The sequence below is a fragment of the Paracoccus sp. P2 genome (assembly GCF_046335115.1).
GTDB classification, from domain to species: Bacteria; Pseudomonadota; Alphaproteobacteria; order Rhodobacterales; family Rhodobacteraceae; genus Paracoccus; species Paracoccus pantotrophus.
Genome location: NZ_JBGOSN010000033.1, coordinates 1 through 44,185, shown reverse-complemented (window position 1 = coordinate 44,185; position 44,185 = coordinate 1). Strand labels below are relative to the sequence as shown.

Sequence of the window (44,185 nt, the reverse complement as noted above, 5' to 3'; positions counted from 1 at the left end):
ACCCTCTATCGCTACGTCGATGCCAACGGAAACCTCAGGGACCACGGAAGGCGCGTTTTATCGGCTTAGCGTAGGATTTAGCACCGTCCGGCAGCAGACCCCTTTCACCTCGGGCATCTCCTGCGCGATGGCGGGCGCGGCAAGCGCAGCCCCGGCCGCTGCAGTCGCGCCGCCAACCGTGGCGCGGGTCAGAAAGGCGCGCCGGCCGAACTGGTTGGTTGTCTTCATGGGTTCCTCCGCGTTGATCGGCCCTCTCCTGGCGGCCGATATCGCGGCGAATGTTGCATGCGACCGAACAGCCTGTCGAGACGCCAGTGCCGGGTTTTTGCCGCTTCTGCACCGCGCTTGCGCAATTGCCGCAGCGTCAGGCCGGCGGGTGTGTGGCATCGCCGATCTTGTGGGACGTTCAACGCACTACCCAAGCGGTTTGGGCTTGCCTATACTGGCAGGGGTCCGGGGCTTTGGGGGAACAAGGGATGCGCTGTCCTTTCTGTGGAAATGTCGATACGCAGGTCAAGGATTCGCGTCCGGCCGAAGACAATGTGGCGATCCGCCGGCGCCGCTTCTGCCCGGCCTGCGGCGGCCGCTTCACCACCTATGAGCGGGTGCAGCTGCGCGATCTGGTCGTGGTCAAGTCCAACGGCAGGCGCGAGGATTTCGACCGCGCCAAGCTGGAACGCTCGATCCGCATCGCCATGCAGAAGCGCCCGATCGAACCCGAGCGCATCGACCAGATGATCTCGGGCATCGTGCGCCGGCTGGAAAGCATGGGCGACACCGACATCCCCTCGAAGGTCATCGGCGAGATCGTGATGGAGACGCTGGCCCGGATCGACACGGTTTCCTATGTGCGCTTTGCCAGCGTCTACAAGAACTTCCAGGCGGCGGACGATTTCGACAAGTTCGTCTCGGAACTGCGCCCGCAAACGGCCGAGGAGTGATCGACCGGCGCCACATGCGGCACGCGCTGGCCTTGGCCCGGCGCGGCCTGGGCAATGTCTGGCCCAACCCGGCCGTGGGCTGCGTGCTGGTGCGGGGCGGCGTGGTGGTCGGGCGCGGCTGGACCCAGCCCGGCGGGCGTCCGCATGCCGAGGCAATGGCGCTGGCCCAGGCCGGCGAGGCGGCGCAAGGCGCCACTGCCTATGTCACGCTGGAGCCCTGTGCCCATCACGGCAAGACCCCGCCCTGCGCCGAGGCGCTGCTGCGTTCGGGCGTCGCCCGCGTCGTCACCGCGCTGACCGATCCCGACCCGCGCGTGGCCGGCCGCGGCCATGCCATCCTGCGCGCCGCCGGGATCGAGGTGAGTGAAGGGGTCTGCGAGGCCGAGGCGCGCGCGGTGCAGCAGGGCTTCCTGAGCCGCATCCAGCGCGGCCGGCCGATGCTGACGCTGAAGCTCGCCGCCAGTTTCGACGGCCGCATCGCCACCGCAGCGGGCGAAAGCCAATGGATCACCGGGGCAGAGGCCCGCCGCCATGTCCACGCCCTGCGCCTGGCCCATGACGCGGTGATGGTCGGCGGCGAGACGGCGCGCGCCGACCGGCCGGGGCTGAACGTGCGCGGCTTCGGCCCGGTGCGGCAGCCGGTGCGGATCGTGCTCTCGTCGCGCCCCTTGCCCGATCTGCCGGCCGAGGGGCTGCGGCATGGCCCGCTCTGGCAACTCGCCGGCCGGCCCGAGGATGTCATGGCCGAACTCGGCGCCCGCGGCCTGACCCGCGTGCTGTGCGAAGGCGGCGGGGTGCTGGCGGCCGCCTTGCTGCGCGCGGGGCTGGTGGACCAGCTGATCGGCTACAGCGCCGGGCTGGTGCTGGGCGGCGACGGCCGCGCCGGCATCGGCGTGCTGGGGCTGGAGCGCCTGGCCGACGCGCCGCGCTTCCGGCTGGCCGAGACGCGCCGGATCGGGCCCGATGTCATGCATCGCTGGCTGCGCGATGAAGCGGTGGGCTGTTGATCAATTGATCACGGCCTAGCGCCGCCAGATCCAGGCATGGCCGGCCAGCACGCCCTGCGCCTTGGCAAGCAGCCGCAGCGTCGGGCCGCCTGCACCGAATGCCGGGTCGCGCAGCCGGTCCAGCGCCACCTCGGGCGGGCAGGGCAGGCGGCTGACCGGGTCGTAATAGCGCGGATAGGCGATCAGCGCGGCATGGGCCAGCCTGGCCAGATCGGCCCGCACCTGCCGGCGCGCCGGCACCGGCCCCAGGTCGCGGGTCAGCCCCCAGCCGGCATAGAAGGGCGCGCCCAAGGTGGTGACGGGCAGGCCGCGCAGAAGCGCCTCGAACCCCAGGGTCGAGGTCATGGTCCAGACCTCGTCGACCTGGCCCATCAGCGCGTCGGCGGCGCTGTTGCGGGCGACGACATCGGCCAGCCGACGCAATTCGGCCTCGGGGACCAGGCCGGGACGCAGCCCGGCCTCGACATCGGGATGCGGCTTGTAGACCAGCACCGCGTTGGGATTCTCGGCCCGGGTGCGTTCCAGCAGGGCCAGGTTGCTGCGCTCGCGCCCCGCGCCCAGGCGGATCGAGGCATCGTCCTCGACCTGGCCCGGCACCAGGATGCGGCGGCCGGGCGGCAGGTCGGGCGGCTCGCCGGACAGGTTGTATTTGGTGATCCCGGCCTCGACCAGCAGCCGGGCCAGGTGCAGCGCCCGCTCGCCCCCGCCAGGGGGCAGGGGCTCGGCCATCAGCCGCTCGAACCGGCTTTCGCGGCCGGGGTCGTAATAGATGCCCAGGTCGTCGGCGACCAGCGACAGCGGCGGGACCAGCGCCGCCCCCAGCCCGCGCGAGCGCAGGAAGCCGTCCTCGATGCGCAGCGCGCCGGGCACCTGGTCAGCCCGCCCCGCCCAGGCCATCGTCACCCCCGGCCCCGGTTTGGCGGCAAAGCGCACCCCACGGCCGCTGCCAAAGAACCGTGCCATGAAGGGCCGTTTCCACAGCCGGATGCCATGGGCCAGGTGTCCGGCATGGTCCTGGCGCCAGGCGCGGGCCTCGGCCTCGATCTGCGCCAGCGCGCCCTCGAAATCCGTCAGCCGGTCCCGGCAGGGATCATACCAGACCGGGGCAAGCAGGTGGCTGGCGGCAAAAAGCTGCTCGATGCTGGCGGGGCGGCGGCGCGGAATCGGGTGCTGGTCATCCGTCAGGCCCCAGCCGGCATAGAAGGGGCGGCCGAAGATGCGCGGCCGGTGGCCGGCCAGCATCGCCTCGTAGCCCAGCTGCGAGGAATAGGCATAGACCCGCGCCGCGCCCCGAAGCAGCGCCCAGGGCGAGACGGCGCTGTCGCAAAGGATCTCGCCGGGGCGCAGGTCGGCGGGGCTGAAATGGCCGGGACGCAGGCCGCGCGCGGTCTCGGGGTGGCTGCGAACCACCAGCGGCAGGCCGGGATTCTCGTCGCGCGCGGCCTCCAGCATGGCCCGGAAATCCGCCTGGCCGGCCCCGCGCAGCGAGGCGTCGCCGCGGGTCTGGTCGATGACCAGCGCGTAGCCGCCGGCGGGCGGTGCGACCTGGGGCAGATGCGCGTTGTATTTCGACAGGTCGGCGGCGATGAGCCGCGCGATTCCCTGCCGCGCGCGGTCCAGTTGCGCCTGTGTGGCGGGCGCATGCACCAGGGTTTCGATCAGCGAAGGGGTATCGGGGTCGAAATGCAGTCCCGAGGGGTCGATCAGCAACCCGATGGGCCCGCGCCCCGCCACCGGGCCGCGCGCCCGCCCCGGCAGGACCGAGCGCAGGAAGGCATCCTCGATCCGCACCAGCCGGGCGCCGCGGCGGGCGGCCAGGGCCTTGCCGCGCCAGGCAGTCGGGCTGTCGCCCCAGATGCCGACATGATCGCCGGGGCCGGGCAGGCCGATGCGCAGCGACCAGCCGGCCAGCTGCAGGATGCGGCGCAGGCGCGGCCGGGTCAGGAAACCGCCGTTGCATATGAAAAGCCGCCGGGAATCCCCGGCGGCATGGTCATTCTGCTCCACGCCCTTACTCGAAGGCGCTGTCCACCGCGCTGACTTCGGTGGCGGTGCCCAGGATCGACTGCAGCGTCTTGCGCCATTGCACGAAGGGCGCCTCGGTCACATAGACGGTGTCGCCGTCGCGGATGACGAAATCGCGTGCCAGGAACATGCCGTCGGGCTTGGTCAGGTCCAGCACATAGGCGACGCGCTGGCTGCCCTGGATGTCGCCGCGGCCCAGCACGGCGCGGGCCACCGCCGGCGGCTCATCGCGCAGCACGAAGACGCCCTTTGGATCGGCCAGCGAGGTGCTGAGCCCGCCGACCATCGCCACCGCCTCGATGGCGTTGATCTGTTCATTGCCCAGCGGCACCTTGGTCTGGCCGCCAAGCGCGCCGAGCGCGGTGAAGCTGCGCTCGTCCTCCTCGACCAGGATCACGTCGCCGGGGCGCAGCGCGATGTCGTTGCGAGCGTTGGAATACAGGTCGCGCAGCCAGACCTTGCCGCTAGAATTGCCGCGCTTGACCGTGACCACGGCGATCTCGGGCTCGATCGAGACCCCGCCCGAGCGCGACAGCATGGCCGAAAGCGTGCGGGTCGGGCGCTCGATCGGATAGACGCCCTGCGCCGTGACCTTGCCCATGACCGAGACGGTGGCGCCGTCGCCGGCGACGCGCGTGACCATGACCTGCGGATCGGGGGTCTGGGTTTCCAGCTTCTGGGTGATGATGCGGCGCAGCTGCTCGGGGCTGTTGCCGGCGGCCAGCACCCGGCCGGCATAGGGCACGAAGATATAGCCCTCGCTGTCCACCTGCAATTCGGTCAGCTGGGTCGAGCTTGTCCCCATCGAGGCCAGCAGCCCGTCATCGACGTTTTCCCAGATCGACAGCCCCAGCACGTCGCCGGGCCGGATGTCGTCGGCGGCGACCGTGCCGGCATTGCGGAAATCGGCCGAGAAGCCATAGGCGGGGGTATAGTTCGCCGCCCGGTTCACCCGGTCGTCGACATGCACGATATGCGTGCTGCCGCCCTTTTCCACCGCGCCGGACATGATCTGGCCCTTTGTCGGGCCCGAGCGCGGCAGGCCGCAAGCCGAGACGAGAAGCATCCCCCCCAGGATAGCCGCCCGTGCCAGGCGCGAGCCAAGGTTGCGGCGCATGCGGACCGGCGCCGCGCCGGACCGAAGAGGCGAAAAAATGGCTTGCGTCAAACTGTTGCTCCTGTCCTCTCGTGCGATTCCCGGATCGCAGGTCGTATTTTGCCGCACGTTAACCCAGCAACCGGGGGTTTTCCATATTTTTACCCGGCTCAATCGTCCTTGCCGTCCATCTGTTGCCGATATTTGCCGCGCCCGGCGAAAAGCGCCTGATAGGGATCCTCGGGCGCCAGGATCATGTCCACCACGATGCGCAGCGCGTGGGCGCGGGACCGCGCGGCGTAAAAGCCGCCCGGAACCTGGCTGCTTTCCAACAGGAAGTCGCGATAGCGGCGATAGGCCAGCGCATGGGGTGGGCGCGGATCGTACAGGAATTCGTCGAGGCTCTGGTCCGAAACTAGGCCGGGCTTGTCAAAGACCGCATTGCCCATGGCCTTGACCGGCAACCCGCGCCACAGCGCCTGCTGCGCGGCGGTGGAGTTCACCGTCACCGCCGCATGGGCCTGGTTCAGAAGCCGCGCCAGCTTGCCGCCGCGCACGAAATGGACCCGGTCCTCGATCCCCAGGTCGCGGGCCCTGGTCAGGATGGCGTGGCGGATGCCGCCGCGCCCGTCCTCCAGCGGATGCGCCTTGAAGACGATGCGGTGATGGCGCGGCGCCGAACGGGCGAAGGCGGTCAGCACCTCGTCGGTGAATTCGGACATGCGGCGATAGGGGGAATGGGCGACGAAGTTGGAATCATGTTCCAGCTGCATCAGCACCAGCACATAGGGAAAGCCGCCGCGCCGCACCGCGCCCGCCTCGCGCATGCGGGCCAGGGCATGAAAGGGCGTCAGCAGGAAGCGGCGCAGGTTCAGCCGGAACTCCTGGAACACGCCGATCTGGCGGTGGGTGCGGTAGCCGGGATAGCGGCGGTTCGCCACCAGCACCAGGAAATGATAGAGCGCGCCATAGAACTTGTGCTGGCGCATGTCGCCCCAGCGCGCCGGCGGTCGGTGCATCTCGGCCACGCGGTTGCGCAGCGCGTTGCGCATCTCGCGCAGGGGGATGCGCATCAGCGCGGAATGCCCGTTCGAGCCGCCGCGCTCATAGGTGATCCAGAAAGGGCGCAGATAGCCTTCCTCGAAGACATGCAGCACCAGGTCGTGGCGCCGCGCCGCCTCGCGCGCGGCGCCATGGACCGGGCGGACGTCGCCGTAAAGCACGATGTCGGTCACGCCTTTTTCGGTGATGATGCGGTCCAGGTGGTCGGGCCAGTCCTCGGGCCCGCTGCCGTGGCGGATGAACCGGGGCGCGTCGGACCAGAAGAATTCGTCGCCGGCGTTGAAGCCGACGCGCCAGACCTGGGCACCGGCATCGCGCAACAGCCGGCCGACGCGGTCGAAGAACGGGCCGTGCGGCCCCTGCAACATCAGGAAGACGCGCTTGCCGGCGGGCAAGGCGGCGGTCGCCGCCACCGGGACCAGCTTGCGCTGCTGCTGCGGCTGCGGATCGGGCGGGGCAAGCGGGCGCGGGGAAGCCGCGGGCGCCGGGGCGGCGCGCAGATCGCGGAAATGGCGAGGGGCGGTCATGGAATTCAGCATATGAGCCTGGTGTTGTTTTTTTTTTCAGGAATTCGGGCTTTTCGCTGCAGGCGGGGCCCAGCCACCGAGGTCATATGCCCCCTGATTGCACCAAAATCCCGCCGCTGTCACGGCCTTTCCTGATTTTGCTTAACCGACGTGGCGCCGCGGCTGCGGCTTTGCTTGAAGATCGTGCGCCAAGGCTCTAGTTCTCTGGCAGCCACAGGAAGGGAGCGTCCATGTTTACCGGCATCATCACCGATATCGGCGAGGTTTCCCGCGTCGAGATGCGCGGCGACATGCGGGCGCGGATTTCCTGCCATTACGAGATGGCGGGGGTCGATCTGGGCGCCTCGATCGCCTGCGACGGCATCTGCCTGACCGTGGTCGAGAAGGGGGCGGACTGGTTCGACGTGGACATCTCGGCCGAGACCATCTCGAAGACCAATATCGGTGCGAACGGCTGGGCGCCCGGCAAGCGGCTGAACCTGGAACGCGCGCTGCGCGTCGGCGACGAGCTGGGCGGTCATATCGTCTCGGGCCATGTCGACGGCGTCGCGCTGATCGAGGAGATGCGCGACGAGGGCGACAGCACCCGCATCACCCTGCGCGCGCCCAGGGCGCTGGCGCGCTTCATCGCGCCCAAGGGCTCGGTGGCGCTGAACGGCACCTCGCTGACGGTGAACGAGGTCGAGGGCGAGCGTTTCGGCGTGAACGTCATCCCCCACACCCAGGCCGTGACCACCTGGGGCGCGGCGCGGCCGGGCGACGCGGTGAACCTGGAAATCGACACGCTGGCGCGCTATGTCGCGCGGCTGGCCGAGGCGGGGTGATGGCCGGGATCGGCCATAACCGCGGCCCGGCGCTGTCCCCCGAGGCGGGGCGCGGCTTTCGTGCCCATGCCTGGTCCGTGGCGCGGCGCGAATTGCTGGGCGCGCGGTTGCCGGTCGAGGTGGTGCGCCTGCAGCTGCGCCGGGCCAAGGCGCTGGGCCTGGATTACAAGACCTATGCCGGGGTGCGGGCGACGACCGGGCGCGACCTGGTGGCCTTTCTCTATTCGACGAATGCGCTGGGGGTGTTCCGCGACGGGCAGCCCGTCGGCGCGGCCGAGCGCCGGCGCATCGCTGAAAGCGCGGCCGTGCCGCATCTGGGCTGCGCGCCGGGGCTTGCGCCGGATGCGATCGCGGTGCAGATCGGGGCGATCTCGGCCGAACGGCTGCCGCCCTTCGGCGACAGCTGGTCGGCGGTCCGGGACAGGATGAAAAGCTGGCTGCGGGCGCAGGGCCTGCCCGGCGATGCGGTGCTGATGATCGGCGAGACCGAACATGAGCGGGAAATGATGGTGGCGGGCGGTCTGGCGGGTTTCGTCACCGGTCGGAAGTTCTTTGCAGGAGCGGCGGATGCAATATGAAAAGCCGGGACCGGTCGAACGCGACTGGTCCGACGCGATCTCTCCCATCGAGGAGATCATCAACGAGGCCCGCAACGGCCGCATGTTCATCCTGGTCGATCACGAGGACCGCGAGAACGAGGGCGACCTGGTCATCCCCGCGCAGATGGCTACGCCCGAGGCGATCAATTTCATGGCCACGCATGGCCGCGGGCTGATCTGCCTGTCGCTGCCCGGCGCGCGCATCGACGCGCTCGGCCTGCAGCTGATGAGCCCCAAGAACTCCAGCCGGCACGAAACCGCCTTCACCATGTCCATCGAGGCGCGCGAGGGCGTGACCACCGGCATCTCGGCCCATGACCGCGCCCATACCGTCGCGGTGGCCATCGACCCCAGCAAGGGCGCGGCCGACATCGCCACGCCCGGCCACGTGTTTCCGCTGCGCGCCCGCGAGGGCGGCGTGCTGGTGCGCGCCGGCCATACCGAGGCGGCCGTCGACGTGGCGCGGCTGGCGGGACTGAATCCCTCGGGCGTGATCTGCGAGATCATGAACGAGGACGGCACCATGGCGCGGTTGCCGGACCTGGTGGCATTCGCGCAAAAGCACGGGCTGAAGATCGGCACCATCAGCGACCTGATCGCCTATCGCCGCCGCCACGACAACCTGATCGCCGAGCGCGGCCAGCGCGCCGTGCATTCGATCCATGGCGGCGACTGGATGATGCGCATCTTCGCCGACGAGACCTCGGGGGCCGAGCATATCGTGCTGACCAAGGGCGACCTGACCGCGCCCGGCCCGGTGCCGGTGCGCATGCATGTGCTGGACCCGCTGCACGACGTCCTGGGGATCGGGCGCGAGAATGCCGGCACCCTGGACGCCGCCATGCGCATCATCGCCGAAGAGGGCCGGGGCGTGGTGGTGCTGTTCCGCGACCTCGAGCCGCGCCTGCCGCGCCAGGACGAGGTCTCCTCGCATGTGCTGCGCCAATACGGGCTGGGGGCGCAGATCCTCTCGGCGCTGGGGCTGTCGGAGCTGGTGGTGCTGACCAATTCGGCGCCGGTGAAGGTGGTCGGGCTTGACGCCTACGGGCTTTCGATCCATTCCACCCGTTCGATTCCCAAAGAGTGACGCCATGGCCGCCAGCATCGAACATGACCAATTGCCGCTGCCCCGGATCGAGGGCGGCGCGCGCCTGCTGATCGTGGTCGCGCCCTATTACCGCCAGATCGCCGACGGGCTGATTGCCGGCGCGCGCGCCGTGGCCGAATCCGCCGGCGCCACCGTCGATCTGGTCGAGGTGCCCGGCGCGCTGGAAATTCCCACGGCCATCGCCCTGGCGGGCGGACGCAATCTCTATGACGGCTATGTCGCGCTTGGCTGCGTGATCCGGGGCGAGACGACGCATTACGACACCGTATGCAACGACAGCTCGCGCGGGCTGATGCTGCTGGGCCTGCAGGGCCATTGCATCGGCAACGGCATCCTGACGGTCGAGAACACCGCCCAGGCCGAGGTCCGCGCCGATCCGCAGGGCCAGAACAAGGGCGGCGGCGCGGCGGCGGCGGCGTTGCATCTGATCGCGCTCAAGCGCGGCTGGGCCGGGCAATCGCCGCGCGGCGATGCCTCGGTGCCGCGCGACGTGATCCGGCTGGCCGGCGAGATCGACGGGCCGGGCAACGCATGAGCGGGCCGGGCGACAAGACGCGCCGCGACGGCGACCGGCAGGCGCGGCAGGCCCGCGCCGCGGCCGCGCGGCTTTATGCGGTGCAGGCGCTGTTCCAGATGGAGGCGGGCGGCCAGTCCGCCGACCGGGTGCAGCGCGAGTTCCTGAACTGGCGCATCGGCCGCGAGGACGAGGACGACGACATCGTCTCGGCCGAGGCGGATCAGGCGCTGTTCACCCGAATCGTGGACGATGCCGTCACCTGGCAGTCCAGGATCGACCAGATGACCGACCGCGCACTGGTGGCAAAATGGCCCATCGACCGCATCGACCCGGTGCTGCGCTCGGTCTTTCGTGCCGCGGGCGCCGAACTGGTGACGCCCAAGACCCCGCCCAAGGTGGTCATCGCCGAATATGTCCGCCTGGCGCAGGCCTTCTTCGCCGAGGGGCGCGAGTCGAAATTCGTCAATGCCGTGCTGGACCATATGGCGCGCGAAGCCCGGCCCGAGGCATTCTGACGCGGGGCGCGCGGGATTTTCTTCTCGGGCTCTGCCGCGATCCGCGCTAGAATGGCCAGGCTTGTCTGTTCCGGGAAAGAAGATGCCGCAACTCGTCCGGCTTTACATCGTCAGCATCGCCATCGGCTTCGCGCTGGCGCTGGTGTTCACCGCGCTGCTTCTGGCGCTGGATGTCGGCACGCTGCGGCACCTGGTGACGGCCACGCGCGGCGGCTGGATGGCGGTGCTGATGCTGGTCGTCTTTCACACCATCCTGTTTTCGGGGGTGCAGTTCGGCATCCGGATCATGCTGATGGCCCGCAAGGAAGGCCGCGGCGGCGGCCTGCGGCAGCGGATTCGGCGGCGTCCGGCGCCGGCCTTGGTCCCCGCCGCAGGCCCGCGCTGATCGCCGCGGCGGCTCGGAAGCGGCGCTGCATTTTTGCCTTGCCACTGTGGACCTTTCGCAACAATTCCATCTCGGAAAGGCGCCTGTCGGGCGCCTTTTTTTTGTGCAATCCGAGCCGGCTTCCGCAACGTGGAAGATTGTCATATTTCGTGAGCCATGTGGTGTCCTGTTACCCGGCTGAGACCGGGGCAAAAATTGCCGTGCAACCTGCAGGCGAAAAGGTTTCATCACGATTTCGCATGATCCGTTTTCCGCCGATGGGCAGGTTCCCGCCGAATTTCACGTTTTTGCGAGGTTCGGCGCAGTTTTCCGGACCTCTTTATCGTCGGGCATGACGGTTCTACCTCTGAGCCAGCAGAGATGCTCGTGGTTCCGCAAGGGCGGCGCCGCGGACACGAAACGGTTCGGAAAAGGACTGATACAATGAAGACGCTTGCTTACCTCGCCGGTGCCACGGCCCTGGCCGCCGCATTTTCGGCCCCCGCCTTCGCGCAATCCGAAATCGCCACGGGCGCCGACGCCGCCGGGATCACGGAAGTCAACGAACAGATGCGCGATGTCGAGGATGCGGTGCGCGACGATTTCGAGCGCTCGTCCGACGCCTATCGCTTCGGCAATCCCGAGCGCCGCGAAGGCACCTTCGGCTCGGTCGCGCTGACCTATGCCGGCCGCACCGGCAACAACGAGAACCAGGACTTCAGCCTGGCCGGCCGCCTGTCGCACAACCAGGGCGCGTTCTCGCAATCGGTCGGCATCCTGCTGGAATATGGCGAGGATGACGACGGCGATACCGATACCGAAAAGACCTATGTCATCTATGACGGTCTCTACAACATCAACGACCGCTTCTATGCCTTTGCCCTGGGTCGCGTGGCGACCGACGGGCTGGCCGGCGATTTCGACGGGCTGACCGCCGAAGAGATCGCAGACCAGGAGGGCCGGCTGAAGCGCGACGCCTTCCTCGGCGTGGGTCCGGGCTATCGGATCATCAACAGCGACACCACCGCCTGGCGCGTGCAGGCCGGTGTCGGCGTGCGCTACACCAAGAAGGTCGACCTGGATGAACCCGCCGACGATCCCTTCGTTTCCGACACCGAAGTCGGCTACATCCTGTCGTCGCGGTTCTATCACCGCATCAACGAGAATTTCTTCCTGACCAACGACACCGACTATCTGACCTCGGACAGCAACGACACGGCTACCAACGAGCTGGGGCTGAACTTCAAGATGTCGGATGCCCTGGCGACCCGCGTGTCCTACAAGACCGAATATGTCTCGGACCGCGCGATCCGCACCGACAACACGCTGGGCGTGTCGCTGGTCTACGGTTTCTGACCAGGCAGAAGAAGATCCCTCCTCTCTCCGGGGCGGCCTTCGGGTCGCCCTTTTTTTATTGGCGACGCAGGGAAAGGCGGTGGCGGGAACCGCAGCGACCGTGGCGGCGCAGGTTTCCCCGAAAGCCTGGATATCCAGGTGGGCGCCGGATAACGGGACCAGGGCCCCGACAGAGCCAGCCCCCTCGGTGAAGTTATAGGCCAGTGAGAAAGATGGCCGCACACGAGAAGAGCAGAAACCCGCCAGCCCCATAGATAGGACGGCGGCCGACACGCCGCAAGGCCGGGGTGGGCTTGCGCAATGTTTCCCTTTCGTTCATGGTGGGTGCATGACCAGCCTTGCCGATCCGACCGCCGATGTCCTGCCCGCCCTGCCGGGTCAGCGGCTGGCGCGCGGGGTGACGCGGATGCTGGCCGGGCTGGGCCATGCCGCGCTGCCGGAATTCGTGCCCGCGGGCGGGCTGCGGGTCGATGTGATCTCGGTCACGCCCAAGGGCGAGATCTGGGTCGTCGAATGCAAGAGCTGCCGGGCCGATTTCATCTCGGACCGCAAATGGCAGGGCTACCTGGAGTTCTGCGATCGCTTCTTTTGGGCGGTGGATGCCGATTTCCCCGAAGACCTGCTGCCCGAGGGTTCGGGCCTGATCCGCGCCGACAGCTGGGGGGCCGAGCTGGTTCGCATGGCCCCCGAATCGCGGCTGGCCGGGGCGCGGCGCAGCCGGCTTTTGCGCGATATCGCCCGCGTCTCGACCGCGCGGCTGCTGGCGCTGACCGATCCGATGGGAATCAGCGGCGCGGCTTCCTGACGTCCTTGCCGGGTTTCGAGGGGCCGCCGATGCTGCGCGCGGCCTCGGCGGCGGCCAGCAGCTCCTCGGCGATTTCCTCGGCCTCGTCGGGGTCGAAGTCCAGCGGCAGGTCGACATTCTCGGCCTCGACATAGATCCTGACCATGCCGCGGTCGGTGGGGCCGATCTGAAGATTGGCGGCGATGTCGCTTTGGCTGTTGATGCTCATGCTGTCTCTCCTGGCGCCCGGCCTCGTGGATCCGGGGATTTTCCTTAACCCGCATGCGAATTTCCGGCAAGACGGGCTTGCGCAGCCCGGTGGCTGGCGCTAGATACCCGCCTGTGCCGCCTTAGCTCAGTTGGTTAGAGCACCAGATTGTGGATCTGGGGGTCCCCCGTTCGAGCCGGGGAGGCGGTACCATCGCAACCAGGCACCAAGCAGAAGAAGCCGGACGGATCGCAAACCCTGCCGGGGACGACCCGCCCGAATGCAGTACGGCTTGCGCCCGCGTGATTCCCGCTCCAGGAGGGCAGGGCCCCGTTCGGTTGCTTGGGGCAGGCGGCCTGCGGTGCCGCCGCAAGGATGGCCTGTTCCCGGCATTCGTTTTATGGGCGCGGAAACGTCGGGCGCGGTTTGAAAACCCCGGCGCAGGCATGGCATGCAAATGCGCGTGTCATAAAAATATCACATCGCGCCTCTCCGCTTCCTTGCCGCTTTTCCGGGCACGGCTTTGCCAGTATGCGTCGCCGGCGAGCATTCGCATGACTTACGGAGATATGAAGTTTAAAACTGCATTCTATGCCGCCTTGGCCAGCCTTATTGCGGGCGCCTCCTTTGCCGGGGGATATGTCGCTCCTGTCGTTGAGTAGCCGGTCGCCGTCGCTCAAACCCGTGCCGATGTCGATTGGACCGGGTTCTATGCCGGTGTTCAATACGGGCAGGGCAGCCTCGACGCCTCGGTCCCCGGCGTTACGGTCGATGCGGGCGATTTCGACGCGCTTGGCCTGCATGCTGGTTATCTGCACGATTTCGGCCAGTTCGTCCTGGGCGGCGAACTGGACTACAACAATGTCGAGCATGACGATTTCGACGGCAGCGCGGACCTGTGGCGCCTGCGCGCCCGTGCCGGCTACGACATGGGCAAGTTCCAGCCCTATGTGACCCTGGGTGCCGCGCGTCTTTCGGACGAGGATGCCAAGGAAACCGGCCTGACCTATGGCATTGGCGCCGATTTCCTTTTGACCGACAGTTTCTCGGCCGGCCTGGAGTACAGCCATGCCGATTTCTCGGATATCGACGGCACCAACATCGACCTTGATGCGGATATGGTCCAGATCCGGGCGTCGTATCGGTTCTGACAAAACCCGACCGGCCGTTTATGACCGGCCAAGAGTTGTCGCGACAATCAAAGCCGCCCGGATGGGCGGCTTTTCAATATGCAGGAAGCCTTCTTGATGATTTCGGCGGCCGCATCCCCAAGGTGGCGCAGCCGGTGCCGGTGCGGTATAGACGGCGATGCCGTCCCAGGAACGGCGCTCGGGTGATGGTTCCCTGGGATTTGCCATGGGCCCTGCGTTCCTGGCAGGCGCAGGCGGGAACGAGACGGGATCAAGCGGCGCAGCAAGTGCTAAAAATGGCTGAAACGGAAGATTTCATCAACAGAAACAACAGCGCAAGGCTTTCTGTCGCGCCGATGATGGACTGGACTGACAGCCTGTGCCGGCGCATCCACCGGCTGCTGTCGCGCCGCGCGCTGCTTTATACCGAGATGGTGACCGCCCCGGCGCTGGTTTACGGCGACCGGGCGAAACTGCTGGATTTCGACGCGGCCGAGCATCCGGTGGCGCTGCAACTGGGCGGCTCGGACCCGGCGCAGCTGGCCGAGGCGGCGCGGATCGGCGCCGATTGGGGCTATGACGAGATCAACCTGAACGTCGGCTGCCCCAGCGACCGGGTGCAGTCGGGCTGTTTCGGCGCCGTGCTGATGACCCGGCCGGACCTGGTCGCCGAATGCGTCGCGGCGATGGTTGCAGCGAGCCCGGTCGAGGTCACGGTGAAATGCCGTATCGGCGTGGACGATCAGCTGCCCGAGGCGGTGCTGCCCGATTTCATCGCCCGCATGCGCGACGTGGGCGTGCGCCGCATGACCATCCATGCCCGCAAGGCCTGGCTCCAGGGCCTGTCCCCGCGCGAGAATCGCGAGATCCCGCCGCTGGACTATCCGCTGGTGCATCGCATGAAACAGGCGTTTCCCGACCTGCACCTGTCGATCAATGGCGGCATCGCCTCGCTCGACGCGGTGCGCGATCACCTGCGGGCGATGGATGGGGTGATGGTCGGGCGCGCGGCCTATCACCAGCCATGGGACATGCTGGGCGAGGCTGACCGGCTCTGGGGCGAGAAGCCGCGCTTTGCCGATCCGCTGGAGGCGGCGCGGGCGCTGCGCGAGCTGGTCGACGCGCATCTGGCCTCGGGCGGGCGGCTGCATCAGGCGACGCGGCACATGCTGGGCCTGTTCCATGGCCGGCCCGGCGCGCGCGGCTGGCGGCGGCAATTGTCCGAAGGCGCATCGCGGGCCCGCGACCGGGCCGAGGCGCTGGCGGTCTATGACGCGGCGCTGGCCGAGGTCATGGCGCCGGCGTGACCTCGGCCTTGGCCCAGGCCCGCATTGCCCGGACCAGGGCCCGGCGCCGCAACCGCTGCCGGGCGCTGTCGAGGTAATAGGCCAGCATCACCTCCCCGATCAGGAAGCGCAGGATCGGCGCCTGGTCCGGTGCCAGCAGGCCGGGCACGCCGGTCAGGGCCTGCCAGTCGGGCAGGGCGATGCCGTCCCGCACCAGTGCCGGCGGCTGCTCGCGCCGGCTTTCCAGCCAGGCCAGCAGCCGCGCCATGTCGCGGGCCAGCGCCATCTCGGTCGCGCCTTGCATGTCGATGGCGGTCAGCCGCAGCGCACCGGGCCGGGGCTCGTCCACGAATAGGTTGTCGGGCGTCAGGTCGCCATGGCAAAGCCCGCGTTCGACCGCGGCGCCGCGCAGCCGGGCGGCCTCGGCCCGCATCCGCTGCATATGGCCTGCCACCAGGTCGCGGTCGATCCAGTCGCCCGAAGCGGCGGCGATCCGGGCCTCCAGCCCATTGAGCCAGAAGCGCGGCCCGAACGTGCCGCGGTTGCGCGTCGCGCTGGCTAGGCGGCGCAGCCATGACCCCATGCGGGCGATCAGCGCGGCGCGCTCTGCCGGGCCGGCCTCGGCCAGCAGATGCGCGACGGGCCGGCCCGGTGCCGGGGCGGTGATCAGGATGCCTTGTTCGGGCAGCGCCAGCAGGGGCGGGGCGACGGCGTCGAGATCCTGGCCCAGCACCTCGGCCGCCTGGCGCAGCCGCGCCTGCGCCCGTGCCACGCCGGCGGGCGGATCGGCGCCGCGGAACTGCCTGAGCCAAGCCGGCCGGCCGTCCAGCCGGATCTGCACCACCAGCCGGTCGGGCCGGTTGCGGACCACGCGCAGCGGCTCGATCCCGGCCAGCGGCGGCAGGGCGGCCGAGGGATCAGGCGCGTTCGGCAGCCTTGGCCTCGTTCCACAGCGCGTCCATCTCGGCCAGGTCGCTGTCCTCGGGGCGGCGGCCCTGGGCGGCCAGCGCGGCCTCGATGGCGCGGAAGCGGCGGGTGAACTTGGCATTGGCCAGCCGCAGCGCCTCCTCGGGGTCGATCTCCAGATGCCGGGCCAGATTCGCCATCACGAACATCAGGTCGCCGAATTCCTCGGTCAAATGGGCGTGATCGGAGCCGCCCCTGGCCTCGACCAGCTCGCGGCTTTCCTCGGTGATCTTGTCCAGCACCTCGGCGGGGCCCGGCCAGTCGAAGCCGACGCGGGCGGCGCGGTTCTGCAGCTTGACCGCGCGGGTCAGCGCCGGCAGGCCAAGCGCCACACCGTCCAGCACGCCGCGTTCCGCCTTGGCCGCGCGTTCGCGGGCCTTGATCGCCTCCCAATCCCTGATCTGCTGGGCGGCCGACTTGTCGCGGGATTCGTTGCCGAAGATATGCGGGTGGCGGTCGATCATCTTGTCCGAGATCTTCTCGACCACATCGGCAAAGTCGAACATGCCCGCCTCGGCCGCCATCTGCGCGTGGAAAACCACCTGGAGCAGCAGGTCGCCCAGCTCGCCGGGCAATTCGTCCCAGGCTTCACGCGCGATGGCGTCGGCGACCTCATGCGCCTCTTCGATGGTATAGGGCGCGATCGAGGCGAAATCCTGTTCGATGTCCCAGGGACAGCCGGTCTGCGGATCGCGCAGCGCGGCCATGATCGCCAGCAGCCGGCGGATTCCGGTGCGGTCCGTCGCATCGCGCGCCAGTGCGGGATGGTCCGGCGCGGGGTGGGGCGCCTTGTCCTCGGCCATCGTGATCTCCCTTGGTCGGCTCGTCGCATTGACCTGCCACATGCGCGGCCCCATGTCCACGGCGCGCCCAGGTCGCACCCGCCCCGCGCCAAGGTCCGGGCTTTCTTGCCATCGGTCCGAGCCGCGGATAGGGTGCGCGCCAATTCCGCCGGGGGATCTCCCGGAGAACGTCAGCACAGGGATAGACTGAATGCTCGTGACCCCCGCCTATGCCCAGGCCGCCGGAGGCGCTTCCGGCGCTGCAGGACTCGCCTCGTTCCTGCCGCTCATCCTGATCTTCGTCATCATGTATTTCCTGATGATCCGCCCGCAGCAGAAGCGCGTGAAGGAACATCGCGCCATGGTCGAGGCGCTGAAAAAGGGCGACGAGATCGTCACCCAGGGCGGGATGATCGGCAAGGTGACCTCGGTGCGCGACAACGAGCTTGAGGTCGAGATCGCTCCCGGCGTCAAGGTCCGCGTCATCCGCTCGACCGTGACCGGGCTGGTGAACCGCACCCAACCCGCCGCCGCCAACAGCTGAAGAACCGCATCCCGCCATGCTGGACATCCCATTCTGGAAGCGTCTGCTGATCCTGGGGCTCGTCGCCCTGGGTCTGCTCTATGCCATGCCGAACCTGTTCTATACCAAGGTCGAGCAGCATAACGACGCCGTCACCGCCGCCGAACGCAACGGGTTCGAATCCCAGGAAGACGCCGCCGCCCGCGCCGGTTGGCCGGACTGGCTGCCCTCGGGGCTGGTCAATCTGGGCCTCGACCTGCGCGGCGGCGCCCATCTTCTGGGCGAGGTGCATGTCCAGGATGTCTACAAGGCGCGGATGGATGCGCTTTGGCCGGAACTGCGCGACGCGCTGGCGGCGCAGCGCGACGTGGTCGGCGCCGTCCGCCGCGTCCAAGCGCCCGAGGGCCAGCTGGCGGTCGAGATCGGCAACCCCGATCAGATGGCGAAGGCGGTCGAGATCGCCCGCGGCCTGGCCGTGCCCGTCACCTCGCTGACCGGGGCGGGGCAGAGCGACCTGGCGATCTCGGCCTCGGGCAACCGGCTGACGGTGCAGCTTTCGGACGCGGAAAAGGCCGCGACCGACGACCGCACCGTGCAGCAGTCGCTGGAGATCATCCGCCGCCGCATCGACGAGGTCGGCACGCGCGAGCCGACGATCATGCGCCAGGGCAAGGACCGCATCCTGATCCAGGTGCCCGGCATCGGCTCGGCCGAGGAACTCAAGCAGTTGATCGGAACCACCGCGAAGCTGACCTTCAACCCGGTGGTCAGCCGCACCGCCGACGCCAATGCGCGTCCCGGCACCGGCAACGTGCTGCTGCCCTCGATGGACGAGCCCGGCGTCTATTATGTCATCGAGGAAAACCCGGTCGTCACCGGCGAGGAACTGACCGACGCCCGGCCCAGTTTCGACCAGAACGGCCAGCCGGCGGTGGATTTCCGCTTCGGCCCGTCGGGCGCCAAGCGATTCGGGGCCTATACTTCGGCCAATATCGGCCAGCCCTTCGCCATCGTGCTGGACAATCAGGTGATCTCGGCGCCGGTGATCCGGCAGGCGATCACCACCGGCTCGGGCCAGATCTCGGGCGCGATGAACGTGGACGAATCGACCCGGCTGGCCGTGCTGCTGCGCGCGGGCGCCCTGCCGGCGCAGATGACCTTCCTGGAGGAACGCACCATCGGCCCGGAACTGGGGCAGGATTCGATCGACGCCGGCCGGCTCAGCTCGATCATCGCCACGGTCGCCGTGGTGGCCTATATGGTCGCAAGCTACGGGTTGTTCGGCGTCTTCGCCTCGATCGCGGTGATCGTCAACGTCATCCTGATCCTGTCGGTCATGTCGATGATGGGGGCGACGCTGACCCTGCCGGGAATCGCCGGCATCGTGCTGACCGTCGGCACGGCGGTCGATGCCAACGTCATCATCTACGAACGCATCCGCGAGGAATTGCGCGCCGGCAAGCGCATCGTCAAGGCCATCGACGACGGCTTCGGCGAGGCGATGTCGGCGATCATCGACGCCAACGTCACCAGCTTCATCGCGGCCGCGGTGATGTTCTTCCTGGGCTCGGGTCCGGTCAAGGGCTTTGCGGTCACGCTGACCATCGGCCTTGTCACCTCGGTCTTCACCGCCATCTACCTGACGCGGTTGATGATCGTGTTCTGGCTGGAATGGCGCAAGCCCAAAGAACTGATCTTGTAAGGGAGCAGGACCATGGCATTTCGTCTGAAACTCGTTCCCGACAATACCAGCTTCAACTTCTTCCGCTGGCAATGGCTGACCTTCGGCGTCTCGGCCGCGGCCATGGTCGGCTCGGTCCTGCTGCTGCTGGTGATGGGGCTGAACTTCGGCATCGACTTCAAGGGCGGCACCACCATCCGCACCGAAAGCCCGACGGCCTTCGATGTCGGCGATTACCGGCAGGCGCTCAATGACCTGGACCTGGGCGACGTCTCGATCACCGAGGTCTTCGACCCGGCCTTCGGCACCACCAAGCATGTGGCGATGATCCGCATCGGCACCACGGACGAGACCGGATCGGTCACGCTCGAGCAGCTGAACGAGATCGAGGCGGCGCTGCACACCGTCGATCCGCAGGTGGTCTTTGCCGCGGTGGAATCGGTCGGGCCCAAGGTTTCGGGCGAGCTGATCAAGACTGCGCTCTATGCCGTGGGCGCGGCGACCATCGGCATCATGTTCTATATCTGGCTGCGCTTCGAATGGCAGTTCGCGCTGGGGGCGGTGATCTCGCTGATCCATGACGTGCTGCTGACGGTCGGGCTGTTCTCGCTGTTCCAGCTGCGCTTCGACCTGACCACCATCGCGGCGCTGCTGACGACGCTGGGCTTTTCGTGCAACGATACGGTCGTGGTCTTCGACCGGCTGCGCGAGAACCTGATCAAGTACAAGACGCGGCCGCTGCTCGACCTGATGAACCTGACCTGCAACGAGACGCTATCGCGCACCATCATGACCGCCGTCACCACCGCCATCGCGCTGACCGCGATGCTGATCTTCGGCGGCGACGTGATCCGCGACTTCGTCATCGCCATGCTCTGGGGCGTGATCGTGGGCTGCTATTCGACGATCTATGTCGCCAAGAACATCGTGCTGTGGCTGGGCGTCAAGCGCGACTGGTCCAAGCCCGGCCCCAGCGAAAAGGCGCCGGGCGAGGACATTCCCGCCGCCTTCCGGGATGTGCCCTGATGCCCATGATGGTGCCGACGGAATTTTCCGGGGCCGTGCCGGTGGACGGCTACGGCCCCGGCTTCTTTCGCGTCGGCGGCGTGGCGCATCACGGCGCGGTGATCGTCACCGCGCAGGGCGTGCAGCCCTGGGGCGGGCTGGATGACCGCGCCGCCCTGCTGGCGCTGGCCGGGCGGGTGGACGTGCTTTTCCTGGGCATGGGGGCCGAGATCGCCTTTCCGCCGCCCGAGCTGGCCGCCGCGCTGGAAGCGGCCGGGATCATGGCCGAGCCGATGAGCTCGCCCTCGGCCGCGCGCAGCTACAACGTCACGCTGTCCGAGGGCCGGCGCGTGGCCTGCGCGCTGGTCCCGCTATGAGCCTGCTTGCGGTCCGCGACCTGGCGGTGGCGCGCGGCGGGCTGCGTGCCGTCGAGGGCGTCAGCTTCGACCTTGCCGCTGGCGGGGCGCTGGTGCTGCGCGGGCCGAACGGCATCGGCAAGACCACGCTGCTGCGCACGCTGGCCGGGTTGCAGCCCGCGGTTGCGGGCGTGATCGAGGCCGCGCCAGACGCCATCGCCTATGCCGGCCATTCCGACGGGCTGAAGCCGGCGCTGAGCGCGGCCGAGAACCTGCGCTTCTGGGCCGAGATCTTTGGCGGCGAGGATATTGCCGGGGCGCTCGACGCGATGAACCTGCGCGAATTGGCCGACCGCCCGGCCCATGCGCTGTCCGCCGGGCAGAAGCGGCGGCTGGGGCTGGCGCGGCTGATGGTGACGGGCCGCCCGGTCTGGCTGCTCGACGAGCCGACGGTGTCGCTGGACCGCGATTCGGTGTCGCTGTTCGCCGCCATGCTGCGCGCCCATCTGGGCCGGGGCGGGGCGGCGGTGATTGCCACCCATATCGAACTGGGCCTGCCCGAGGCCGAGATCCTGGAGCTTGGCCCCTATCGCGCCAGCCAGGCCCGCCGCGAAGCCCGGCCGGCCGGCTTCAACGAAGCATTCGGATAAGGAGCGGGCGGGTGGAGGATCGGCGGATGAGCAATGGCCGGACGGGGGCGGGCGGATGAAGGCGCTGCTGATCCGCGACCTGCGGCTGGCCACGCGCGCCGGCGGCGGCTTCGGCCTGGCGCTGGCATTCTTCCTGATCGTCTGCACGCTGGTTCCCTTCGGCGTCGGCCCCGAGGGCGGCCAGCTTTCCCGCATCGCGCCGGGCATCCTGTGGGTGGGGGCGCTGCTGTCCTGCCTGCTGTCTCTGGACCGCATCTTCGCCCTGGATTTCGAGGATGGCAGCCTGGACCTGCTGGCCACCGCGCCCCTGCCGCTGGAGGGGACGGTGGCGATCAAGGCCGTCGCGCATTGGCTGGTGACGGGCCTGCCGCTGGCGCTGTCGGCGCCGGTCTTCGGGCTGCTGCTGCATCTGCCGGGGCCGGCCTATCCCTGGCTGGTCGCCTCGCTGATGCTGGGCACGCCGGCGCTGTCGATGCTGGGCGCCTTCGGTGCGGCGGTAACGGTGGGGCTGCGCCGCGGCGGGCTGCTCATGTCGCTCCTGGTGCTGCCGCTTTACGTGCCGACGCTGATCTTCGGGGCCGAGGCGGTGCGGCGAGGTGCCGCAGGGGCCGATCCGGTGACGCCTTTGGTCTTCCTGGCGGCGATCACGCTGGCCACATTGGCCCTGGCACCCTTTGCCGCAGCCGCTGCGCTGCGTGTCAATCTGCGGTGAACGCGACCACTGGCCACTTGAGCGGGCGCCGCGCCCGATTTAGGAAGCGAACATGTCAATCTGGGAATATGCCAACCCCGTCAAGTTCATGCGCACCTCGGGCGCCGTGCTGCCCTGGGTGGTGGCGGCTGCTGCGGTCTGCACCGTGGCGGGGCTGGTCTGGGGCTTCCTGACGCCCCAGGACTACAAGCAGGGATCGACGGTCAAGATCATCTTCCTGCACGTGCCCGCGGCGCTGATGGCGATCAACATCTGGCTGATGATGCTGGTGACTTCGCTGATCTGGCTGGTGCGGCGCCACCATGTCAGCGCGCTGGCCGCCAAGGCGGCTGCGCCCGTCGGCGCGGTGATGACGCTGATCGCGCTGATCACCGGGGCGATCTGGGGCCAGCCGATGTGGGGCACCTGGTGGGAATGGGATCCGCGGCTGACCTCGTTCCTGATCCTGTTCCTGTTCTATCTGGGCTACATGGCGCTGTGGGGGGCGGTCGAGAATCCCGACAGCGCCGCCGACCTGACCGGGGTGCTGTGCCTGGTCGGCTCGGTCTTTGCGCTCTTGTCGCGCTATGCGGTGAACTTCTGGAACCAGGGCCTGCATCAGGGCGCCTCGCTGTCCATGGCGCCGGGCGAGCGGATGTCGGCGGTCTATCGCTATCCGCTCTACCTGACCATGGCGGGGTTTTTCCTGCTGTTCCTGGCGCTGCTGCTGGTCCGCACCCGGACCGAGATCCGCCGCCGCCGCCTGGCGGCCCTGCTGGCAAGGGAGAACCGCGCATGACAGAACTTGGCAAATATGCCGGGACCGTCCTGGCCGCCTATGGCGCCAGCCTGGTGCTGCTGGTCGGCATCGTCGTCCAGACCGTGCTGGCCAATGCCCGCGCCCGCCGCGAATTGCAGGAGCATGAACGCCGTGGCTAGGATATCGCCGATGATGCTGCTGCCGGTGGCGGTCTTTGCCGGTTTCGCCGCTCTTGCCGGCTGGGCGCTGTTGCGCGACGATCCCGACGCGCTGCCCTCGGCCATGATCGGGCGCGAGGCGCCCGCGGTCGGCGAGACCACGCTGCCGGGCAAGGTGCAGCTGACCGACGAGATGCTGCGCCAGCCGGGGGTGAAGCTGGTCAACTTCTGGGCCAGCTGGTGCCCGCCCTGCCGCGCCGAGCATCCGACGCTGACCGAGCTTTCGGCCCGGCTGCCGGTCTATGGTGTCGACCTGAAGGATCCCGAGGGCGCCGCGCTGGGGTTCCTGTCCGAACATGGCGATCCCTATCACGCGCTGGCCACCGATCCGCGCGGCCGGGTGGCGATCGATTGGGGCGTGACCGCGCCGCCCGAAACCTTCATCATCGACGGCTCGGGACGCATCCTTTACCGCCATGCCGGGCCGCTGGTGCGCGAGGATTACACGAACCGATTCCTGCCCGAGCTGGAAAAGGCGCTGGCGGCCGAGTGACGGCGGCGCCGGCTTGGCTGCGGCCTTGCTGGGGTATTTTCGGAACGAAGAAGCCTGGGGCGCGCGCGGCGCCGTCGGCGCAGCCTGCGCACTGTCGCGGAAGTATTTGGAAAACGGTGAAGGCCACGGGCCGACAAGGCTTTCCAAGCCTTTCTTCGGGCGCTAAGACGGCCGGGCTTGCAAGAGGGCCGCCATGTCGCAAAACCAGACGACCATCGCTCCGCAACCCGGCATCATGGAGATCTCGCTTTACGAAGGCGGGGCCTCGAAGGTGGCCGGGGTCGAGAATGTCGTGAAGCTTTCCTCGAACGAGAACCCCTTCGGGCCGTCGGACAAGGCGCGCGAGGCGGTGATCCGCGCCGCCCATGCGCTGCATCGCTATCCCAATACCGACCATGCCGGGCTGCGCGCCGCCATCGGCGAGGTGCATGGGCTGGACCCGGACCGTATCATCTGCGGCGTGGGTTCGGACGAGATCATCCATTTCCTGTGCCAGGCCTATGCCGGGCCGGGGACCGAGGTGCTGTTCACCGAGCACGGCTTCCTGATGTACCGCATCTCGGCCCATGCCGCCGGCGCGACCCCGGTGCAGGTGGCCGAGCGCGACCGCGTCACCGATATCGACGCGCTGATCGCGGGCGCTACCGAGCGCACGCGGCTGGTCTTCGTCGCCAATCCGAACAACCCGACCGGCACCATGATCGGCCTGCCGGAACTGGAGCGGCTGGCCCGCGCCGTGCCGCAGGCGATCCTGGTGGTCGATGCCGCCTATGCCGAATATGTCGAGGATTACGATGGCGGCGCCGAATTGGCGAGCCGGCTGCCCAACGTGTTCATGACCCGGACCTTTTCCAAGATCTACGGGCTTGGGGGCTTGCGCGTCGGCTGGGGTTATGGCCCGCGCGAGATCGTCGATGTGCTGAACCGCATCCGCGGCCCCTTCAACCTGTCCAATGTCGCGCTGGAGGGCGCCGAAGCCGCCATGCGCGACCGCGAGCATATCGCCCGCTGCCAGGTCGAGAACGCCCGCTTGCGCGCCTGGCTGGCCGAGGCCTTGGCCGAGAAGGGGGTGCCTTCGGACACGTCCTGCGCGAATTTCGTCCTGGCGCGCTTTGCCGATGCGGGGACGGCCGAGGCCTGCGACGACTATCTCAAGGCTCAGGGGCTGATCGTGCGCCGCGTCGCCGGCTACGGCCTGCCGCATTGCCTGCGTATCACCGTGGGCGACGAGGCCTCGTGCCGGCGCGTGGCCCATGTCATCGGGCAGTTCATGGCCGAGCGGGCGGGAAGCCATTGATGGCCGTGATCTATGATCGCGTGGCGCTGATCGGGCTGGGGCTGATCGCCGGCTCGATGTCGCTTGCCATGCGCGAGGCGGGGCTGGCCGGTGAGGTGGTAGGCCATGCCCGCAGCCCCGAGACCCGTGCCGTCGCGGCCGAGATCGGGCTGGTCGACCGCGTGGCCGAAAGCGCCGCCGAGGCGGTGCAAGGTGCCGATCTGGTGGTGCTGGCGGTGCCGGTCGGCGCCATGGGCGCGGTCGCGGCCGAGATCGCGCCGCATCTGAAGCCGGGCGCGACCGTGACCGATGTGGGCTCGGTCAAGCAGGCGGTGATCGAGGCGGTGGCGCCGCATATCCCCGCGGGCGCGCATTTCATCCCCGGCCATCCGCTGGCCGGGACCGAGCATTCCGGGCCGCGCTCGGGCTTCGCCTCGCTGTTTCGCAACCGCTGGTGGCTGCTGACCCCGATCGAGGGCAGCGATCCGGCGGCGGTCGAGCGGCTGTCGGCGCTGATCCGTGCCATGGGCGCCAATGTCGAGGCGATGGATGCCGCCCATCACGACCTGGTGCTGGCGGTGACCAGCCATACGCCGCACCTGATCGCCTATACCATGGTGGGGGTGGCCGATCACCTCAAGCGCGTCACCGAAAGCGAGGTCATCAAGTATTCCGCCGCGGGTTTCCGGGATTTCACCCGCATCGCCGCCTCGGACCCGACCATGTGGCGCGACGTGTTCCTGCAGAACAAGGAGGCGGTGCTGGACATCCTGGGCCGCTTCACCGAGGAGCTTTTCGTGCTGCAGCGGGCGATCCGCATGGGCGACGGCCAGCACCTGCACGACTACTTCACCCGCACGCGGGCGATCCGGCGCGGCATCATCGAGGCCGGGCAGGATACCGCGGCGCCCGATTTCGGCCGCAGCCTGGCCGCGGGCGAGGCGCCGAAACCCTAGCGGCGGGGGCCCTAGCGCCGCGGGAAGGTCGGGGCCGGGCCCAGCACCATCGGGCCAAGGCTCATCCTGCCATCGGCGAAGTTCAGCGGCAAGCGCAGCTCGCCCTCGGCCGCGGGGGGGAAGTGCAGGCCGGCATCCTCGGGGAGCGGCAGGTCCGAGATGCTCTTCAGCATGGTGCCGGCCAGCACCACCACCCTGGGCGGGATGAGCCCGGCCGTGGCGGCGGCCTGCAACAGCGACTCGGCATCGCTGGTATAGACCACGAGCCGGCCCCGGGCGCGGCCCTGGGCATCCGCCTCGATCCGGCCCAGGATACGTGCCTGCACCGCGCCCAGGCGCAGTTCGGCATCGTCGAGCCGCAAGCCCACAGGCAGCGGCGACCGGTCGGGGTCCAACGTCGCCGGACGGGGCAGGGCATCCAGCCAGACCCGCCCGGTGGCGGCCAGGCTGAGCCGGCCGGGCAGGGGCAGGGTCGCGAACAGGCCGGGCTCCAGATCGTCGAGGCTGATATCCAGGTCATAGGCCGCCGCGGCACCCGCCGGCGCATCCGCGTCGAGATCGCGCCGCACCGCGTCGGCACGCAGCCGCGTGGCAAGCGCCGCGCCCTCGACCGTCAGGGGGCCGGCCTCGATCCGGGCCGAGGCCATGGCCAGCCCGTTCAGCGGCTGCACGCGCAGCCGGGCGGCGGCATCGCCGAGGCCCAGGTCCAGCGGACCAGAACCGGGATCGAGCACCGCGCGGGGCGGCAGCGCCAGCCGCAATTCGCTGGGCCGCAGCGGGCTGAGCCAAAGCTCGGCCTGCGACAATTCGACGCGGCCGAGATCGGTCTGCATCTCCACCGCCAGGGCCCGCACCCCGAGCCGCCGCGGGTCGCGCAATTCCTGCACCGTCTCCAGCTTCGCCGCGGGCTGCGCGGCCGCAATCCGGCGCAATTGCTGCGCCGCCAGGCTTTCTGCACCCAGCCACAGGCCGCCCAGGACCAGGGCCAGAACGATCAGGGGGGCTAGCAATCGGCGCATCCTGTCCTCGCGCATGTCATGGCGTCTTGGAACGCCGATCCCGCTGTCCTAAGTTTTTCCTGACCGAATTATCTAGGGTGCCGGGGTAAAGAATGGGTGAACGGCCGGAGCATTGGGTCTTTGCCTATGGCTCGCTGATGTGGGATCCGGGCTTTCCCGTGGCCGAGATGGTGCCGGCAAGGCTGGACGGCTATGCCCGCAGCTTCTGCCTGCGCTCGATCGTCTATCGCGGCACAAGCGAGCGGCCGGGCCTGGTGCTGGGCCTGGATGCCGATCCGGGGGCGCATTGCCGGGGCCTGGCCCTGCGCGTGGCCGAGCCGGACTGGGACGAGACGCTGGCCGGGCTGCGCGCGCGCGAACTGACCACCAACGCCTATGCCGAGCTTTTCCTGCCGCTGGTCCTGGAGGACGGCCGCGGCGTCGAGGCGATCACCTATGTGATCCGGCGCGACCATGACCAATATGCCGGCCCGCTGGAACTGAACGAACAGGCTCGCATCATCGCCCTGGCGCAGGGCGGGCGGGGGCCGAACGCGGATTACCTGTTCAATACCGCCCGGCATCTGGCGCAGATGGGCATCGAGGACCGGGCCATGGCCGAACTGGTGCGGCAGGTCCGCGGGCTGTTGCAGCCCGGCGGGAAATAGACAGGCGCGAGGGCGCTTGGCAGGCGCGGGTCCGGCCTCTACAGTCGGCCCGGAAAACAGCAAGGGGGTGGAACTTGTCCCGAACTGACGCCGAACCGCCCGAGGGGCCGCCCGCCGCGTCGGAAGGCCGCCGCTCTCGCGCCGCCCGGCTGGCGGCGACGCGCGACGGGGGCGCGGGCGGGGCCGGCCCGGCGCCACCGCAATTCTCGCAGCCGGTCCGGCAGATCGTGCTGATGCTGATCGTGCTGGTGCTGGTCGTGGCCGGGGCATGGTTCGCCTATGGCCGGATCGTCTCGATCTTTCATTCGAACGAATATCTGAACGGGCTGATCCTGGCGGTCTTCGTCATGGGCGTGCTGGGTTGCTTCTGGCAGGTGGCCGAGCTGGTGAAATCTGTCAGCTGGATCGAGCGTTTCGCCGCCCGGCGCCGCGCCGCCGCCGAACGCGGGGTCAGCGCGGCCGAGCCGGCCGGGCCGGATGACGCACCGCGGCTGCTGGCGCCCCTGGCCGCGCTTCTGGGGCAGCGCGGGCCGGTGGGGGGCGCGATCTCGACCGAATCCTCGCGCTCGATCCTGGAATCGGTGGCGACGCGAATCGACGAGGCCCGCGACATCACCCGCTACCTGGCGAACCTGCTGATCTTCCTGGGCCTGCTGGGCACGTTCTACGGGCTTGCGACCACGGTGCCGGCGGTGGTGGACACGATCCGCGCGCTGGCGCCGCAGGAAGGCGAATCCGGGCTCGAGGTGTTCAACAAGCTGATGACCGGGCTGGAATCGCAGCTGGGCGGCATGGCCACGGCCTTTTCCAGCTCGCTGCTGGGCTTGGCGGGCTCGCTGGTGGTCGGGCTGCTGGAGCTGTTCGTCGCCCATGGCCAGAACCGCTTCTATCGCGAGCTCGAGGAATGGATGTCGGGTTTCACCCGCATCGGCCTGGGCGGCGCGGAGGGGCAAGGGCTGGGCGAGGCGGCTCTGGCCGGTTTCATCGAGCGGGTCGAGGCGCAGATGGCCGGCTTGCAGGCGTTCTATGCCAGCCGCGACGAGTTGCGCGACCAGGAAGCCGCCGCCGCCGACCAGCGCTCGCTGGCCCTGGCCGAGGGGGTGGAGCGGCTGGCCGCGNATCGAGCGGGTCGAGGCGCAGATGGCCGGCTTGCAGGCGTTCTATGCCAGCCGCGACGAGTTGCGCGACCAGGAAGCCGCCGCCGCCGACCAGCGCTCGCTGGCCCTGGCCGAGGGGGTGGAGCGGCTGGCCGCGCTGCTGGGCACGGACCGGGATCGGCTGGGCGAGACGCTGGCCGCCGAGCGCGAGGCGACGGCCCAGGCCTTGTCCGGGGTCGAGCGGGCCATCGGCGGGCTGGCCGAGCCGCGCCGCGATCCGGATCTGGTCGCCTTGCTGGAGCGGCTGGCCGAAGGGCAGGACCGGCTTGCCGCCGAGCCGCGCCATGATCCGGCGCTGCCCGCGATGCTGGAGCGGTTGGCCGAGGGCCAGGAGCGGCTGGCGGCGCTTGCCTCGGGATCGTCGCCCGAGGATGCCCGGCTCGCGCGCGCGCTGGAGCGGCTGGCCGAGGGACAGGAGCGGCTGTTGGAACTCGGCGCACAAAAGCCGGCCGCCGCCTCGGGCGACGATCCCGAGGCGCGGATGCGGCTGCGGTCCATCGACGTGCAACTGGGCCGGCTGGTCGAGGAAAGCGCCAGCGGCCGCGACGGCCTGATCGCCGAATTGCGCAGCGACCTTGCGGCGCTGACCCGCGCGATCCGCAACCTGGAGCGCGGCGATGGGGCTTAGCCGGGGCGGCGGCAACCGTTTCTCTGCGACGATCTGGCCGGGATTCGTCGATGCGATGACGGCGCTCCTGATGGTCATGATGTTCGTGCTGACCATCTTTTTGCTGGTGCAATCGGTGCTGCGCGACCAGATCACCACCCAGGACAGCGAGCTGGACCAGCTTGGCCGGCAGGTGGCCGAGCTTTCGGATGCGCTGTCTACCTCGCAGGCGCGGGCGGCCTCGCTGGACCGCGACCTGGCGGCCGAGCGCGACCGGCTGCGGCGCTCGGAACAGGCCGTGGCCGCGGCGCGGGCCGAGATCGACGCCCAGGCCGAAGCGGCGCGGCTGGCCGCCGCCCGGCGCGAGGCGCTGGAGGCGCTGATCGGCGATCTGCGGCGGCGGAATGCCGAAACGCAGCAGCAGCTGGACGAGACCGAGACCGCGCGGCTGGCCGATGCGGCCGCCGCCGAGGCGCTGCGCGAGCGGCTGGCCAGGTCGGATGCGGAACTCGATGCCGCCACCCTGGAACTGGAGGCGGCGCGCAAGGAGGCCGAGGAAACCCTGACCCTGCTGGCCGCCGCCGAGGCTGCCAAGAAGCAGCTGGGCGAGCAGGCCGAGGCCCAGGCCAGCGAGGCCGAGAAGCAGGCCGCCCTGCTGGCCCTGGCCCGGCAGGAACTGTCCGAACAAGAGGCGCTGTCGGCCGAGGACCAGCGCCGGCTGGCCGCGCTGAACCAGCAGGTCGCGCGGCTCAACGACCAGCTGGGCAGCCTGCGCGCGGTGCTGGATGCGGCGGGCGATGAGCGCCGCGAGGCCGATCTGCGCGCCGAGGATCTGGGCCGGCAGCTGAACGTCGCCCTGCTGCGCGCCGCCGAGGAGGAACGCAAGCGCCGCGCGCTGGAAGAGGAGGCGCGCAGCAGGGCCGAGGCCGAGGCCAGGGATCTGGCCCGCTATCGCTCGGAGTTCTTCGGGCGGCTGTCGCAGATCCTTGCCGGACGCGAGGGCGTGCAGGTCGTGGGCGACCGCTTCGTCTTTTCCTCGGAAGTGCTGTTCGCGCCGGGCGAGGCGACGCTGTCGCCCGAAGGCCAGGCGCAGATCGCGCGGGTGGCGGAGATGCTGGGGCAGATCTCGGCCGAGATCCCGCCCGAGATCGACTGGATGATCCGCGTGGACGGCCATACCGACGACGTACCGCTTTCGGGGCTGGGGCGCTATCGCGACAACTGGGAACTCAGCCAGGCCCGCGCGCTGGCAGTGGTGCGCTACATGGTGGAGGAACTGGGCTTTCCGGTGACCCGCCTGGCGCCGGCCGGTTTCGCCGACACCCGCCCGGTGGCGCAGGGTGACACGCCCGAGGCCCGCGCCCGCAACCGCCGCATCGAACTGAAGCTGACCGAACGCTAGGCGCGTGGCAGGCCGCTGTCAGGCGTCGATGGTGCAGGCCCCGTGGCGGGTCAGCTTTCCTGCGGGGCGGCTTCGCGCGGCGGGCGGCCGATGATGTCGCGCAGCGCGTCCAGCTCGATGAAATTGTCGGCCTGGCGGCGCAATTCGTCGGCGATCATCGGCGGCTGGCTGCGCATGGTCGAGACCACCGAGACCCGCACGCCCTGGCGCTGCAGCGCCTCGACCAGCGGCCGGAAGTCGCCGTCGCCGGAAAACAGCACCGCATGATCCAGCCGCGGCGCCAGTTCCATGGCGTTGATAACCAATTCGACATCCATGTTGCCCTTGACCTTGCGGCGCCCCAGCGCGTCGGTATATTCGCGCGCGGGTTTCGTCACCATGGAATAGCCGTTGTAATGCAGCCAATCGACCAGCGGACGGATCGGTGAGTAGTCCTCGTTCTCCAGCAATGCCGTATAATAATAGGCGCGGACCAGCTTGCCGCGCCGTTCGAATTCCTGCCGCAGCAGCTTGTAGTCGATATCGAAGCCCAGCGACTTTGCCGCAGCATAAAGATTCGACCCGTCAATGAACAACGCCAGCCGGTCGTCCTTGTAAAACACGTTTCCCCCGAGATGTCTCGAAACCCAAGTCAGAAAGCGAACTTAGCCTTGGTTGCCCTGGGTGCAAACCTGCCTAGTTCGGCAGGTTCGCCGCCGGAAAGCCTGCGTTTTGCGCTGAAAAAGTTGTCGCAATTACCGCAGGTTGTGCCGGTTGCCTTCAGCCGCTTCTGGTTTACGCCCGCGTTTCCTGCAGGTTCCGGTCCCGAATATGTGAATGCGGCGGCGTCTTTCCGCTGCACCCTTCCGCCCGAACAACTGCTGCGCGAGTTGCACGAAATCGAGGCCGAGCTGGGCCGCCGCCGCGACGGCGGGCGCTGGCAGTCGCGGGGGCTGGACCTGGACCTGCTGGCCCATGGCGATCTGGTGCTGCCCGATGCGGCCGTGCAGGACCATTGGCGCCGCCTGCCGCCGCAGGATCAGGCGCTGCGTGCCCCGCCGCACCTGATCCTGCCCCATCCCCGGATGCAGGACCGCGGCTTCGTCCTGGCCCCCCTGGCCGAGATCGCGCCGAACTGGGTGCATCCCCGCCTTGGGCTCAGCGTGGCGCAGATGCTGGCGGCGCTTCCGCCCCAGGCTTTGGCGGGGATGCGACCGGCAAGTGCTTGACATTTCCGTCGCGGGCGCCCAAATAACCGGCCTCGCCCCCTGCACCCCGATTCCAGCTGATAAGGTTGACCGATGGCCCGCGTTACAGTCGAAGATTGCGTCGATAAGGTTCCGAACCGTTTTGACCTGGTGATGCTGGCGTCCCATCGCGCGCGCGAAATCGCGGCCGGCAGCCCGCTGACCGTCGATCGCGACAACGACAAGAATCCCGTCGTCGCCCTGCGCGAGATCGCCGACGAAACCCAGCCCGTGGACGATCTGCGCGAGCGCATGATCGAGGCGCACCAGACCCAGATCGAGGTCGACGAGCCCGAGGAGGACGCGATGGCGCTTCTGCTGGGCGCCGAGATGGATCGTCCCAAGCCCGCCGACGAGGAATCGGAAGAGCGCATGCTGCGCATGATGCTGGAAGCGCAAGGCAGGAACTGAATCCAAAGGTCTTCGGCCCATCATGATCGACGTCGAAGACCTCATCGCGCTGATCCGCAATTACAACCCGCGCACCAATGCAGAACTGATCCGCGACGCCTATGAATACGGGCGCCGCATGCATGAAGGCCAGTTCCGCCATTCGGGCGAACCCTATTTCACCCATCCCGTCGCCGTCGCCGCCATCCTGACCGAGATGCGGCTGGACGATGCCACCATCGTCACCGCGCTCTTGCACGACACGATCGAGGACACGCGCTCGACTTGGGCCGAGGTGGCGCAGATCTTCGGACGCGAGATCGCCGACCTGGTCGATGGCGTCACCAAGCTGACCAACCTGCAGCTGTCCGGGGCGCATTCCAAGCAGGCCGAGAATTTCCGCAAGCTTTTCATGGCGATGTCGCGCGATCTTCGCGTGATCCTGGTCAAGCTGGCCGACCGTCTGCACAATATGCGGACGATCAAGTCCATGCGTCCCGAAAAGCAGCAGCAAAAGGCGCGCGAGACCATGGACATCTATGCGCCGCTGGCCGGCCGCATGGGCATGCAATGGATGCGCGAGGAGTTGGAAGACCTGGCCTTCAAGGTCATCAACCCCGAGGCGCGCAATTCGATCATCCGCCGCTTCGTCAGCCTGCAACGCGAATCCGGCGACGTGATCCCCAAGATCACCGCCGACATCCGCGCCGAGCTGGAACGCGAGGGGATCGAGGCCGATGTCTATGGCCGCGCCAAGCGCCCCTTCAGCATCTGGCGCAAGATGCAGGAAAAGCAGCTGTCCTTCTCGCGCCTGTCGGATATCTACGGCTTTCGCATCATCACCCGCACGGAACCCGACTGCTATCGCACCCTGGGCGTGATCCATCACCGCTGGCGCGCGGTGCCGGGCCGGTTCAAGGATTACATCAGCCAGCCCAAGGCGAACGGCTATCGCTCGATCCACACCACCGTCTCGGGGCGCGACGGCAAGCGGGTCGAGGTGCAGATCCGCACCCGCCAGATGCACGAGGTGGCCGAGGCGGGGGTGGCCGCGCATTGGGCCTATCGCGACGGGGTGCGCACCGCGAACCCCTTTGCCGTCGATCCGGGCGAATGGATCGCCAGCCTGACCGAACGCTTCGGCGAAGAGGATCACGACGAGTTCCTGGAACACGTCAAGCTGGAAATGTATTCCGACCAGGTGTTCTGCTTTACCCCCAAGGGCGACGTGATCCCGCTGCCCAAGGGGGCGACGCCCTTGGATTTCGCCTATGCGATCCATACCCGGCTGGGCTCGTCCTGCGTCGGCGCCAAGGTGGACGGGATCCGGGTGCCGCTGTGGACGCGGCTCAAGAACGGGCAGTCGGTCGAGATCATCGCCGCCTCGGGCCAGCGCCCGCAGGCGACCTGGCTCGATATCGTCGTCACCGGCCGTGCCAAGGCGGCGATCCGCCGTTCGCTGCGCCAGGAGGACCGGACGCGCTTCATTCGCCTGGGCTCCGAACTGGTGCGGGTGGCCTTCGAGCATGTCGGGCGCAAGGTCAGCGACAAGGCGCTGCGCACCGCGGCCAAGACCATGGCGCTGCCCGATACCGACGAATTGCTGGCCCGCATCGGCAGCGCCGAGATTTCGGCCCATGACGTGCTGACCACGCTTTACCCGGAACTGGCCGAAAAGCGCAGCGAGATCGACGCCCGGCGCGCGGTGGCGGGGCTGGCGGCCGACCAGGAATTCACCCGCGCGCCCTGCTGCAATCCGCTGCCGGGCGAGCGCATCGTCGGCATCACCTATCGCGGCAAGGGCGTGGTCATCCATGCCATCGACTGCCCGGTCCTGGCCGAGTTCGAGGAAAGCCCCGACCGCTGGGTCGACCTGCACTGGCGCGAGGGCCAGCACCCGGCGGCCTATTCGACCATGCTGTCGCTGACCATCCGCCACGATGCCGGCGTCCTGGGCCGGATCTGCACGCTGATCGGCGCGCAGGGGGCGAATATCTCGGACCTGGAGTTCATCGACCGCAAGCCGGATTTCTATCGCCTGCGCGTCGAGATCGAGCTGCGCGACCGCGAGCATCTGCACACGCTGCTGACCGCGCTGGAAACCGAAAGCGACGTGGCCCAGGTCTCGCGCATCCGCGATCCCTCCGCCCATATGAACTGAGGCCCGGCCGACATGTTCAAGAGACGCAAGCCGCTGAGCTACGCTCAGATGTGGACCGAGATGTTCTATCCGCGCTCGGGCTGGAAGCGGGCGTCGAAATACGTGCTGCACCGGCTGCGCCGCCTGCCGGACCAGCCGCATCGGGTGGCGCGGGGCTGGGCCTGCGGCATCTTCATCTCCTTCACGCCGTTCTTCGGTTTCCATTTCATGGGTGCGGCGGCGCTGGCCTGGCTGATCCGCGGCAATATCCTGGCGGCGCTGCTGGGCACTTTCGTCGGCAATCCGCTGACCACGCCCTTCATCGCGCTGACCTCGGTCGGGCTGGGGCGCTGGATGCTGGGGGTCGAGGGCAAGTTCACCCCGCATCTGATTTTCGACGAGTTCACCCGCGCCGGCAGCGAGCTGTGGAACAACCTGCTCGCGCCGCTCAGCGCCGAGCGCACGGCGCATTGGGACCAGTTGCTGCAATTCAACGAGCAGATCTTCCTGCCCTATGCGGTGGGGGGCGTGCTGCCCGGAATCGCGGTCTCGGTCGCGGCACATTACCTGACCGTGCCGCTGATCAAGGCCTATCACCGCCACCGCGAAAAGCAGATGGCCGAGCGCATCGCCCGCGCCAAGGCCCGGCGCGAACGCGAACTGGCGGAAAAGGGCTAGAAGCCCAGCCGGTCGCGCAGCGAATACCAGCCCATGCCGGCGACCAGCAGCGGCCAGCGCAGCGCAGCGCCGCCGGGAAAGGCGGGCGAGGGCAGGGCGGCCATGGTGTCGAAGCCTTCGCTCTGCCCCTGCACGGCCTGCGCCATCAGCTTGCCGGCAAGATTGGCCAGCGCCAGCCCATGGCCGGAATAGCCGCTGGCCGACAGGCAGTTGGGCGCCGGCCGGGCAAAGCAGGGCATCCGGTTCATGGTGATCGCCAGCGTGCCGCCCCAGGCATGGGTCAGCTTCACATCGGCAAGGCCGGGATAGATCTCCAGCAGCGGCTTGCGCACCTTGGCGGCGATGTCGGCGGGAAAGCGATAGCTGACATTCTCGCCGCCGCCGAAGATCAGCCGCCCGTCGGGATCGAGCCGCCAGTAATTCACCACGAATTTGGTGTCATGCACGCCGATATCGCGGGTCAGCACCTCGGCCGCCCCCGCGCCCAGGGGCTCGGTCGCGACGATGAAATTGTTGATCGGCATGACACGGGCGGCGACATGGGTGTCGAGATTGCCCAGATAGCCATTGGCCGCCAGGATGACATGGTCGCAGATCACCCGGCCCTTGCCGGTCTGGACCACGCTCTTTTCGCCGGCGCGGCGGGCGTGGCGGATATGGTGGACATGGCTCAGCTCGCGGATCCTCGCGCCTGCGGCATCCGCCAGCCGCGCCATGCCGATCGCCAGGTTCAGCGGATGCAGATGCCCCGCGCCATGGTCCAGCTCGCCGGCGACATAGGCCTGCGAGGGCACCAGCGCGCGAAAGGCATCGCGCTCCAGCGCCTCGATCCGATCATAGCCGTAGTCGCGCGCCAGCCTGTCGATCAGGACGCGGGCATGGTCCAGCTCGGCGGGCTTGCGAAAGGCATGGGCGATGCCGTCGGCCACCTGAACGCCGCAGCGCGCGGCCAGTTCGCGGGTCAGGCGCTTGGCCTCCTCGGCCATGTCCCACAGGCGATGGGCGGCCTCGCGACCCGCCATCCGCTCCAGCTCATCGACCTCCAGCCGCTGCCCCGAGCCGAGCTGGCCGCCATTGCGCCCCGAGGCGCCGAAGCCCACGCGATGCGCCTCCAGCACCACGACGTCGCGCCCCGCCTCGGCCAGATGCAGCGCCGCGGCAAGCCCGGTATAGCCGGCGCCCACCACCACGACATCGGCCCGCTCCTCGCCGCGCTGCTCGGGGAAAGGGGGCAGCGGGTCGCGGGTCGCGGCATAGAGGCTGGGCGGATATTCCCCCCGCCGGTCGTTGGAAAACAGCAGGTTCATGCTTCGGCTTTCACCGTTTCTCAAATACCCATCCCGACGGCGCACCAAGGCCAGGCCGTGCCCGGCTCTACACGTTCAGCAGCAGATGCTCGCGTTCCCAAGGGCTGATGACCTGCAGGAACTCCTTGTATTCGTTGCGCTTGACCGCCTGGTAGACGTCGATGAACTCCGGGCCCAGCACCTCGCGCATCGCCGTGTTCTCGTCCATCAGGTCCAGCGCGTCGCCCAGGTTATAGGGCAACTCGTCCTCGGACATATAGGCGTCGCCCAGGCATTCGGCGCGCGGATTCTCGCCCTCGACCAGGCCCAGATAGCCGCAGGCCAGGCTGGCGGCGAGGCCCAGATAGGGGTTGCAATCCATGCCCGCCAGCCGGTTCTCGACCCGCCGCGCCTCGGGCTTCGAGATCGGCACGCGCAGCCCGGTGGTGCGGTTGTCGCGCCCCCATTCCAGGTTGATCGGCGCCGCGAAATCGGGGACATAGCGGCGATAGCTGTTGACATAGGGCGCCAGCAAGGCGACCGCCGCCGGCAGGTGCTTCTGCATGCCGGCGATGAAATGCATGAAGGCCGGCGTCTCGCGGCCCTGCGCGTCGGAAAAGATGTTGCGCCCGTCCCCGATCCCGACGACCGAGTGGTGGATATGCATGGCGCTGCCCGGCTCGCCCTCGATGGGCTTGGCCATGAAGGTGGCGAAACAGTCGTGGCGCAGCGCCGCCTCGCGGATCAGCCGCTTGAAATAGAAGATCTGGTCGGCCAGGGCGACCGGGTCGCCGTGGTTCAGGTTGATCTCGACCTGGCCGGCGCCGCCTTCCTGCAGGATGCCGTCGATCTCGAAGCCCTGTGCCTCGGCGAAGTCGTAGATGTCGTCGATCACCTTGCCGTATTCGTCCACCGCCGACATGGAATAGGCCTGCTTGGCGGCGGCGCGGCGGCCGGTACGGCCCATGGGCGGCATGATCGGCTGGTTCGGGTCGATGTTGCGCGCTACCAGGAAGAACTCCATCTCGGGCGCGACGATGGGGCGCCAGCCCTTCTGCCGGTAAAGATCGACCACCCGTTTCAGCACGTTGCGCGGCGCGATCGGCACGGGATTGCCCGACTGGTCCGAGACGTCGTGGATCACCTGCAGGGTCACGTCCGCCGTCCAGGGCGCCGCCGTCGCGGTCGAGAAATCCGGCGTCAGGATCATGTCCGGCTCGGTGAAGGCGCCCGAGGGATTGTCGGCCCAGTCGCCGGTGATGGTCTGCAGGAAGATCGAATTCGGCAGGTAGAACCGTTCCTGATGCGCGAATTTCGAGGCCGGCATGGCCTTGCCGCGCGCCACCCCGGCGATGTCGGCGACGATGCATTCCACCTCGTCCAGGCGGCGCCCGGCGACATAGTCCTGCGCAGCCTGCGGGGTTTCCTCGATCCAATGCGGCTTCATGCGGCCCCCTGCCGGTCTTCTGCGCTGAAGGCGCGGGGCGCCTTGAAGAAAGCCTCGATCCGGTCGGCGATGCCGGGCGATTGCCGCGGGGTGCCCATGCGGGCGCTGGCTTGGTCCAGGAGCGGCTTGGGCACCGCGCCGCGGCCGCGATGTTCGATCAGCCCCTGGATGAAGGCATCGTCGAACTCGGGATGAGCCTGGACGGTAAAAGCGCGGTCCTCATAGACCAGCGCCGCGTTTTCGCAGAACTCGTTCCGGGCGACGACCTCGGCATCCTCGGGCACGGCGACGACCTGGTCCTGGTGCCAGGCGTTCAGCGTGACCTTTTCGCCGCCGAAATCGTAGTCATGCGCGCCGACCGCCCAGCCGCCGGGATGCTTTGCCACCGTGCCGCCAAGTGCCTGGGCGATGATCTGGTGGCCAAAGCAGATGCCGACCAGCGGCACATGTTCGGCATAGGCCCTGCGGATGAAGTCCTGAAGCGGCGGGATGAAGGCATGGTCTTCGTAGACGCCATGGCGCGAGCCGGTCAGAAGCCAGCCTTGGGCGTCGTGGACGCCCTGCGGGAACTCCATGTTCTCAACGTGATAGCTGGTGAATTCGAAACCCCGCCCGGCAAGAAGCCGCTCGAACATCGTGTCATAGTCGCCGAGATCGCCGCGAAGTTCCTCGGGCGACTGGCCGCATTTGAGAATGCCGATACGCATGGTGACTGGCCTGTCGGTTGTTCCCCCTGAAGCTAGTCGGGCGCGGCGCGGCCGGCAAGGGGCTGCGGTTCCGGTCGGGGCTGGCAGCGGCCGCAACACCGCGCTAGGCTGCCGGCAAAACCAGCAGAAAGGATTGGCCATGCCCGGATTGCGCCCCGATGTGGACCCCGAGGGATTGCAGGAGTTCTCGGTCGTCTTCACCGACCGCTCGCTCAACCACATGTCGCAGAAATTCCAGGGCGCGATGCGCGACATCTCGGCCACGCTGCGCGAGGTCTATGGCGCGGATGCCGTGGCCCTGGTCCCCGGCGGCGGCACCTGCGCCATGGAGGCGGTGGCGCGCCAGTTCGGCCGCGATGCCCATGCGCTGATCGTCAGGAACGGCTTTTTCAGCTATCGCTGGAGCCAGATCTTCGAGGCGGGCGGCTTTGCCCGCCAGACCACGGTGATGATGGCGCGGCCGCAGGGCAACGAGCCCCGCGCCCCCTTCGCTCCCGCCGCGATCGAGGAGGTGGTGGAAAAGATCCGCGACACCCGCCCCGATGCCGTCTTCGCCCCGCATGTCGAGACCGCGGCAGGCATGATCCTGCCCGACGATTACATCAAGGCGCTGGCCGATGCCGCGCATGAGGTGGGCGCCATCATGGTGCTGGACTGCATCGCCTCGGGCGCGATCTGGGTCGACATGCGCGAGACCGGCGTGGACGTGCTGATCTCGGCGCCGCAAAAGGGCTGGTCGGCCTCGCCCTCGGCCGGGATGGTGATGCTGTCGCCGCGCGGCATCGAGCGGCTGGAGACGACGGTCAGCGACAGCTTCGCGCTGGACCTGAAGAAATGGCGCGCGATCATGAAGGCTTACGAGGATGGCGGCCATGCCTATCACGCCACCCTGCCGACCGATGCGCTGCTGGGCCTGCGCGATGCGATGGAGGAGACGCGCGCCTTCGGCTTCGAGGCGGCACGCGAGGCGCAATGGCGGCTGGGCGACGCGGTGCGCTCGGAACTGGCGCGGCGCGGGCTGCGCTCGGTCGCGGCCGAGGGCTTTGCCGCGCCGGGGGTGGTGGTCTGCCATACCGACGACCCCGAGGTGCAAAGCGGGCGCAAGTTCCTGGCCGCCGGCTACCAGATCGCCGCGGGCGTGCCCCTGCAGCTCGGCGAGGGCGAGGGATTCCGCAGCTTCCGCATTGGGCTTTTCGGGCTCGACAAGCTCAAGGATGTCGACGGCACGATGGCGCGGCTGGTTTCCGCCTTCGATGCGGCGCTTTGACGCTGCGGGCAGGAAATCGGGGCCGGTCCGGGAACGATCTGCGGGTTTCCGGGTTGGCTCTCCGAAACCGTTGCAGCCTTGCGAAAGGACAAGATCATGGCGAACCACGAAGCCACCGCCGACGAACTGAAGGCCAAGGCGCGCGCGGCCGCTGACGATGTAGGCCGTCATGCCAGCCGCGCCGCCGACGAGGCCAGCGCCGCCTATGAGACTGCCCGCGAGAAGGGCGCCGAACTTTACGAGACCGCGCGCGAAAAAGGCGCCGAATTCGTCGAGGACGCCAAGCGCCGCGGCGCCGAATATGCCGAGACGGTCCGCGAGCGGGGCCATGATTATGCCGAGCGCGCCCGTGACGAGGCCCGCCGGCTTTACCGGCAGGGCGAGCGCCAGGCGCATGAGGTCGCGGCCCATGCCGAGGAATATTACGACGAGGTCTCGAACATGGTGCGGCGCAACCCGGCGCAGGCGCTGGGGATCGCGGCCGGGGTCGGCTTCCTTCTGGGTCTGATCATCGCGCGGCGCTGAGTCTCGGCGGATGTTCGACTATACCAGGAAACTCCAGCTCGCCCTGACCGACAGGCTGCGCCGCACCGGCCTGTCCGTCGGGGCAGGCGTGGCCCTGCTGATCGGGGCGGGTTTCCTGCTTGCGGCGCTGTGGACCTGGCTGGCCGATCACCTGGGTTGGGGGGCGCTTGGCGCCTCGCTGGCGATCGGTCTGGGCTTTCTGCTGATCGGGCTGGTGGTGATGCTGATGGCGCGCAAGGAACGCCATCCCGTCCCCGGCACCGACGAGCTGAAGGCCGAGGTCGAGGAGCGGCTGATGCTGGCCGCCGACATGGCCGTCGAAAAGGCCACCGGCGCGGCGGATGCGGCGCTGGAGCGCGCCTCGCAAAAGGCCGGCCAACTGATCGACCGGGCCGAGCAGCGGGTGCATGCGCTGACCGACAGCCTGGCCTACAAGGCGGATCGGCTGGCCGACCGCGCCGAGGCCAGCGTCTATGGCGTCGCGCGCCGGGCCGGTGAAAGCGCCGTCGGCACCCTGGGCTTGCCGCCCGATACGCTGCGCCGCGCCGCCGGGACGGTACAGGGCGCCTCGCAGTCCCGCGCGGCGGCCATCGCGCCGCTGATCGGCGCCTTTGCCGTGGGGATGACGCTCGCCTCGCGCTTGCGGCAAGGGCGCCACCGCGACGAGCCGGACTGGGAAGACGCCGAGGACCGGACCGAAGATCCTTATTGAGGATCGTCCCGCAACCCCTTGACAGAAAAAGACCCCGCCGCCGGCGGGGTCTGTCTTTCCTGTCGCCGCCGGCGCGCCCGCGGTCAGGCGTTCGCCTCGCGGATCTTGTTGGCGGCATCCTTGTCATAGGTGACGCCGGCCTTGTCGAACAACTGGTCCAGTTCGCCCGACAACGTCATCTCGGTGACGATGTCGCAGCCGCCCACGAACTCGCCCTTGACGTAAAGCTGCGGGATGGTGGGCCAGTCCGAGAAATCCTTGATGCCCTGGCGGATCGCCTCGTCGGCCAGTACGTTCACGTCGCGATACTGGACGTTCATATAGTTCAGAACCCCGGCCACGCGGCTTGAAAAGCCGCATTGGGGCATCTCCTTGGTGCCTTTCATGAACAGGACGACATCGTCTGCGTCGATCGTCTCCTGGATTTGCTGGCGTGCATCGGTCATTTCGTCCGGTCCTTGCTGAAGCGCCGCCTGGCTGCGACTACTTGCGGTTGCTCTTAATCGGGTGCCTTGGTGGTCAGCGCAAGGGCATGCAGCGCGCCGTTGGGGCCGTCCATATGGCCCTGCAGCGCCGCATAGACGGCACGTTGCTGCTGAACGCGGTTCTGGCCGCGGAAGCTTTCGTCGATCACCTCGGCGGCATAGTGGTTTCCATCCCCGGCAAGGTCGGTGATCGTGATCTTGGCATGCGGAAATGCAGCGCGGATCAGGGCTTCTATATCCTGGGCTTCCATCGCCATGGCGGATCCTTTCTTTGTTCTGCAAGATGTAGGGGAAGCCCGCGCGACCCGCAAGATCGCCCGGCCTGCGCAATCGCTTCGCCCCCGCTAGGCGGGGCAGAACCACCCGCCGTCTTGCGGGTCGGGGATCCGTCTCGGCCGCGGGCGGGCGCCGCCGCCCGCAGCCCCCGTGCGGCGGCGCGAGATGAAGAACGGGCCGGCCGGCCCGGCCCAGGTGCCTTGCGGTTGCCCGGCGCCTATTGCACCAGGAACTTGCGATGCTGGGCGTGACGCACGGCCAGCTTGCGCCCCATTCGGCCCGAGGCCAGGATACGCGCCCCTGGCGGCACATCATCCTCGGGCCGGTCGCGCAGTTCGGGGAAAAGCGCAAAGATCTCGGCCTGGGCCTGGCGGCCGACGGATTTCAGCGCCTCGGGCCCGGTATAGAGCGATTCGGTCTCGGCCCCCTCGGACAGCACGATCTCGTGCTGGTCGAACAGGAAGTGGAAATATTCGACCGCCGGCATGTCGTCGGCGATGTCGATGCCGTTGATCTGCAAAAGCTGCTTGGCGGCGACCAGGACCTCGGGCGTGCCGAACATCTTCAGCGCGATCTTCGAGCGCACCAAGATCCGGTGCTGGGGCGAGACGATCAGGTCGCGCAGGGGCAGCCCCTTGCCAAGCGCGCCGGCGGCAATGCGGATCGGGCGCAGGTTCGGGCTGGTGTCCAGCGTCTTGCTGCACAGCACGCGCGAGCCGATCCAGCGCACCGGCTGCAAGCCGTTGTCGCGGGTCACGACCAGCATGCCGGGCGCCAGTTCCTCGACCGGCAGCGGCCCTTGTCCGGTTTCGATCAGCGTCCCGCGGGCAAAACAGGGAAAGCAATGCCGATCGGTGAAGATGCCGTTGTAATCCAGGTCATAATTGCTCGACCCGTCGGGAAACGAGACCGAGGTGATGGGGCGGGTGGTCAATGCCTCGACCTCCTGCAGCGACGCGCCCCTGGGCGGCGGCATCAGGAAGGTATTGCCGGCGGTGTCCTGCATGATGCGGACTGGCAGGATCAGCGTCTCGTGGCTGCCGTCGGGATTGGCGAAGGTGACGGCGGTGTTCTTGACGACGAAGGTCGAATCGACCTTGTGGCTGGCGATGGTGCCGTCGCCATCGGCGTCGTGGCGGATGGGCTCGGCAAGAAAGCCGGAGGGGCTGTCGGTATGGATGATACCGTCCCGGTCGATGTCCAGGGCACTGACCTCGACCAGCTGGCGCGACAGCGGAGCCGCCTGCGAGCCGAAGCTGGCGCCGCCCAATATGGCGCTGGCCTTGCCTGCGCCGGGAACGAGTTCCCAGGGATCCATATCGGGCAGTTTTCCCAGGAAGATCATCTTTTCGCAGTCGGGTCCGGCTGGACCGCAGTGATTTTCGAGACCGGCATAATTGAAAGACATTTTAACACTCACCATCAGATACGAGCCCTTGCGGGGGACCGCGTAATCGTTTGCCCTGCGTGACCGATTCAGGCAGACAGAGCCATTCACCGAAAATGGCGGTTCCAGCACCAAGGCCGGACGAATCCGTCAGGAGCCGCGACGCGCAGTATCGGGCCAACAGGGCGCCGACCGGTTTTGTCTAAAAGATATAAGCATCTTGACAAGCGAAAAAACTGAACTGTTCTGTTAAAAATTAAGCGATTCTATCTGGTTAAGCCGTCTTGCGGCCGATGGCGCGCCCGGGGCGGGTTGCCGGACGCATGGTCCTGCATCTGCCCGGTTGAACCCTCGCGGGATGGCCCCGGGATCGCGGCAAGGAAGCCGTGGGCGGCGGCGCGGGCAGGGCGGGTCATGCCCTGTGCCATCCTGTTTCTCTCAGCCTGCGCCCTCGCCGCGACCGTCATCTATTGGTTGCCAGTCCTGGCCGTAGCGGAGCATCGCCAATACAGACCTGCGCGAAGGGGTCGATCGGTCGCTCTGCTTCATCGTCAGCACCACGTTTTGCCCGCCATTTATAGATGAGGGGTCGCGCAACCCGACCTTCCTGCTCGACCTGCTGAACAGTCAGCTCGCCCGCATTCAGTTTGTTGATGACGAATTTCTTGAAACTGGACGGCCAGATGCGCCGTCCCGTCGAGCTGATGGGGATCGTAAAGCCGGATGGCTGGAAGGGTGGGGTGTCTTTGGTCATGCTGTCCTTCGGGTTCGAGACAGCATTACACCGGCACAGGCTGGCGTTCAGAGCCTGCGAGCGGGGTCAGTGCAACGCTTACAGGGAATCGGGGGGGCCGGCACCGCGCAGGCCGCGTCCGCGATCAGGGTCGGCACGCCATGCGCACGCCGTGCGACGCGGCAGCAGGCCGGGTTTGCAGAGCAAACGGAAGCCCGGCGATGCTGCCGTCGAGGAAGCGTCGCCGCCCTGGCGCGGCACCTTGACCGAAACCCGCTCGAACCGGCAGCCTCTCCATATCGCTGCCGGGGCGCTGTTACGGTGGCGGCTTGGCGGCGGTTTTCACCCGGGCGTTGAAGCGGGCGATCTCGCGCGGCTCGGCGCTCTG

Annotated in this window: 49 protein-coding genes, 1 tRNA gene and 1 pseudogene; 35 read left to right on the top strand and 16 right to left on the bottom strand. The window is 68.3% G+C overall.

Annotation, left to right across the window (positions count from 1 at the left end; all coding sequences use genetic code 11):
• Positions 1–57: 57 nt before the first annotated feature.
• A complete protein-coding gene (locus ACDP63_RS17930; protein WP_409928377.1) occupies positions 58–228 on the bottom strand; it encodes a hypothetical protein in 171 nt (56 codons plus the stop codon).
• A 248-nt stretch (positions 229–476) separates the two neighbouring features.
• Here ACDP63_RS17930 and nrdR point away from each other — a divergent pair, with 248 nt between their 5' ends.
• On the top strand, positions 477–941 hold the full coding sequence (nrdR, locus tag ACDP63_RS17925) for a transcriptional regulator NrdR (RefSeq protein WP_024844522.1): 465 nt from the start codon (positions 477–479) through the stop codon (positions 939–941).
• A gap of 14 nt (positions 942–955) precedes the next feature.
• Positions 956–1,948, top strand: a complete 993-nt coding sequence (gene ribD / locus ACDP63_RS17920) for a bifunctional diaminohydroxyphosphoribosylaminopyrimidine deaminase/5-amino-6-(5-phosphoribosylamino)uracil reductase RibD (RefSeq protein WP_024844523.1) — start codon at positions 956–958, stop codon at positions 1,946–1,948.
• 15 nt (positions 1,949–1,963) lie between these two features.
• On the opposite strand, the gene ACDP63_RS17915 is transcribed toward ribD, so the two are convergent.
• The 3 genes from ACDP63_RS17915 to ACDP63_RS17905 all read right to left on the bottom strand — a co-directional run bounded on the left by ACDP63_RS17915 (position 1,964) and on the right by ACDP63_RS17905 (position 6,658).
• Entirely contained in the window at positions 1,964–3,955 is a 1,992-nt protein-coding gene (locus ACDP63_RS17915) for a capsular polysaccharide biosynthesis protein (protein WP_024844524.1), read from the bottom strand.
• Positions 3,956–3,959: 4 nt separating this feature from the next.
• Complete coding sequence (locus tag ACDP63_RS17910) at positions 3,960–5,090, bottom strand: polysaccharide biosynthesis/export family protein (protein ID WP_177209328.1); 1,131 nt, start codon at positions 5,088–5,090, stop codon at positions 3,960–3,962.
• Between the two features lie 149 nt (positions 5,091–5,239).
• Positions 5,240–6,658 (bottom strand): capsule biosynthesis protein CapA, encoded by a 1,419-nt coding sequence (locus tag ACDP63_RS17905; RefSeq protein WP_028710322.1) that lies wholly within the window; start codon positions 6,656–6,658, stop codon positions 5,240–5,242.
• A gap of 230 nt (positions 6,659–6,888) precedes the next feature.
• On the opposite strand from ACDP63_RS17905, the gene ACDP63_RS17900 reads away from it, so the two are divergent.
• The 8 genes from ACDP63_RS17900 (at position 6,889) to ACDP63_RS17865 (ending at position 12,746) form a co-directional block, all read left to right on the top strand.
• On the top strand, positions 6,889–7,482 hold the full coding sequence (locus ACDP63_RS17900) for a riboflavin synthase (protein WP_024844527.1): 594 nt from the start codon (positions 6,889–6,891) through the stop codon (positions 7,480–7,482).
• Positions 7,482–8,060, top strand: a complete 579-nt coding sequence (locus tag ACDP63_RS17895; RefSeq protein ID WP_024844528.1) for a hypothetical protein — start codon at positions 7,482–7,484, stop codon at positions 8,058–8,060. Before ACDP63_RS17900 ends, ACDP63_RS17895 begins: the two co-directional genes overlap by 1 nt.
• Positions 8,050–9,168: a 3,4-dihydroxy-2-butanone-4-phosphate synthase gene (ribB, locus tag ACDP63_RS17890; protein WP_024844529.1), complete on the top strand. Its 1,119-nt coding sequence runs from the start codon at positions 8,050–8,052 to the stop codon at positions 9,166–9,168. Before ACDP63_RS17895 ends, ribB begins: the two co-directional genes overlap by 11 nt.
• 4 nt (positions 9,169–9,172) lie before the next feature.
• A complete protein-coding gene (locus ACDP63_RS17885) occupies positions 9,173–9,724 on the top strand; it encodes a 6,7-dimethyl-8-ribityllumazine synthase (RefSeq protein ID WP_024844530.1) in 552 nt (183 codons plus the stop codon).
• Complete coding sequence (nusB, locus tag ACDP63_RS17880; RefSeq protein ID WP_024844531.1) at positions 9,721–10,221, top strand: transcription antitermination factor NusB; 501 nt, start codon at positions 9,721–9,723, stop codon at positions 10,219–10,221. The genes ACDP63_RS17885 and nusB overlap by 4 nt, the downstream gene beginning before the upstream one ends.
• A gap of 82 nt (positions 10,222–10,303) precedes the next feature.
• Complete coding sequence (locus ACDP63_RS17875) at positions 10,304–10,606, top strand: hypothetical protein (protein ID WP_024844532.1); 303 nt, start codon at positions 10,304–10,306, stop codon at positions 10,604–10,606.
• Positions 10,607–11,029: 423 nt separating this feature from the next.
• Complete coding sequence (locus ACDP63_RS17870) at positions 11,030–11,941, top strand: YdiY family protein (protein WP_024844533.1); 912 nt, start codon at positions 11,030–11,032, stop codon at positions 11,939–11,941.
• Between the two features lie 328 nt (positions 11,942–12,269).
• Positions 12,270–12,746, top strand: coding sequence for an MmcB family DNA repair protein (locus ACDP63_RS17865; protein WP_024844534.1), 477 nt, complete (start codon positions 12,270–12,272; stop codon positions 12,744–12,746).
• Here ACDP63_RS17865 and ACDP63_RS17860 read toward each other — a convergent pair.
• The gene (locus ACDP63_RS17860) at positions 12,727–12,954 is read right to left on the bottom strand and encodes a DUF6324 family protein (protein ID WP_024844535.1); all 228 of its coding nucleotides are present in this window, start codon (positions 12,952–12,954) and stop codon (positions 12,727–12,729) included. The two genes, ACDP63_RS17865 and ACDP63_RS17860, sit on opposite strands and share 20 nt — an antisense overlap.
• 115 nt (positions 12,955–13,069) lie before the next feature.
• Between ACDP63_RS17860 and ACDP63_RS17855 the strand changes: the two genes are divergently transcribed.
• The 3 genes and pseudogenes from ACDP63_RS17855 (at position 13,070) to dusA (ending at position 15,370) form a co-directional block, all read left to right on the top strand.
• Positions 13,070–13,146, top strand: a tRNA-His gene (locus ACDP63_RS17855).
• A gap of 518 nt (positions 13,147–13,664) precedes the next feature.
• Positions 13,665–14,084, top strand: a pseudogene (locus ACDP63_RS17850) (outer membrane protein); the annotation flags it as partial.
• 275 nt (positions 14,085–14,359) lie between these two features.
• Positions 14,360–15,370: a tRNA dihydrouridine(20/20a) synthase DusA gene (gene dusA / locus ACDP63_RS17845; RefSeq protein WP_074990643.1), complete on the top strand. Its 1,011-nt coding sequence runs from the start codon at positions 14,360–14,362 to the stop codon at positions 15,368–15,370.
• Here dusA and ACDP63_RS17840 read toward each other — a convergent pair.
• Together ACDP63_RS17840 and mazG are read right to left on the bottom strand one after the other, a co-directional pair.
• Positions 15,354–16,220, bottom strand: a complete 867-nt coding sequence (locus ACDP63_RS17840) for a phosphotransferase family protein (protein ID WP_231486744.1) — start codon at positions 16,218–16,220, stop codon at positions 15,354–15,356. The genes dusA and ACDP63_RS17840 overlap by 17 nt on opposite strands.
• A gap of 46 nt (positions 16,221–16,266) precedes the next feature.
• Positions 16,267–17,022 (bottom strand): nucleoside triphosphate pyrophosphohydrolase, encoded by a 756-nt coding sequence (gene mazG / locus ACDP63_RS17835; protein WP_051419631.1) that lies wholly within the window; start codon positions 17,020–17,022, stop codon positions 16,267–16,269.
• A 286-nt stretch (positions 17,023–17,308) separates the two neighbouring features.
• On the opposite strand from mazG, the gene yajC reads away from it, so the two are divergent.
• From yajC to ACDP63_RS17780, 11 genes are all read left to right on the top strand, one after another.
• Positions 17,309–17,641, top strand: coding sequence for a preprotein translocase subunit YajC (yajC, locus tag ACDP63_RS17830; protein ID WP_024844539.1), 333 nt, complete (start codon positions 17,309–17,311; stop codon positions 17,639–17,641).
• A gap of 16 nt (positions 17,642–17,657) precedes the next feature.
• Entirely contained in the window at positions 17,658–19,322 is a 1,665-nt protein-coding gene (secD, locus tag ACDP63_RS17825; RefSeq protein WP_028710318.1) for a protein translocase subunit SecD, read from the top strand.
• 12 nt (positions 19,323–19,334) lie between these two features.
• Positions 19,335–20,327 (top strand): protein translocase subunit SecF, encoded by a 993-nt coding sequence (gene secF / locus ACDP63_RS17820; RefSeq protein WP_409928376.1) that lies wholly within the window; start codon positions 19,335–19,337, stop codon positions 20,325–20,327.
• Positions 20,327–20,683 carry an Mth938-like domain-containing protein gene (locus tag ACDP63_RS17815; RefSeq protein ID WP_024844542.1) on the top strand — a complete coding sequence of 119 codons (357 nt, stop codon included), beginning with the start codon at positions 20,327–20,329 and terminating at the stop codon, positions 20,681–20,683. Before secF ends, ACDP63_RS17815 begins: the two co-directional genes overlap by 1 nt.
• On the top strand, positions 20,680–21,312 hold the full coding sequence (gene ccmA, locus ACDP63_RS17810; protein WP_024844543.1) for a heme ABC exporter ATP-binding protein CcmA: 633 nt from the start codon (positions 20,680–20,682) through the stop codon (positions 21,310–21,312). Before ACDP63_RS17815 ends, ccmA begins: the two co-directional genes overlap by 4 nt.
• Before the next feature lie 55 nt (positions 21,313–21,367).
• Positions 21,368–22,024 carry a heme exporter protein CcmB gene (ccmB, locus tag ACDP63_RS17805; RefSeq protein ID WP_024844544.1) on the top strand — a complete coding sequence of 219 codons (657 nt, stop codon included), beginning with the start codon at positions 21,368–21,370 and terminating at the stop codon, positions 22,022–22,024.
• 52 nt (positions 22,025–22,076) lie between these two features.
• A complete protein-coding gene (locus ACDP63_RS17800) occupies positions 22,077–22,802 on the top strand; it encodes a heme ABC transporter permease (RefSeq protein WP_024844545.1) in 726 nt (241 codons plus the stop codon).
• Positions 22,799–22,942, top strand: coding sequence for a heme exporter protein CcmD (ccmD, locus tag ACDP63_RS17795; RefSeq protein WP_024844546.1), 144 nt, complete (start codon positions 22,799–22,801; stop codon positions 22,940–22,942). The genes ACDP63_RS17800 and ccmD overlap by 4 nt, the downstream gene beginning before the upstream one ends.
• Before the next feature lie 13 nt (positions 22,943–22,955).
• Positions 22,956–23,474 carry a DsbE family thiol:disulfide interchange protein gene (locus ACDP63_RS17790; protein ID WP_024844547.1) on the top strand — a complete coding sequence of 173 codons (519 nt, stop codon included), beginning with the start codon at positions 22,956–22,958 and terminating at the stop codon, positions 23,472–23,474.
• Positions 23,475–23,667: 193 nt separating this feature from the next.
• Positions 23,668–24,771, top strand: a complete 1,104-nt coding sequence (gene hisC, locus ACDP63_RS17785; RefSeq protein ID WP_024844548.1) for a histidinol-phosphate transaminase — start codon at positions 23,668–23,670, stop codon at positions 24,769–24,771.
• Positions 24,771–25,706, top strand: coding sequence for a prephenate/arogenate dehydrogenase family protein (locus ACDP63_RS17780; RefSeq protein WP_024844549.1), 936 nt, complete (start codon positions 24,771–24,773; stop codon positions 25,704–25,706). The genes hisC and ACDP63_RS17780 overlap by 1 nt, the downstream gene beginning before the upstream one ends.
• Before the next feature lie 11 nt (positions 25,707–25,717).
• Here the strand turns inward: ACDP63_RS17780 and ACDP63_RS17775 are convergent, their stop codons facing one another.
• Positions 25,718–26,740, bottom strand: a complete 1,023-nt coding sequence (locus ACDP63_RS17775) for a DUF2125 domain-containing protein (protein WP_256233555.1) — start codon at positions 26,738–26,740, stop codon at positions 25,718–25,720.
• 77 nt (positions 26,741–26,817) lie between these two features.
• On the opposite strand from ACDP63_RS17775, the gene ACDP63_RS17770 reads away from it, so the two are divergent.
• From ACDP63_RS17770 to ACDP63_RS17755, 4 genes are all read left to right on the top strand, one after another.
• Positions 26,818–27,372, top strand: a complete 555-nt coding sequence (locus tag ACDP63_RS17770) for a gamma-glutamylcyclotransferase (RefSeq protein WP_024844551.1) — start codon at positions 26,818–26,820, stop codon at positions 27,370–27,372.
• Positions 27,373–27,605: 233 nt separating this feature from the next.
• Positions 27,606–28,817, top strand: a complete 1,212-nt coding sequence (locus ACDP63_RS17765; protein ID WP_409928378.1) for a hypothetical protein — start codon at positions 27,606–27,608, stop codon at positions 28,815–28,817.
• Complete coding sequence (locus tag ACDP63_RS17760) at positions 28,762–29,157, top strand: hypothetical protein (RefSeq protein WP_409928375.1); 396 nt, start codon at positions 28,762–28,764, stop codon at positions 29,155–29,157. Before ACDP63_RS17765 ends, ACDP63_RS17760 begins: the two co-directional genes overlap by 56 nt.
• Complete coding sequence (locus ACDP63_RS17755; RefSeq protein ID WP_024844553.1) at positions 29,147–30,538, top strand: peptidoglycan -binding protein; 1,392 nt, start codon at positions 29,147–29,149, stop codon at positions 30,536–30,538. The genes ACDP63_RS17760 and ACDP63_RS17755 overlap by 11 nt, the downstream gene beginning before the upstream one ends.
• A gap of 50 nt (positions 30,539–30,588) precedes the next feature.
• On the opposite strand, the gene ACDP63_RS17750 is transcribed toward ACDP63_RS17755, so the two are convergent.
• A complete protein-coding gene (locus ACDP63_RS17750) occupies positions 30,589–31,140 on the bottom strand; it encodes an NYN domain-containing protein (RefSeq protein ID WP_024844554.1) in 552 nt (183 codons plus the stop codon).
• A 12-nt stretch (positions 31,141–31,152) separates the two neighbouring features.
• Here ACDP63_RS17750 and folK point away from each other — a divergent pair, with 12 nt between their 5' ends.
• The 4 genes from folK to ACDP63_RS17730 all read left to right on the top strand — a co-directional run bounded on the left by folK (position 31,153) and on the right by ACDP63_RS17730 (position 34,972).
• A complete protein-coding gene (gene folK, locus ACDP63_RS17745) occupies positions 31,153–31,746 on the top strand; it encodes a 2-amino-4-hydroxy-6-hydroxymethyldihydropteridine diphosphokinase (protein ID WP_036747547.1) in 594 nt (197 codons plus the stop codon).
• A gap of 72 nt (positions 31,747–31,818) precedes the next feature.
• Positions 31,819–32,175 (top strand): DNA-directed RNA polymerase subunit omega, encoded by a 357-nt coding sequence (rpoZ, locus tag ACDP63_RS17740; protein ID WP_024844556.1) that lies wholly within the window; start codon positions 31,819–31,821, stop codon positions 32,173–32,175.
• A 22-nt stretch (positions 32,176–32,197) separates the two neighbouring features.
• The gene (locus tag ACDP63_RS17735; protein ID WP_024844557.1) at positions 32,198–34,315 is read left to right on the top strand and encodes a RelA/SpoT family protein; all 2,118 of its coding nucleotides are present in this window, start codon (positions 32,198–32,200) and stop codon (positions 34,313–34,315) included.
• Positions 34,316–34,327: 12 nt separating this feature from the next.
• On the top strand, positions 34,328–34,972 hold the full coding sequence (locus ACDP63_RS17730; protein ID WP_024844558.1) for a DUF2062 domain-containing protein: 645 nt from the start codon (positions 34,328–34,330) through the stop codon (positions 34,970–34,972).
• On the opposite strand, the gene ACDP63_RS17725 is transcribed toward ACDP63_RS17730, so the two are convergent.
• The 3 genes from ACDP63_RS17725 to ACDP63_RS17715 all read right to left on the bottom strand — a co-directional run bounded on the left by ACDP63_RS17725 (position 34,969) and on the right by ACDP63_RS17715 (position 38,412).
• On the bottom strand, positions 34,969–36,279 hold the full coding sequence (locus tag ACDP63_RS17725; RefSeq protein ID WP_024844559.1) for an NAD(P)/FAD-dependent oxidoreductase: 1,311 nt from the start codon (positions 36,277–36,279) through the stop codon (positions 34,969–34,971). The two genes, ACDP63_RS17730 and ACDP63_RS17725, sit on opposite strands and share 4 nt — an antisense overlap.
• A 67-nt stretch (positions 36,280–36,346) precedes the next feature.
• Positions 36,347–37,705, bottom strand: coding sequence for a glutamine synthetase family protein (locus ACDP63_RS17720; RefSeq protein ID WP_024844560.1), 1,359 nt, complete (start codon positions 37,703–37,705; stop codon positions 36,347–36,349).
• On the bottom strand, positions 37,702–38,412 hold the full coding sequence (locus ACDP63_RS17715) for a type 1 glutamine amidotransferase (RefSeq protein WP_024844561.1): 711 nt from the start codon (positions 38,410–38,412) through the stop codon (positions 37,702–37,704). The genes ACDP63_RS17720 and ACDP63_RS17715 overlap by 4 nt, the downstream gene beginning before the upstream one ends.
• A gap of 139 nt (positions 38,413–38,551) precedes the next feature.
• On the opposite strand from ACDP63_RS17715, the gene ACDP63_RS17710 reads away from it, so the two are divergent.
• The 3 genes from ACDP63_RS17710 (at position 38,552) to ACDP63_RS17700 (ending at position 40,916) form a co-directional block, all read left to right on the top strand.
• Complete coding sequence (locus ACDP63_RS17710) at positions 38,552–39,679, top strand: aminotransferase class V-fold PLP-dependent enzyme (RefSeq protein ID WP_024844562.1); 1,128 nt, start codon at positions 38,552–38,554, stop codon at positions 39,677–39,679.
• Between the two features lie 96 nt (positions 39,680–39,775).
• A complete protein-coding gene (locus ACDP63_RS17705) occupies positions 39,776–40,204 on the top strand; it encodes a YqjD family protein (RefSeq protein ID WP_024844563.1) in 429 nt (142 codons plus the stop codon).
• Positions 40,205–40,214: 10 nt separating this feature from the next.
• Positions 40,215–40,916 (top strand): phage holin family protein, encoded by a 702-nt coding sequence (locus tag ACDP63_RS17700; RefSeq protein WP_409928374.1) that lies wholly within the window; start codon positions 40,215–40,217, stop codon positions 40,914–40,916.
• An 83-nt stretch (positions 40,917–40,999) separates the two neighbouring features.
• Here the strand turns inward: ACDP63_RS17700 and grxD are convergent, their stop codons facing one another.
• From grxD to ACDP63_RS17680, 4 genes are all read right to left on the bottom strand, one after another.
• Positions 41,000–41,362 carry a Grx4 family monothiol glutaredoxin gene (grxD, locus tag ACDP63_RS17695; RefSeq protein WP_024844565.1) on the bottom strand — a complete coding sequence of 121 codons (363 nt, stop codon included), beginning with the start codon at positions 41,360–41,362 and terminating at the stop codon, positions 41,000–41,002.
• Between the two features lie 53 nt (positions 41,363–41,415).
• Positions 41,416–41,658 (bottom strand): BolA/IbaG family iron-sulfur metabolism protein, encoded by a 243-nt coding sequence (locus tag ACDP63_RS17690; protein ID WP_024844566.1) that lies wholly within the window; start codon positions 41,656–41,658, stop codon positions 41,416–41,418.
• A gap of 236 nt (positions 41,659–41,894) precedes the next feature.
• A complete protein-coding gene (locus tag ACDP63_RS17685) occupies positions 41,895–43,022 on the bottom strand; it encodes a Hint domain-containing protein (RefSeq protein ID WP_024844567.1) in 1,128 nt (375 codons plus the stop codon).
• Between the two features lie 505 nt (positions 43,023–43,527).
• The gene (locus ACDP63_RS17680) at positions 43,528–43,818 is read right to left on the bottom strand and encodes a hypothetical protein (protein ID WP_147277971.1); all 291 of its coding nucleotides are present in this window, start codon (positions 43,816–43,818) and stop codon (positions 43,528–43,530) included.
• Positions 43,819–44,185 lie beyond the last annotated feature (367 nt).

Coding starts and splice junctions, on each gene's coding strand:
- ACDP63_RS17870 (WP_024844533.1), top strand. CDS start 11,030: ATGAAGACGCTTGCTTACCTCGCCGGTGCCACGGCCCTGGCCGCCGCA.
- ACDP63_RS17685 (WP_024844567.1), bottom strand. CDS start 43,022: ATGATCTTCCTGGGAAAACTGCCCGATATGGATCCCTGGGAACTCGTT.
- ccmA (WP_024844543.1), top strand. CDS start 20,680: ATGAGCCTGCTTGCGGTCCGCGACCTGGCGGTGGCGCGCGGCGGGCTG.
- ribD (WP_024844523.1), top strand. CDS start 956: ATGCGGCACGCGCTGGCCTTGGCCCGGCGCGGCCTGGGCAATGTCTGG.
- ACDP63_RS17885 (WP_024844530.1), top strand. CDS start 9,173: ATGGCCGCCAGCATCGAACATGACCAATTGCCGCTGCCCCGGATCGAG.
- ACDP63_RS17895 (WP_024844528.1), top strand. CDS start 7,482: ATGGCCGGGATCGGCCATAACCGCGGCCCGGCGCTGTCCCCCGAGGCG.
- ACDP63_RS17755 (WP_024844553.1), top strand. CDS start 29,147: ATGGGGCTTAGCCGGGGCGGCGGCAACCGTTTCTCTGCGACGATCTGG.
- ACDP63_RS17815 (WP_024844542.1), top strand. CDS start 20,327: ATGCCCATGATGGTGCCGACGGAATTTTCCGGGGCCGTGCCGGTGGAC.
- ACDP63_RS17780 (WP_024844549.1), top strand. CDS start 24,771: ATGGCCGTGATCTATGATCGCGTGGCGCTGATCGGGCTGGGGCTGATC.
- ACDP63_RS17790 (WP_024844547.1), top strand. CDS start 22,956: ATGCTGCTGCCGGTGGCGGTCTTTGCCGGTTTCGCCGCTCTTGCCGGC.
- mazG (WP_051419631.1), bottom strand. CDS start 17,022: ATGGCCGCGCTGCGCGATCCGCAGACCGGCTGTCCCTGGGACATCGAA.
- ACDP63_RS17900 (WP_024844527.1), top strand. CDS start 6,889: ATGTTTACCGGCATCATCACCGATATCGGCGAGGTTTCCCGCGTCGAG.
- ACDP63_RS17705 (WP_024844563.1), top strand. CDS start 39,776: ATGGCGAACCACGAAGCCACCGCCGACGAACTGAAGGCCAAGGCGCGC.
- ACDP63_RS17910 (WP_177209328.1), bottom strand. CDS start 5,090: ATGCGCCGCAACCTTGGCTCGCGCCTGGCACGGGCGGCTATCCTGGGG.
- nusB (WP_024844531.1), top strand. CDS start 9,721: ATGAGCGGGCCGGGCGACAAGACGCGCCGCGACGGCGACCGGCAGGCG.
- ACDP63_RS17735 (WP_024844557.1), top strand. CDS start 32,198: ATGATCGACGTCGAAGACCTCATCGCGCTGATCCGCAATTACAACCCG.
- nrdR (WP_024844522.1), top strand. CDS start 477: ATGCGCTGTCCTTTCTGTGGAAATGTCGATACGCAGGTCAAGGATTCG.
- ACDP63_RS17725 (WP_024844559.1), bottom strand. CDS start 36,279: ATGAACCTGCTGTTTTCCAACGACCGGCGGGGGGAATATCCGCCCAGC.
- ACDP63_RS17715 (WP_024844561.1), bottom strand. CDS start 38,412: ATGCGTATCGGCATTCTCAAATGCGGCCAGTCGCCCGAGGAACTTCGC.
- dusA (WP_074990643.1), top strand. CDS start 14,360: ATGGCTGAAACGGAAGATTTCATCAACAGAAACAACAGCGCAAGGCTT.
- ACDP63_RS17730 (WP_024844558.1), top strand. CDS start 34,328: ATGTTCAAGAGACGCAAGCCGCTGAGCTACGCTCAGATGTGGACCGAG.
- ACDP63_RS17680 (WP_147277971.1), bottom strand. CDS start 43,818: ATGACCAAAGACACCCCACCCTTCCAGCCATCCGGCTTTACGATCCCC.
- ACDP63_RS17700 (WP_409928374.1), top strand. CDS start 40,215: ATGTTCGACTATACCAGGAAACTCCAGCTCGCCCTGACCGACAGGCTG.
- ACDP63_RS17860 (WP_024844535.1), bottom strand. CDS start 12,954: ATGAGCATCAACAGCCAAAGCGACATCGCCGCCAATCTTCAGATCGGC.
- yajC (WP_024844539.1), top strand. CDS start 17,309: ATGCTCGTGACCCCCGCCTATGCCCAGGCCGCCGGAGGCGCTTCCGGC.
- ACDP63_RS17930 (WP_409928377.1), bottom strand. CDS start 228: ATGAAGACAACCAACCAGTTCGGCCGGCGCGCCTTTCTGACCCGCGCC.
- hisC (WP_024844548.1), top strand. CDS start 23,668: ATGTCGCAAAACCAGACGACCATCGCTCCGCAACCCGGCATCATGGAG.
- ACDP63_RS17770 (WP_024844551.1), top strand. CDS start 26,818: ATGGGTGAACGGCCGGAGCATTGGGTCTTTGCCTATGGCTCGCTGATG.
- secF (WP_409928376.1), top strand. CDS start 19,335: ATGGCATTTCGTCTGAAACTCGTTCCCGACAATACCAGCTTCAACTTC.
- ACDP63_RS17775 (WP_256233555.1), bottom strand. CDS start 26,740: ATGCGCGAGGACAGGATGCGCCGATTGCTAGCCCCCCTGATCGTTCTG.
- folK (WP_036747547.1), top strand. CDS start 31,153: ATGTCTCGAAACCCAAGTCAGAAAGCGAACTTAGCCTTGGTTGCCCTG.
- ACDP63_RS17800 (WP_024844545.1), top strand. CDS start 22,077: ATGTCAATCTGGGAATATGCCAACCCCGTCAAGTTCATGCGCACCTCG.
- secD (WP_028710318.1), top strand. CDS start 17,658: ATGCTGGACATCCCATTCTGGAAGCGTCTGCTGATCCTGGGGCTCGTC.
- rpoZ (WP_024844556.1), top strand. CDS start 31,819: ATGGCCCGCGTTACAGTCGAAGATTGCGTCGATAAGGTTCCGAACCGT.
- ACDP63_RS17875 (WP_024844532.1), top strand. CDS start 10,304: ATGCCGCAACTCGTCCGGCTTTACATCGTCAGCATCGCCATCGGCTTC.
- ACDP63_RS17865 (WP_024844534.1), top strand. CDS start 12,270: ATGACCAGCCTTGCCGATCCGACCGCCGATGTCCTGCCCGCCCTGCCG.
- ACDP63_RS17905 (WP_028710322.1), bottom strand. CDS start 6,658: ATGACCGCCCCTCGCCATTTCCGCGATCTGCGCGCCGCCCCGGCGCCC.
- ACDP63_RS17710 (WP_024844562.1), top strand. CDS start 38,552: ATGCCCGGATTGCGCCCCGATGTGGACCCCGAGGGATTGCAGGAGTTC.
- ccmD (WP_024844546.1), top strand. CDS start 22,799: ATGACAGAACTTGGCAAATATGCCGGGACCGTCCTGGCCGCCTATGGC.
- ACDP63_RS17690 (WP_024844566.1), bottom strand. CDS start 41,658: ATGGCGATGGAAGCCCAGGATATAGAAGCCCTGATCCGCGCTGCATTT.
- ACDP63_RS17720 (WP_024844560.1), bottom strand. CDS start 37,705: ATGAAGCCGCATTGGATCGAGGAAACCCCGCAGGCTGCGCAGGACTAT.
- grxD (WP_024844565.1), bottom strand. CDS start 41,362: ATGACCGATGCACGCCAGCAAATCCAGGAGACGATCGACGCAGACGAT.
- ccmB (WP_024844544.1), top strand. CDS start 21,368: ATGAAGGCGCTGCTGATCCGCGACCTGCGGCTGGCCACGCGCGCCGGC.
- ribB (WP_024844529.1), top strand. CDS start 8,050: ATGCAATATGAAAAGCCGGGACCGGTCGAACGCGACTGGTCCGACGCG.